The organism is Pseudomonas sp. Q1-7, assembly GCF_028010285.1.
In the GTDB taxonomy this organism is placed as follows: Bacteria; Pseudomonadota; Gammaproteobacteria; order Pseudomonadales; family Pseudomonadaceae; genus Metapseudomonas.
Window position 1 is genome coordinate 4,334,555 of record NZ_CP116304.1, and the last position, 55,505, is coordinate 4,390,059.

Consider the following 55,505-nt stretch of genomic DNA (forward strand, 5'->3'; position numbering starts at 1 on the left):
GGCGGTTCTCCTGGTAGTCCGGGCCTGAGGCGCTGCCGTTGCCGTAGCGGGTCTTGACGTCGATGTTGCGCCACTCGAAGCCGACGCCCTTGAGCGGGCCGCTCTGCACCACGTAGCTGAGGTAGAGGTTGCGTTCGCTCTCCACGTTCTGGTCCAGGGCGTTGTTGCCACGGTCGATGCCGGTGCCGCGCAGGTAGCGGGTCATCAGCTTCAGGCCGGGCACGCCATAGGCGGCGAAGTCGAGGTCGTAGCGCAGTTGCCAGGAACTCTCGTTGGGCTTGACGAAGGCGACGGTGGACCAGTTCACCAGGTAGGGCTGCGGCGCATAGCCGTTCAGCGTGGGGAAGGTGCTTTCACCGAGCATGCGCTGGTAGCCGACGCCGATGGCGTGGGCCCCCTTGCGCAGGGTGGTCATGGCGCCGTAGGAACGGTTGTCGATGTCGCCGTAGAGCGCCTTGCCGTCTTCGCTGTTGTCGAAGTAGCGCAGGTCGGTCTTCAGGCCGTAGCCATTGCCCAGGTCGGCGGTGTGGGTCGCGCCCAGGTAGTGCTGCTGGTAGATGTCTTCCAGCTGGCCATAGAAGTAGCTGGCGGTCAGCGAGGGGGTGAAGGCGTAGGTGGCACCGCCGAAGTTCAGGCCATCGCTGCGACGTTTGATGTCCGGCCCGTTGAACAGGTACATCTTCTCGCGGTTGGAGGATTCGCGGCTGCTGATCTCGGTGAAGCGCCCGCCGGTGAGGGTGAGCCTGTCCACCTCGCGGGATTCCAGCAGGAAGCCGTGGTAGGTGGTGATCAGTTGGCGGCTGTCGTCGTAGAAGGCCACCGGCAGCATCGGACGGTGCTCGCCGACCTTCAGCTCGGTCTTGGAGTAGCGCATCTTGCCGGTCAGCGCGGCGCGGCCGTAGTCGCGCACCTGCTCACCCTTGCTGTCGTCATAGGGAATGATGGTGTCCGGGCCACGGCCACCACCGCCGTCGAGGCGATAGGCATATTGCGCTGAAACATCCAGGCCGAACTGAAAAGTGCCTTCGGTATATCCGGAGATGGCGCGAAAGTCGAAACCCTGGGTCCAACTTCCAATGCGCGACTTGGGCGCATCATCCTGTTTGAAGTCACGGTCGATATAGAAGTTTCGCAAGCCAAGGCTGATTTGCCGATCCTTCACGAAGTCCGCCTGGGCAGACATCGGCATGAGCATCCCCATCAGGCCCGCGGCAGCGACGCCGCTGGCCAGCCAGCTTTTATGGAACATGGACGTGATCCTTTCTTACCTGTGCACGCAAGGCACATCGAGTGGGAGCAGATTAATTGGCAAGAAGTGCAACTTCGGCAGTTAATCCACGTATTTGTTTTTATAACCACTTACTGCAAAAAGGTCGTGGCAAGGCCCGCCACCCGAACAGGTACGGGCGCCCTCGATTTCTAGTTATGGGTACAACTTCAAAAACGGATGAATGACAACTTCATCCGACATTCCGGATTGAATCCGAAATTCTTACCATTCGAACTCCGCTTGTTGGGCTTCGCGTAGCTCAGCCACAACCTACAAAAGCGCTCGGACCGGTAGGTTGGGTAGAGCGAAGCGAAACCCAACAACACCCGTCATCCCGCAACAACGGTTCAACAGGCCGAACGCGACGCGTCCCCCAGGCGGTGGTAGGCGCGGTTGAAATACACCAGGCCTTCCTGGCTCTTGCCGTGGCGAATGCCCAGCACCTCGCAATAGAAGATGGTGTGGGAGCCCACTTCATGGGCCTGGGCGATACGGCAATCGAAGCTCACCAGGGCGTCGTCCAGCAGCGGCGCGCCGCTTTCCAGGGTGCTCCAACTGGCGCGGGCGAAGCGCTGGTCGGAGTCCAGCTCGCGATTGGCGAACACGGCGGAGATGTCCTTCAGCTCGGCAGTCAGCACGTTCACGCTGAGCACGCCGTTCTGCTTGAAATGGCCGTTGGCGAAGGACGAGCGGTTCATGCACACCAGCAGCGTCGGCGGCTGATCGGTGACGCTGCACACCGCCGAGGCGGTGAAGCCGAAGCGCCCGGCGGCGCCATCGGTGGTGATGACCGAAACGGCGCCACCCAGCAGCGCCATGGCATTGCGGAATCCAGTTGTGTCGACCATGGTCTTTGCCCCTTTGCGGTCAGATGTCCAGCACCAGTTTTTGCGACTTGGCCCGCGAGCAGCAGACCAGGATCTGGTCGTTGGCGGCCTTCTCGTCATCGGTCAGATAGACGTCGCGGTGGTCCGGTTCGCCTTCCAGCACGTCGCACAGGCAGGTGCCGCAGACGCCCTGTTCGCAGGAAATCTCGATCTTGATGCCGACGCCGGCCAGCGCGTCGACGATGCTCTGCCCCTCGGCCACCTGCACGGTCTTGCCGCTGCGCTGGGCGACGACTTCGAAGCTGCCGCCGCTGGGGTCCACGTCCACCTGGAAGTACTCGCGGTGGATGTGGTCGTCGGCGTAGCCGGCCTTGCGCGCCTCACTGATCACCCAATCCATGAAGCCGGCCGGACCGCAGACGTAGACGTGCACGCCGTCCGCCGGCTGGCCGAGCACGGTAGGCAGGTCGAGCTTCTGCGCGGCGTCTTCGTCATCGAAGTGGGTGTGCACGCAGGCGGCAAAGCTGGCGCTGGCCAGTTCGTCGAGGAACGCGGTGCGGCTGCGGGAACGGCCGCAATAGTGCAGCTCGAAGGCGCTGTCGCACGCCGTCAACTGGTGGGCCATGGCGATCATCGGGGTGATGCCGATGCCGCCGCCGATCAGGATCGAACGGCTGGCGTCGGCGGCCAGCGGGAAGAGGTTGCGCGGTGCGCCGATGGCCACCTCGCTGCCTTCCCGCAGCAGTTCGTGGACCGCTACCGAACCGCCACGGGAGGCCGGATCGAGCAGCACGCCCAGGCGGTAGACGGCGGGGTTGGCCGGGTCCCCGCAGAGCGAGTACTGACGCACCAGCCCGGGTTTCAGGTGGATGTCCACATGGGCACCAGCCTCGAACGCCGGCAGGGATTGGCCCGAAGGGTCGGCGAGGTCGAGGATCACCACGCCCTCGCCCTGCTCCTGCCGCTTGCGTACCACCAGGTTCAACACTTGCTCACTCATACCGGCCTTCCCGCACCTTCGAGGTGCTGCTTGTTCTCGTTCGTTACAGTCCGCACGCGCGGCATTCTTTCAAGTGCCCCCGGCAGCCGATGAGCCGCCGCGGGCGGGTGTTCAGCGCATGAAGAGTCCGCCGTTCACATCCCAGGTCGCCCCGGTGGTGAAGTAGGCTTCCGGGCGCGCCAGTTGCACGATCAGGTCGCCGAGGAAATCGGCATCGCCCAGGCGCTTGACCGGGATATTCGCCAGCAAGCCTTCCATGCGTTCCGCCGGCACCGCCGCGCGCACCGCCGGGGACTCGATGGGCCCCGGGGCGATGGCGTTGACGGTGACACCGCCTGCCGCCAGTTCCTTGGCGAAGACCTTGGTCAGGGTGACGATGGCGCCCTTGGACGCGGCGTAGTGCGCGCCCGTGGCGGTGCCGCCGTTCTGCCCGGCGAGGGAGGCCATGTTGACGATCCGCCCGTAGCCGGCCGCCGCCATGTGCGCGCCGAACACCTGGCAGCCAACGAACACGCTGCGGGTGTTGAGGCTGAGGACGCGGTCGAACTCCTCGGGGCTGATCTGCATCACCGGCGTGGTCAGGGTCATGGCGGCGTTGTTGACCGCCACGTGCAGGGCGCCGAAGCGCGCCATCACTGCGGCCAGCGCCGCCTCGAAATCGGCTTTGCTGCTTACATCAAGCTTCAGCGCCAGGCTGCGCTGGCCACTCGGGTCGAGCCGGTCGGCGGCGGCCTGGGCGCGTTCCAGGGACAGGTCGGTGATCACCACCGCGTAGCCGGCGGCGAACAGCCGGCTGGCGATGGCCAGGCCCAGCCCCTGGGCGGCGCCGGTAACCAGTGCTACCTGGGTCATGGCGCGCTCCTTAGAGGATGTAACCGATACCCGCCAGGGTGTCGGTCGAGTTGATCAACTGGATCAGCTTGCGCTGGATCTTGAAGCCCTCGCCTTCGCGCTTGAGCTGGAAGGTGATGTCGGCGGTGTAGTGCTTGAGCACGTCCTTGCGGAACTCCCGCAGGTTCTGTGCGCAACGCACGGTGACCACGCCGTCGTCCTCGCCCAGCACGCGGAAGCGCGACAGTGCGCGCACGGTACGGGCGCGTGGGCTGGTGGAGATGGACTCGCCGCCGATCAGGCGCTGCACGCGGAGCTGGCGCATGTGGTGGTCGTCGTAGGCGTAGTTGAGGGTGTTCTCGAAGTCAGTTTCGTTGGGGTCGATGGGGATGATGTAGGTCCCCTTGTCGGCCCACAGGGCCAGCCAGGCATCGAACTCGCCGTGGTCGAGCATGTCCGCTTCCTGCCAGATGAAGGCGCTGACGTGGTTGAGCAATTCAAGGTTCATGGTCGTTTTCTCCTCACACCGACATCATCTTTTTCCACTGCTGGTAGGCCGCGCGCATGCCGGTCTCGGCGCTCACGTCGCTGACCAGGCCGTCCTCGCTCGGCTTCTCGCCGGGCAGGCCGCGGTTGAGCATGATCCACAGGTCGGTGCCCGCCTGGGCGCCCTTCTGCACGCGCTCCCAGGCCTCGGAATCGTCCGGGGTGCCGAAGCCCATGGGGCCCTGGAAGTGTTCGTGCAGGCGCAGGCGGTAGCGGTTGGCCACGGCCGGGCCGCCGTCCATGGTGATCACCGCGTGGTGGATTTCGGTTTCGTTCACCGAGATCGGTTGCAGCACGCGGAAGAACGCCATGGAGCAGGCCACGTTGGGAAACAGGTTGAGGTTGAAGCCCGAGCCGCCCACGGCGCGGACGATGCGGCGCACCTGCTGCTCCTCGATGCCTTCGCCGCGCAGCTCTTCAGCCAGGGCCTCGAAGCGTTCGGGGATCGGCTTGTCCAGGTCGGCTTCCAGGTCCACCAGCTCGGGGATCATCACCATCACGCTGTGGCCGTTGCCGAGGTCTTCGACGTAGCCCGGGCCCTTCACGAAGTCGAAGAGTTCCAGGGTCTGCTCGTCCACCGAGGACAGGAAGGACTTGTGCACCAGCGGGAAGTGGTAGGCGTCGGTGGTGTTTTCCAGCTGGATCTTCCAGTTGCCGGGGAAGCGGAAACGGTGCTCGCCGGACACCTTCACGCCGTAGCCGGCACCCTGCTTCATGAACAGATCGATCCACTTCTTCGCCGGGCCGAGGAAGTCCACCAGCGGCTCGATGTCGTCCTTGAAGGTGGCGAAGAGCATGCCGTTGTATTCCTCGACGCGCAGGCTCACCAGCGGCAGCTCGCCCTTGTCCAGGCAGTCGGCGTAGCTCTCCGGGTGCGGCACGCCGCGCAGGCTGCCGTCGAGGGCGTAGCTCCAGCCGTGGTAAGGGCAGACGAAGCTGTTGGTCTTGCCCTTCTTGTGCTCGCAGACGGTGGCGCCACGGTGGCGGCAACGGTTGAGCAGCACGTGCACGTCCTTCTTGCGGTCACGCACGACGATCACCGGCTGCTTGCCGATGTAGGTGCTCTTGTAGCTGCCGGCCTCGGGGATTTCGCTGGCGTGGGCGACCCAGATCCAGGTGCTGTAGAAGACCTTTTCCAGCTCTTCGTCGAACAGCCGGGGGTCGGTGTAGAGGGAGGTGTGCACGCGGTCGTGCAGCACCAGGTCGGCCGGCGAGCTGGCCAGGTTCACGGTTTCGATCAGGTTGGTCACGGTCACTCCTCGTCGGCGCAACGCGCCGACTCACAGAAAAAGGTCATTCGCCGTTCTTGTCCGGCACCGGCAGGTGTGCGTCGCTGTTCCACGCCTCCACTGGCCGGCTGAACAGGTTTTCGGTCTGGAAATGCGCCATGCGCCAGGCGCCCTCCTCCTCGCGGAATTTCACCGTCAGGCGCGCCGCATTGAGGTGCGAGGCACCGCTGGCAAAGGTCGAGGTCTGCAACATCACCCAACTGCCGGTGGCTTCGCCGCCCTGGACGCGGATCAGCTCGGAGCAGAGGAAGTGCACGTTCAGGGCAAAGTGCGCCGGCTCGACCCTGTAGGTGTCGAACATGGCGGCAATGGCGTCGCGGCCCTGGTAGCCGCCGAAGCTCCTGGCGTACCGGGCGCCCTTGCCTTCCCAGATGGCGTCGGCAGTGAACAGGCCAGCCAGCTCATCCAGGGGCGTGCGCGCATCCAGGGCGTCGCAGAGCTCCATGTAGCGGTTCATGCAGGCACGCACCGCGTGTTCGCTTTCCAGTTGGCGCAGGCGCGCTTCGAGGGCTTCGGTCGACATGGCGGTCACGCGCGCTGGATGATCAGTTCGCGGCCGGTACGGGCCTCGACCTTGCAGTAGCGCCACAGCTTGTAGGGGGTGTCGCCCACTACGGTGGTGCGGAACAGGTTGCAGGCGGCGTGCACGGTTTCGATGTCCGGCACGTCGGCCAGCAGGTAGGTGGTCCAGGGGTAGCCCGTGCTGGGTCCGACCATGCTCTGGTCGTCGTCCATGTTGCCGAACACCTTCACGCCGGGCAGGTCGTGGATGCCGTTCCACATTTCGCTGAAGGCGGCCCAGACCTGCAGTTGCTCTTCGCGCGGGGCGTCGAAGAAGTTCTGGTTGATCCCCATGCAGAAGAGGACGCGCAGGGCTTTTTTCTCGCTCATCACAATCACCGATCAGTCAGTTGGAATTCACAGGTAGCCGGGCAGCGGCTTGTTGCCGAAGAAGATCGCCCCGGCGTTCTGGTAGGTCATGTCGCCCATGAAGGCGTGCTGGGTGATCACCAGGGTGTCGTTGACGAAGCGCGACAGCGGGTTGTCGCGGTAGACGCCGGTCATGCCGGACAGCATCTGCGCGCTGCGCGCCACTTCGGCGGACACACGGGTGGCATGGGTGGAGGACAGGCGCAGCAGGTTGGTCTGTTCCACGCTCACCGGGTCGCCGGCCAACACGCTGGCCCAGGCGTTTTCCATGGCTTCGTAGAACCAGGCGCGGGCGGCACGCAGCTCGGCTTCGGCCTTGGCCATCTGCATCTGCGCCAGGGGACGATCGGCCAGGGCCGGAGCGCCGGTGACCGAGAAGCGGCCGCTGGCCATGCCGCTGAGGTAATCCAGCGCGGCGCGGGCCACGCCCAGGCCGACCACCGAAAGCACCTGGGTGGCGAAGGACAGCGAGGGGTAGCGGAACATCGGCTCGTCGAGGTTGGACGGACCGCCACGGACGAAGGTCCAGTCCTCGGGCACCACCACGCCTTCGATCACCACGTCATGGCTGCCGGTGCCGATCAGGCCGACCACATCCCAGGTTTCCTCGATCTTCACCTTCTCGCGGGGCATCACCGCCAGGCGCGGCAGGCCGACGGTGTCGCCGTTCTTCGGGCTGATGCCGACGCCGATCAGGCTGGCGCCCATGCAGCCGCTGGAGAACTTCCAGCGGCCGTTGACTTCCAGGCCGCCATCGACAAAGGCCGCCGGTTGCGGCGGGAAGATGCCGCCGGCGAAGACCACGTCCGGGCCGTTGGCGTAGACCTTCTCCAGGGTCGCCAAGGGCAGCGCGGCCAGGTACACCGGGTTCATGCCGAAGCTGGCCACCCAGCCGGCGGAGCCGTCGGCGGCCGAGATGTCTTCCACCATCTGGCAGAAGTCCATGGGCGAACGCTGGTCGCCGCCGAAGCGGGTGGGCACCAGGGCGCGGTAGACGCCGAGCGCCTTGAAACGCTCGATCACGTCCTGGGAAATGAACTTCTGCCGGTCGAATTCCTCGTGCCGGGCACGCTCGCGGATGTCGGCGAGCAGCGTCTGGAATCCTTCACTCGCGGTGATCGGGGCGGGGCGCTGGTAATCCAGCTCGCTTAGCGAAGACATGGGGCTCTCCAGGTGGGCTTCTTGGTTATTGTCCGAGGCGCCGCAGCAGCTCGCGGGCGACTGCCAGGAGCAGTTCGTCCGCGCCCTTGGCGGCAATCAGTTGCAGGCCCACCGGCAGCTTCGCGGCGCCCTCGAAGGGGATGCTCAGCGCCGGGTGACCGGTGAGGTTGAAGGGCCGCACGAAGGCGGTCATGCCGATGGCCGCGCGGGTATCGGCGGCGTCCACCACCCGCGCCGGGTAGTCGGGCAGGGTCGGCAGGGCGAGGATCGGGCAGCGCGCCAGGGCGGCATCCACTTCGGCGGTAAAGGCGGCGCGGACGGTTTCCGCGTTGGCCACGGCGGCATCGGTGGTGCTGCTGGCAGCCAGCAGGCGCGAGGCGACATCGGCACCGACCAGCCCGGTTTCCACCAGGTGCCCGCAGGCGTTCCAGGTTTCCCGGTTGATGATGGCCAGGCCCGCGTCATAGGCCGCCTGCATACCGGGCAGCGGCTGGCTTTGGAGGGCGAAGCCGGAGGCTTCCAGTACTGCATCGATGACCGCCTGTACGTCCGGATTGGCCTCGACGGGGACAACGCCGATGTTGAGGTCGCCTACCGGCGGCAGCGCCTTGAAGGAGGGGTCGATGGACGCCATGGCGTCGATCAGCGCCTGGATGCTGGCCGCGAAGGGACCGACGCAGTCCAGGGAGGATTCGGCGGGCATCACGCCAGCGCGGCTGATGCGGCCGAAGCTGGGTTTGAAGCCGAACACGCCGCAGCAGGCGGCGGGCACGCGCACCGAGCCGCCGGTATCGGTGCCCAGGGAGAAATCGCAGAGGCCGGCGGCGACGGCGGCGGCCGAGCCGCTGGAGGAGCCGCCGGGAATGCGGCCGGGGTAGCGGGGGTTTGCCGCGGTGCCGGTCCAGGCATTCAGGCCGGTGGTGCCGAAGGCCAGCTCATGCAGACTGGTCTTGCCGGTGATGCGGCAGCCGGCGTCCAGCAGGGCCTGGATCACATCGGCGTGACGCTCGGCGTCCGGCACCTCTTCCAGCGCGCGACTGGAGGCGCGGGTGGGATGGCCGGCGATGTCGATGGTGTCCTTCACCATCACGGTCAGGCCCGCGCCCCCCAACTCCAGCTTCTCCACCACTATCGTCATCTGCATCACCCATTGGCGTTCTTGTTCGGTGCTGACTCGGCCACCCGAGGGGTTGCCGATCGCGTAAATCTAAAATCGGAAGAATTACGTGAATTGTCAATTGAATTATCACTGGAAAAAGAGTGTGTAGATTCGGTGCATTTTCACGTAATCGAGCACCAGTTCCGTGCAGATTGGTAACAGTGCAAAAAGTCTCTTTTGCGCAGCGAAAGATAAATAAAGTCTTATTTTTCAGTTACTTAAAACGCCGAATAGAATCCATTTCATTTTATCGAGCGGAAACACCGCCGATTTCAGTCGCCTTCGTCCGTTCGTTTATCGAACAGAAAAGTTGCCTTTCATCGAATTTTTTTCGCCGCTAAATAAGCAGTTTTTAACCATTAAAAATCATGCTTTTTTGCGAATAAATCCTCCCTGATCACCCCCTCGGAAAGGCCGATTGCCACTGGCATGGAGGGAATTTTCGGAAGGCGCCGACAGGGGGTTCGGATTAATCCGATTCGAGTCGCAAAGGCACGGGATGACCGGGGTCGGCCCACCCCTGCACCGGCATGGCGCGGGTTCTTCTGGCACGGGAGCTGCACTCCGCACTCCAGCCGAACGGGATACCCGCCGGCAGCGCCACGCGGCGCCAGAACAACAAGAAGGCGGCAAGCCCTCCGCGCGCCAGTGCCCCCAGCGGCCTGGAGCGCCCTGCGGATCATTGCCTCTTGAATAGCCTTGCAACCCTCGGAGAACGTCATGCTCTTCAAACAAGCCGTGTCCACCCTGCTCCTCAGCGCCGCCTGCATCGCCATTGCCCAGGCGGACGTGAAGGTCGGCGTCATCACCTCCTCCAGCGGCCCCCTGGCCCTGGTCGGGATTCCGCAAAAGAACTCGACCCCGCTGCTGCCTACCCAGGCCGGCGACCAGAAGGTGACCTACATCCCCCTGGATGACGGCAGCGACCCCACCGCCACCGTCAAGGCGCTGAAGAAGCTGATCAGCGAAGAGAACGTCGATGCCATCATCGGCCCGAGCGGTTCGCCCAACGCCATGGGCGTGATCCAGTTCGTCGCCGAGGCTGGCGTGCCACTGCTGGCACCGGTGGGCACCGCCGCCGTGGTGCTGCCGATGAACGAGCAGAAGAAGTGGGTGTTCAAGACCACCCAGAACGATGACCTGATCGCCAAGGCCCTGGTGGACGACATGGCCACGCGCGGCGTGAAGACCCTGGGCTTCATCGGCACCGCCGACCCCTACGGCGAGAACTGGTCCAAGGTCATGGGCGCCCTGGCCGCCGAACACGGCATCAAGCTGGTGGCCAACGAACGCTTCCAGCGCCAGGACACCTCGGTCACCGGGCAGAGCCTGAAGGTGCTTGCTTCCCGTCCGGACGCCGTGCTGGTGGCCGCGCCCGGCAGCGCGGCGGTGCTGCCGCAGACCACCCTGTTCGACCAGGGCTATCGCGGCCAGATGTACCAGACCCACGGCGCCGCCCTGCCCGATTTCCTCAAGCTCGGCGGCAAGAAGGTGGAAGGCACCATCCTCGCCGCCAGCCTGATGCTGGTGCTCGACCAGATCCCCGACGGCCACCCCTCCAAGCAGGTCGCCAGTGAGTACGTGACCGCCTACGAGAAGCTCAACGGCAGCAAGCCGGCGACGTTCGGCGCCAACACCTTCGACGCCGGGCTGCTGCTGCAGAAGGCCATCCCCGAAGCGGCCGCCAAGGCCGCACCGGGCACGCCGGAGTTCCGCGCGGCCCTGCGCGACGCACTGGAAGCCAGCCACGAAGTGCCGGCCACCCAGGGCGTCTACAACATGACCCCGGACGACCACAGCGGCTTCGACGAGCGCGGCCGCGAGCTGATCCAGGTGAAGAACGGCAACTGGACCCTGCTCGGCCGCAACTGATCCGGGTCGAGCGCCGACGGTGGATGAAAAAAGCATCATCCACCCTACGCCAGGCACTGACCTTCCCGCTCCGTAGGGTGGACATCGTTCTTCATGTCCACCTTTCGGGGCCCGGATGGAGCACCGATGGCGGATGAAGCCCCCTCTTCCGCCCTACGTATCGCAACAAGAGTTCCCACCATGAATTTCCAGATAGCCCTGCTGCTCGGCCAGGACGGCATCACCAACGGCGCGATCTATGCGCTGCTGGCCTTGTCGATCCTGCTGGTCTTCACCGTCACCCGCATCCTGCTGATTCCCCAGGGCGAGTTCGTCACCTATGGCGCGCTGACCATGGCCGCCCTGCAGGCGGGCCAGCCCACCGCGCTGGTCTGGCTGCTGCTCGTCCTGACCCTGGCCGACTGCGCCATGGACCTGTTCGATGCCACCCGCAACGGACGCGGCTTCCGCTTCCCGAAATGGATAGCCGCCAAGCTCGCCTACGCCCTGGTCCTGGTCGGGCTGGTGCGCAGCCTGCCGCTGGCCGAGCTGCCGATGGCGGTGCAGGCCCTGCTCACCCTGGCCCTGGTGGTGCCGCTGGGGCCGCAGCTCTACCGCCTGGTGTTCCAGCCGCTGGCCTCCGCCAGCGCCCTGGTGCTGCTGATCGTCTCCATCGCCGTGCACGTGGCCATGGTGGGCATCGGCCTGCTCATGTTCGGCCCGGAAGGCGCACGTACCGCGCCCTTCTCCGAAGCCGGCCTGACCCTCGGCCCGGTGACCTTCAACAGCCAGACGCTGTGGGTGATCGCGGTGTCCCTGGCGCTGATCATCGGCCTGTTCCTGTTCTTCGAGCGCAGCCTCTATGGCAAGGCCCTGCGCGCCACCGCGGTGAACCGCCTGGGTGCGCGGCTGATGGGCATCTCGCCGACCCTGGCGGGCAAGGCCACCTTCGCCCTGGCCACCTTCATCGGTGCGCTGTCGGGCATCCTCATCGCCCCCATCACCACGCTGTACTTCGACTCCGGCTTCGTCATCAGCCTCAAGGGCTTCGTCGGCGCCATCATCGGCGGCCTGGTGAGCTACCCGGTGGCGGCCCTCGGCGCCCTGGGCGTCGGCCTGATCGAGGCGTTCTCGATGTTCTGGGCCAGCACCTACAAGGAGATCATCGTCTTCACCCTGATCATCCCCTTCCTGCTCTGGCGCTCCCTCACCCGCCGTCACGTGGAGGACGATGAATGAAACCGCGCTACCTGATCCTCGCCCTGGTGGCCGTGCTCGGCGCCGCACCGCTGGTGCTGCCGCCCTTCTATGTCACCCTGCTCAACTACATCGGCCTCTACACCCTGGTGGTGCTCGGCCTGGTCCTGCTCACCGGTGTCGGCGGCATGACCAGCTTCGGCCAGGCCGCCTTCGTTGGCCTCGGCGCCTACACCAGCGCCTACCTCACCACGGCGCAGGACCTGCCGGGCTGGCTGGCCTGGGCCAGCGCCTCGCCCTGGCTGACCCTGCTGGCGGGGCTGGTGCTCACCGGCGTGGTGGCGCTGATTCTCGGCGCCCTGACCCTGAAACTCTCCGGACACTACCTGCCACTGGGCACCATCGCCTGGGGGCTGTCGCTGTACTACCTGTTCGGCACCCTGGAATCCCTCGGCGGCCACACCGGCGTCGGCGGCCTGCCGTCGATCTCCCTGTTCGGCTGGGAGCTGAACAAGGGCGAGGAGATCTACTACCTGATCTGGGCCGTGCTGCTGGGTGCCATGCTGATCACCCAGAACCTTCTGGATTCCCGCGAAGGCCGCGCCATTCGCGCTCTGAAAGGCGGCCAACTGATGGCCGAATCCATGGGCGTGAACACCTTCCGCTCGAAGCTGGTGATCTTCCTCATCTCCGCCCTGTTCGCCGCCCTCTCCGGCTGGCTCTACGCCCACACCCAGCGTTTCGTGAACCCCACCCCGTTCGGCCTGCACATGGGTATCGACTACCTGTTCATGGCGCTGATCGGCGGTGTGGCCAGCGTCTGGGGCGCACTGCTGGGCGCCGGCGTGCTGACCCTGCTCAAGCAGTGGCTGCAGGACCTGCTGCCCCATCTGTTCGGCAGTACCGGCAATTACGAAGTGATCGTCTTCGGCCTGCTCATCATCCTGCTCATGCAACGCGCCCCCGGCGGCCTCTGGCCCATGCTGCTGCGCCTGGTGCCGGACAGCTGGAAGCCACGCAAATCCGTCAAGGCGGTGGACAACGCCGCCGAACTGCCGCGTCGTGAAGCCCCCACGGCCGGCGAAGTGCTGCTGGAAGCGCGCAGCGTGACCCGTCGCTTCGGTGGCCTGGTGGCCAACAACGACATGAACCTGGAGGTCCGCGCCGGGGAAATCCTCGCCCTGATCGGCCCCAACGGCGCCGGCAAGAGCACCCTGTTCAACCAGCTCTCGGGCGTCGACACGCCCACCTCGGGCGAGGTGCTGTTCCGTGGCCGACGCATCAACGGCACCCCGTCCCGCGATATCGCCCGCATGGGCATGAGCCGCACCTTCCAGCACGTGAAACTGCTGGCGGAAATGAGCGTGCTGGAGAACGTCGCCATCGGCGCCCACCTGCGCGGTAACAAGGGTGTGCTGGCCGCCGCCCTGCGCCTGGACCGCGCCGAGGAAGCCGAACTGCTCAATGAGGCCCGCCGCCAACTGGAGCGCGTTGGCCTGGGCGATTACCTCCATGCCGAGGCCGGCAGCCTGGCCCTGGGCCAGCAGCGCATCCTCGAGATCGCCCGCGCGCTGTGCGCCAACCCCTGCCTGCTGCTGCTCGACGAGCCCGCCGCAGGCCTGCGCCACAAGGAAAAAGAAGCCCTCGGCATGCTGCTCAGCCGCCTGCGCAGCGAAGGCATGGCGATCCTCCTGGTGGAGCACGACATGGACTTCGTCATGGGCCTGGTGGACCGCGTGGTGGTGATGGAATTCGGCCAGCGCATCGCCCACGGCCTGCCCGCCGAGGTGCAGAAGGACCCGGCGGTGCTGGAAGCCTATCTCGGAGGAGTTGAGTGATGAACATGCCGATGCAAGACCTCAAGCAGCCGGAAAACCGGGTGTCCAACCCGGTGCTGGACGTCAGCGGCCTCAGCGTCGCCTACGGCAAGGTGGAGGCGCTGTCCAACGCCAGCCTCACCGTCGGCCAGGGGCAGATCGTCACCGTGATCGGCCCCAACGGCGCCGGCAAGACCACCCTGCTCTCCGCCATCATGGGCGTGCTCGGCTCCCGTGGCCGGGTCGCCTTCGACGGCAGCCTGGAAGCGGTGCCGGAAGTGGAAGTGATGGTCGCTCGCGGGCTCGGCCTGGTGCCGGAAAAGCGCGAGCTGTTCGGCAGCATGACGGTGGCCGACAACCTGCTGCTGGGCGCCTTCCAGCGCCACCGCAACGGCAAGCGCGACCACGGCGAAACCCTCAAGGAGGTCTACGACCTCTTCCCGCGCCTGTGGGAGCGCCGCGACCAGCTGGCCGCCACCCTCTCGGGCGGCGAACGGCAGATGCTCGCCGTGGGCCGTGCGCTGATGGCCAAGCCCAAGTTGCTGATGCTCGACGAACCCAGCCTGGGCCTGGCGCCGCTGATCACCCGCGAGATCTTCCGCATCATCAGCACCCTGCGCCAGCAGGGGGTGTCCATCCTGCTGGTGGAGCAGAACGCCCGCGCCGCCCTGCGCGTGGCCGACTACGCCTACGTGCTGGAGACCGGACAGATCGCCATGCAGGGCCCCGCGGCCCAGTTGGCCGACGACCCGCGCGTGATCGAGGCCTACCTCGGCCTGGCCAGCAAGCATCAGGAGATGCTCGCCAACTAGGCCTTGTACGAAGAGTCGTCGAGCGAAGGTCAGGCAAGGCGAAATCGGCCGAAGAAGCGCAGTTTACAGTTTGTAAATGAGCATTCTGAGGCCGATTTCAACACAGCATCACCGAGCGCAGACACGCTTCGTGCAAGGCCTCCGGCCCGGCTGCAAGGCCGGGCATTGTCCACGGAGGACCGCATGAAACCATCCCCCACTGCGCAGGCCGCCCCGGCCTTCGCGGAGCCCCCGATTTCCCGCCTCGACCCGGAAGGCCGGGTCCTGGCCTGCAACGATGCCTACCTGGCGATGTGCGGCTACCGTCGTGAGGCGCTGCTGAACCAGCCGTTCGACCGCATCAACCACCCCGGCATGCCGCCGCAGGTGATTGCGCGCATGTGGCAGACCCTGCGCGCCGGCGTGCCCTGGAACGGCCCGCTGATGGGCCGCCACCAGGAAGGCGGCGTGTTCTGGAGCGACCTCTACGTGGTGCCGCTGTTCGACAACGGCCAACTGGTGGCCCTGGGCACCGTCTACCACCCCATGGATCGCGCCGCCTGCCTGCGCGCCGACGCCCTCTACACGCGACTGCGCCACGGCCGGCGCGCCGAGCCGCTGGCCTCACGCGCGCTGCGGTTGCTGGGCGAACACAGCCTCGCCGCCCTCGCCGCCCTGGCGCTGGCCGTCGCCACCCTGGGCGGACAGTTGCCCTGGGGACTCGGTCTGGCATTGCTGGGCGGCCTGGGCGCCGTCAGCCTGCAGGCCAGCGACGCCCGCCGACGCGGTGTCACGGCCGGACTGGCGCGTTATCCACAGGTCTACAGCGACCCCATGCTGGCCCCGGCCTACAGCACGCGCGGCGGTGCCGACGCCCTGCTGGACATGGCCATGGGCAACCTGCAACTGCGCCTGCGCACGGTGATGGCGCGCATCCATATCAATGGCGACATCCTGCGCAACCGCGCTGGCGAGTCCTCGGACCTGGTGGCGAGCGGAGCCGGCCAACTGGAACGTCAACTGGAGGAAACCGAGCAGTCGGCGGCGGCCATCCAGCAGATGAGCAGCACCATCCACGAGCTGTCGCGCAACCTCCAGCACAGCGCCCAGGCCACCCAGGCGGTGGACGAGCTGGCGCGGGACGGCGACCGCCTGGCCGGGCAGAGCCAGGGGTCCATGCAGACGCTGCGCGCCTCGGTGGAAGACATCGGCGCAGCCGTCGGCCAGCTCGCCGAGTCCATCGAGTCCATCAGCGGCATTGCCGAGGTGATCCAGAGCATCGCCGAGCAGACCAACCTGCTGGCACTGAACGCCGCCATCGAGGCCGCCCGCGCCGGCGAATCCGGCCGGGGCTTCGCCGTGGTCGCCGACGAGGTGCGCACCCTGGCCTCGCGCACCCGCGACTCCACCGGGCAGATCCAGCAGTCCATCGAACGCCTGCGCAGCGGCAGCACCCAGGCCCTGGCGACTGCCCGGCGCGGCGAACAGGCGGCCCGGCAATCCAGCACGGATGTGCAAGAAGTGCGCGAAGCGTTGCGGCGCATCAGCGGCGAGGTGGGTCAGATCAGCGGCATGAGCCTGCAGATGGCCACGGCCATCGAAGAACAGGGTCAGGTGGCCGAGGCGGTCAGCCGACAGATCGCGCGGATCACCGGCCTTGCCGAACAGAGCGCCGGCCAGGCCCAGCGCAGCACCCAGATCGGCCAGGAACTGCACCAGTTGGCGCACTCCCAGCTCGATCTGGCCCAGCGTTTCCTCCAGGGTTGAGCCCCACCGGTTGCCGGCGCGGCAACCGGCGAACGCTGACCGGGGTCAAAGCGACGTCACGCGGCGGTCGACAGCCCCCGCGCAACCCCCTATAACTCTCCCCCTGTCAGCAGGAACCTTGCCCCACTCGCATGAGCACCCCGAAGAAGCGCCTCAACCGTTACAACCCCGCCAGCGACGACTTCAAGAAGGAGGAATTCCCCTTCTACTGGATCGCCCGCGTCTACGGCCGCTACAACATGGCCATGGAAAAGACCCTGAAGAAGATCGACCTGGACATCCCCCGCTGGCGCATCCTCTTCATCCTCAAGGAGAACGGCCAGTCGAGCATTTCGGAAATCTCCGAGCACGCCATCGCCAAGCTCTCCACGGTCACCAAGATCGTCTACCGCATGAAGGAGGACGGCCTGGTGGACACCGCGCCCTGCAGCAACGACGGCCGCGTCACCCAGGTGACCATCACCGAGAAAGGCCGGCACATGGTGGAAGAAATCCAGGTCAACACCGCGCACATCTTCACCAACAGCTTCAAGGACCTCAGCGAGGCCCAGATCGCCAAGCTCAACGGCACCCTGGAGAAGATCTACGCGAACCTGCCGCACGATTGAGCCGGCACGAACCCGCCCTGCTCTCCTTTGTGGGGGCGAATTCATTCGCCATGCAGACCGCAGGTCTGCCCTTCGTACCTGACTTGGGGGCACTGCGTGACCCTTAGCGATTGAAATCGCCCCCACAGGTTTCCGCCCTAGCCCCGCGCGAACGCCGCCGCCCTTTCGATCAATTCCGCCTCCGGCCGCACGCCGGTGTAGAGCGCGAACTGCTCCACCGCCTGCAACACCATGACCTCCGCCCCGGTGATCACCGGCTTGCCCAATTCGCGGGCGAGGCGGATCAGCGGGGTTTCCACCGGCAGGGCCACCACATCGAAGACCCAATCCGCCGCTGCAACCTGCGCGCGGCTGAAGGCCAGGGTGCTCGCTTGCGGACCCCCTTCCATGCCCAGCGGCGTCACGTTGACCAGCATTTGCGGCTGCTCATCGCCCAGCTCCGCCAGCCAGGCATATCCGCAGCCCTGCGCCAACGCCAGGCCGGTTTCCGGGTTGCGCGCGACTATCGCGCCATGGCGGTAGCCCCTGTCGCGAAACGCGCTGGCGACCGCCTTGGCCATGCCACCGCTGCCCCGTACGACGAAGCGGATGTCCCTGGGCACCTGATGGCTTTCGAGGAGGCTGACGACAGCGCCGTAGTCGGTGTTGTACCCCTTCAGCCAGCCCTGGTCGGCGACTATGGTGTTCACCGAATCGATGGCCGCCGCGGAGGCGTCCAGTTCGTCCAGCAGTGGGATGCACGCCTCCTTGAACGGCATGGACACCGCAGAGCCGCGAATGCCCAGGGCGCGGATGCCGCCGATGGCGGCCGGCAGGTCGGAGGTGGTGAAGGCCTTGTAGATGAAGTCCAGCTCCAGGGCTTCATACAGGTAATTGTGAAAGCGCGTGCCGAAGTTGCCGGGACGGCCCGACAGCGACATGCACAGCCGGGTATCCCGGCTGATGGGGCGAGGCATGGGAGTCTCCGTGGTTGAAGGGCCCCTGCTTTTCTGTGGGGGCGAATTCATTCGCTATGCAGGACACAGTCCTGCCCTTGGGAATCCCATTGGGGGCACTTCGTGCCCCTCTGCGAATGAATTCGCCCCCACAAGGAAAGGGAAAGCCTGTGCAGGTCATCAGAAAATGTAATCCGTGGTCAGGAAATTCGACTCACGGTTGCGGATGATCTCGCTGACCAGCGCCTTGTTGTCCTCCTGGAACTTGGTCGCCACCAGGGTGCGGATGGAGAACACGCGCAGGGCGTCATGTACCGACAGCGTGCCCTCGGCCGAGTTCTTGCGGCCGTTGAAGGGGAAGGTGTCCGGGCCGCGCTGGCACTGGGCGTTGATGTTGATGCGGCCCACCTGGTTGGCGAAGGCGTCCACCAGCCGGCCGACCTCGGCCGGGTCGTTGCCGAACAGGCTGAGTTGCTGGCCGTAGTCGGAGTGCAGGACGTAGTCGACCACCTCTTGCACGTCGCGGTACGGCACCACCGGTATCAGCGGGCCGAACTGTTCCTCGTGGTACAGGCGCATGTCCGGGCTCACCGGGCTCAGCACGGCGGGGTAGAAAAAGCTCTGCCGGTGACTGCCACCGCCCGGGTTGACCACCTTGGCGCCCTTGGCCACGGCGTCCGCCAACAGCCCATTGAGGTATTCGACCTTGCCCGGTTCGGGCAGCGGGGTCAGGGCCACGCCCTCGTCCCAGGGCATCCCCGGTTTGAGCGCGGCGAGCTTGGCGCTGAACTTGTCGAGGAAGGGCTGCAGCACAGCCTCGTGAACGAAAAGGATCTTCAGCGCGGTGCAACGCTGGCCGTTGAAGGAGAGCGCGCCGGTGATGGCTTCACTCACGGCGTTGTCCAGGTCCACCTGCGGCAAGACGATGCCCGGGTTCTTCGCATCCAGGCCGAGGGCGGCGCGCAGGCGGTGGGGGCGCGGGTGCAGTTTCTTCAGGTCGCTGGCGCCCGAGTGGGTTCCAATGAAGGCGAACACGTCCACCTTGCCGCTGGCCATGATGGCGCTGACGGTCTCGCGGCCACGGCCGTAGATGATGTTGATCACGCCCGGCGGGAAGCTGTCGCGGAAGGCCTCCAGCAGCGGACGGATCAGCAGCACGCCGAACTTGGCCGGCTTGAACACCACGGTGTTGCCCATGATCAGCGCCGGGATCAGGGTGGTGAAGGTTTCGTTCAGCGGGTAGTTATAGGGCCCCATGCACAGCGCCACGCCAAGGGGCACGCGGCGGATCTGGCCAAGGGTGCCCTGCTCCAGCTCGAAGCGGCTGGAGCGGCGGTCCAGCGCCTTGAGCGCCTCGATGGTGTCCACCATGTAGTCACAGGTGCGGTCGAACTCCTTCTCGGAATCCTTGAGGTTCTTGCCGATCTCCCACATCAGCAGCCTGACCACCGCCTCGCGCTGCTCGCGCATGCGCGCGAGGAATTTCTCCACGTGCTGGATGCGCTCGGCCACGCGCAGGGTCGGCCACAGGCCCTGGCCGTGGTCATAGGCCTGCACGGCTGCCTCCAGCGCGGCGAGGGCGGCGTCGGCATCCAGCAGCGGTGTACTGCCCAGCACCACCTGCTCGTCGCCCTTGTCGCTGGCCAGGAAAATCGGGCTACGTACCGCGGCCAGAGGGCCGTCCCAACGCAGCAGCTCGCCGTTCACCAGGTATTCGCGCTGCTCGATGGGCGCGCCTGGGCGGTAACGCTCGGGAATCTGCTCGGCAGTAGGGAACAGGGCATCGAGGTTGTGGTTCTGGGTCATTGCACTTTCCTCTGGGTCGGGGCCACTGGAAATGGGTTTTAACGCGATTTTTCCACCTGGTAAATCGTTTCAGCAAACCGTTTGGCGGAAGCCATTCCCGCGCTGGAGATCGGTATAGGTCAAAGGTGGTTAGAAACCTGTAGGGGCGAATTCATTCGCCATGGGGCACGCAGTGCCCCTGCAAACCTTGCAGGGCAGACCTTCGGCCTGCTTGGCGAATGAATTCGCCCCCACAAGGAAAGTTCGCCCACGGACGAAGCATCTGGCCTCAGGCCAACAACGCCAGGGCCCTGGCGGTGGCCTCCTGGATGCGCTGCCAGTCACCGTTGCGGACCCAGTCCTTGTCCATCATCCAGGTGCCCCCCACGCACATCACATTGGGCAGGCCCATGTAGTCGCGCAGGTTGTCGGGGTTGACCCCGCCGGTGGGGCAGAAGCGGATGCCCGGGAAAGGCCCGCCGAAGGCCTTGAGGGCCTTCACGCCGCCGCAGATTTCCGCCGGGAACAGCTTGAAGCGGCGGTAGCCCAGGGCGTAGCCGAGCATGATCTCGGAGGCGCTGGCGATGCCGGGCAGCAGGGGCAGCGGGCTGTAGACGCCGGCACGCAGCAGTTCGGCGGTGCAGCCGGGGGTGACAATGAACTGCGAGCCGGCGGCCTCGGCCTCGGCCAGCATCCACTCGTCCAGCACGGTGCCGGCGCCCACGCAGAGTTCCGGGCGTTGCTCGCGCAGGGTGCGGATGGCCGACAGGCCGTGCTCCGAGCGCAGGGTGATTTCGAGGGTGTGCAGACCGCCGGCGGCCAGGGCATCGGCCAGGGGCAGGACGTCCTGCTCGCGCTCGATGGTAATCACCGGGAGGATGCGCGCGGCGCCGCAGAGGATATCGATCAGGGCGGCCTTGTCGGCCATGCTCGGCACGGCGTCGCGGTTGCTGGCCCGATTGCTGGGGAGACTGGTCATGGGCGTTCCTTCGGGCTCAGGGGCACCAGTGGATTTCCAGGGGATGGCGGAGGAAGGCGCGGATCGGCATGGCCGCCACGTCATCGCCCGCCAGGGCATCGGCCAGGGTGGCCAGCTTGGCCTGGCCCTGCACGGCCAGCAGGGTCAGGTGCGCACTGGCCAGCAACGGCAGGCTCAGGCTCAGGCGCTGGCGCGGCACGCTGGGTGCCAGCATGGGCAGGCAGCGCTGAGGGCAGTCGCCGCTCAGCGCCTGCTCCAGGTTCGGGCTGCCGGGAAAGAGCGAGGCGGTGTGGCCGTCCTCGCCCATGCCGAGCACCAGCACGTCGATCGGCCCCAGTTCGGCCAGGGTGGCGTCGGCCAGGCGAGCCGCTTCGTCCAGGCTCGGCACATTGTGGTAGAGGCCCAGAAAGCGCGCCGGGGCCGCCCGGCCCTTCAGCAGGTGACGGCGCACCAGGCCTTCGTTGCTGTCGCCATGGCTGACCGGCACGAAGCGTTCGTCGGCGAGGCTGACGGTGACCTTCGCCCAGTCCAGTGCCTGCTCGGCGAGCCGCTCGAAGAAGGCCACCGGGCTGCGCCCGCCAGAGACCACCAGCACGGCCGCGCCACGGGTGTCGAGGGCGCCGCGCAGGGCGTTGGCGACGGTGAGGGCCAGTTCGCCGGCCAGTTGTTCGGGGCTGCCGAGGCTGAGCCCGGTGACCTGCGTCGGCAGGTCGAGATTACAGATCGCCATACCAGCTCCTGCCATCACGGGTGATCAATGCGATGGAGGCCACCGGCCCCCAGGTTCCCGCCGCGTAGGGCTTGGGCGAGTCGCCCTGCTGCCGCCAGCCGGCGATCAGCCGGTCGCACCAGGTCCAGGCGTACTCGATTTCATCCTTGCGCACGAAGAGGTTCTGGTTGCCCTTCATCACCTCCAGCAGCAGCCGCTCGTAGGCATCCGGAATCCGCGCGCTGCGGTAGGTGTTGGAGAAGCTCAACTGCAGCGGGTCGCTGCGCAGCTGCATGCCCTTGTCCAGGCCCTGGTCCTTGGTCATCACCTGCAGGGAAATCCCTTCGTCCGGCTGCAGGCGGATGATCAGCCGGTTGCTGATCAGCGGCCGCTGCTCGGGGGCGAAGATGTAATGCGGCGGTTCCTTGAAGTGTATGACGATCTGCGACAGCTTCTGCGGCATGCGCTTGCCGGTACGCAGGTAGAAGGGCACACCGGACCAGCGCCAGTTGCGGATTTCCGCGCGCAGGGCGACGAAGGTCTCGGTGTCGCTGTGGGTGTTGGCGTTGTCCTCTTCCAGGTAGCCGGGCACCGATTTGCCGAGGATGTTGCCGGCCACGTACTGGCCGCGCACCACCTGCTGGCCGATCTGCTCGATACCGATCGGCGCCAGGGCCTTGAGCACCTTCACCTTCTCGTCGCGAATGCTGTCGGCGGAGAGGTCGCTGGGCGGGTCCATGGCGATCAGGCAGAGCAGCTGCAGCAGGTGGTTCTGGATCATGTCGCGCAGTTGTCCGGCCTCATCGAAGTAACCCCAGCGGCCCTCGATGCCCACCTGCTCGGCCACGGTGATTTCCACGTGGGAAATGTGGTGCTGGTTCCACTGGGTCTCGAACAGGCTGTTGGCGAAGCGCAGGGCGATCAGGTTCTGCACCGTTTCCTTGCCCAGGTAGTGGTCGATCCGGTAGGTGCGGTCCTCCGGGAAGTGCGCAGCGACCGCATTGTTCACCGTGCGCGAGGACTCCAGGTCGTGGCCGATGGGCTTTTCCAGCACGACGCGGGTGCGCTCGGCCAATCCGGCGGCGGCCAGGCCCGAGCAGATGGCGCCGTAGACCGAAGCCGGCGTGGCGAAGTAGGCGACCAGCCGGGACACCGGGCCGACGCGGTCGGCCAGGGCCGGGTAGGCCTCGCCGTCGAAGAAGTTCATGGCCAGGTAGTCGAGCCGCGCGAGGAATCGCTGCACGACCTCCTGCTCCAGTTCGCTGGCGGCTACGTGGCGGCGCAGGTGCTCGCCGATGGCGGCGATATGGGTAGCGGGGTCGCCATCCTCCCGGGCCAGGGCGAGGAGGCGCGTCTCGGCCGGCAGCAGGCCGGCGCGATCCAGTTGATAGAGCGCGGGAAACAGCTTGCGTAGCGCAAGGTCGCCAAGGGCCCCGAACAGGGCCAGGGTGCAGGGTTCGACAGGTTGTGAGGCCATGATATTTGTTCTTCTATCAAACATGAGCTTATGAATACACCCTGATTCGCCATACAGCAAGACAAAATGTAGTAATAAAACTACATTTTCCGATATACGAGATTACGGTGGCTCCGCCCAAGGGCGCTCAGTACGATAAGCCACCGATTGCAGGCCCCCTTTCCAGGAAACCCAATGGACCGCGTGCATAACCTGCTGGAGCAGATCCAGAACCGCCTCGACGAACTCAACAAGGCCGAGCGCAAGGTGGCCGAAGTCATCCTGCGCGACCCGCAGCAGGCCACCCGCTACAGCATCGCCGCGCTGGCCCAGGCGGCGCAGGTCAGCGAGCCGACGGTGAACCGCTTCTGCCGCTCCTTCGGCGTCAACGGCTACCCCGAGCTGAAGATGCAGCTGGCGCAAAGCCTGGCCAGCGGCGCCGCCTACGTGAGCCAGGCGGTATCCGCCGACGACGGCCCCGAGGCCTACACGCGGAAGATCTTCGGCAGCGCCATCGCCTCCCTGGACAGCGCCCTGCAGAGCCTCGACCCGCAATTGATCAGCCGCGCCGTGGACCTGATGATCCAGGCCCGGCAGATCCACTTCTTCGGCCTCGGCGCCTCGGCCTCGGTGGCCCTGGACGCCCAGCACAAGTTCTTCCGTTTCAACCTGGCCGTGTCGGCCCATTCCGATGTGCTGATGCAGCGCATGCTGGCCTCGGTGGCCCACACCGGCGACCTGTTCGTGATCATTTCCTACACCGGCCGCACCCGCGAGCTGGTGGAAGTGGCGCGCCTGGCCCGGCAGAACGGCGCCTCGGTGCTCGGCCTCACCGCCGCCCACTCGCCGCTGGCCAAGGCCAGCACCCTGAGCCTGGACATCCCGCTGCCGGAAGACACCGACATCTACATGCCGATGACCTCGCGCATCATCCAGCTCACCGTGCTCGACGTGCTCGCCACCGGCATGACCCTGCGCCGCGGCGTCGACTTCCAGCCGCACCTGCGCAAGATCAAGGAAAGCCTCAATGCCAGCCGCTATCCGGCGGATGAGGAGCCGAGCTGATTCCTGGTAGGGGCGCATTCATTCGCCAAGTCACGTAGGGTGGATGTCGCTTCTCACATCCACCATCGCGGCCTGGTCCGGCTCCGCGGGTGGATCGATGAAGCGTGATCCACCCTACGGTTCATCCCACCCACGCCTCCAGGCTCAACCGCCCCTCCTCCCCCGCCGCCAGCTCCAGTCCGTCCTCGCCACAAGCCGCACCCTGCACGGAGAGGAATCCCAGGCCGTCCGCCCAACTCACCTCGGACAGCGGCCGGCTGCCGGGATGCCAGACCACCGTGTTCGGGTTGCCGCCGCCGTCGATGCACAGCCGCCGCTGCCAGCCGGCATCCTGAATGCACACCCGGCCGCCCTGGCGGAACACCTGATGGACACCGTCGACCACCCGCAGCTCGCCCTGCTGCCGACAGGCTTGGCGACTGAGCAGGTTGCGCCCTTCGGCCCCTTCCAGCCCCAGCAGCCCGACCCGCGCCACGTCGCCGACCCGCCAATAGGCGTGCAGGCCATGGCTGAACACGCAGGGCTCGCTGTCGCGGTGACGGGTGATCAGTTGCAGACGCATCCGTTCGCCCAGCACCGCCTCCAGCTCCACCTGCCAGTCGTGCAGGTCCAGGCGCCAGTTCAGGCGCACGCCGTGGGTGTCGGCCTCCTTGTGGACCAGCCGCCAGTCGGAGAGCCGCGCCCAGCCGTGATGGGGCCAGCCGCCCTCCATGGGGTGGCGGCCGAACCAGGGCCAGCACACCGGCACGCCACCGCGAATGGCACCGATCTTCGGCCAGCGCGCCGCGCACCAGAGCAGTGGCCGCTCGCCACGGGGCTGGAAGTGCAGCAACTGGCCGCCTTGGCGGCTGAACGCCGCCGAGAAGCGCGGATGCTCCACCAGCAGCAGCTCGCGACCCTGGTGTTCGGCCCAGCGGAAGGGCTGCCCGGCCGCCGGACGCAGCAGGCCGGCCAGGGGATGGTCGATGCCCTCCCCGGCCCTCGCTCGCTGCGGTCGGGCGCTGCGCATCACTTCCACCAGTACTCCAGCTGCACGCCGAAGTTGGAACCGTGCAGCGCGTCGCCGAAGGCACCGGTATCGGACAGCGCCGAGCCGGCGGCCAGTTCGCTGGCCGCGCGCTGGGCCGCTTCGTTCCAACTGGCGTAGGTGTAGTAGAGGCGGAACTCCGGGCGCTGCCAGAAGCCGGGACCGGCCGGCGACCAGGTGGGCGCGACGGTGAACTTGGTCAGCTTGCGGGTGCCGCCAGGGGCCTCCACCTGGTCGCGGCCCAGCTCGGTGACCAGTTTGAATTGCTCGGTGAAGGCATAGACGGGACGCACACCGACCGACAGCCAGTTCTGGTCGTCGCCATCCGGGCGCTTGTCCTTCTGGTAGATCACCTCGAACTGGCCGCCGAAGCGCGAAGTCACCTGCCAGTCGAAGAATTCCACCACGCGCCAGCTCTGGTTGCTGTTGTCCAGGGTCGGGTCGCCGGTGTAGCCCAGCGCCGTTCCCGGCCCGCGACCGTACTGCAGGGCGAAGGTGTTCACCCCGCCGAGAAAGGCCTTCTGCTTGTGCTGCGCCGCCACCGACCAACCGCTGTGGGCGTCGGTGCTGTCCGGCTTGTCGAGGTAGCTGACACCCAGCTCCAGCTCGCCGCCGGGATTGGTCTGGAAGCCGGCGACGTTGAAGTCATGCCGATTGATGTAGGGGTCCTGGAAGACGTTGTCCTTGCGCGAGAACACGTAGCTGTACTTGAGGTCGCCGATGGCCACGTCGTCGAAGCCGAAGCCGGTGGCGCTCTGGTTCCAGTAGTAGTAGTCGGAGATGTGGATGTCGTTGCGCTTGTAGAAACGCCGACCGGCCCAGAAGGAGCCACCGTTCAGCGCCGGCATCTGGCTCCATTCCGCGTACATCTGGTTCATCCGCGTGAAGCCATGGTCGCCGGTGAACGCGGGGCTGTGACCGTATTCGTTGTAGAGCTGCGCCATGCCCTCGACGCTGATCACCGAGCCGTCGCCGAGCTTGAACAGGTCCTGGCGCAGGTCCAGTTCGATGTATTGCTCGCACTCGTTGCCCAGGCGGTATTTCGACGGCGCCCCCGGCAACTGGAAGCAGGATTGCGTCCCGCCCTCGCTGGAACCGCCGGCGCCACTGCGCATGTAGCCGGTAAATTCCAGCGCCTGTGCCGCCCCCGTTACCGCGAAAAGCGCGCAAGGCAGTACCCACAAACTTTTGAAAGTCGTGCTCATGTCCACTCCAGATTTTTATTGTTGTGTTGCAATGGATCGCGGTGCCGGAGCCCCCCGGCTCCAGTAGCCCGAATGCAATCCGGGAAGGCGGTGCCAATCGCCCCCGGATTTCATCCGGCTACAGGCTCAACGCCCCTTGAGTTGCGCCACCTTGGCGCGCTCCGGACTGGCCGCCTTTCCCGGCACGCACAGCCGCTCGCCGCTGTGCGCATCGAACAGCAGCACCTTGTCCGGGGCGAACTGCAGGTCGAGGATCTCGCCCGCCCGTGGCGCGGCATCCGGGGCCAGGCGCACGCAGACCTTGGTCTGGTTGATCTCGACGAAGGCCAGGGTGTCCGGGCCGGTGGGCTCCAGCACTTGCACTTCGGCGCGGATGGCCGGCGCCTGGCCCGCACCGACCGGGATCTGCTCCGGGCGGATGCCGAGGATCAGATCGCGCCCTTCAAGGCCGCCCTCGGCCTCGCCCAGGGGCAGCTCGGCATGACCAACGGCGCTGTCCAGCAGCCCCACCAGCCGGCCGCCCTGGCGCTGCAGGCGCAGGGGGATGAAGTTCATCGGCGGCGAGCCCATGAAGCCGGCGACGAACAGGTTGGCCGGGTCGTTGTAGATCTCTCGCGGGGTGCCGAACTGCTGGATGATGCCGTCCTTCATCACCGCCACCTTGTCGCCCAGGGTCATGGCCTCGATCTGGTCGTGGGTGACGTAGACGGTGGTGGTCCTGAGCCGCTGGTGCATCAGCTTGATCTCGGTGCGCATCTCCACCCGCAGCTTGGCGTCGAGGTTCGACAGCGGCTCGTCGAACAGGTAGATCTTCGGCCGCCGCGCCAGGGCCCGCCCCATGGCCACGCGCTGCTGCTGGCCGCCGGAGAGCTGGCCGGGCTTGCGTTCCAGCAGGTGCTCGATCTGCAACAGCTTCGCCACCCTCGAGACCTCGGCGTCAATCTCGGCGGCGGGCAGCTTGCGGATCTTCAGGCCGAAGGCGATGTTCTCGCGCACGCTCATGGTCGGGTACAGCGCGTAGGACTGGAACACCATGGCGATGTCCCGGTCCTTGGGGCTCATGCCGCTGATGTCGCCACCGTCCACCAGGATTGCGCCGCCGCTGATGCTCTCCAGCCCGGCGATGCAGTTCATCAGGGTGGATTTGCCGCAGCCGGAGGGGCCGACGAGGATCAGGAACTCGCCGGAGTCGATGGACAGCTCGATGTTCTTCAGGGTGTCCGCCAGACCGCTGCCGTAGGACTTGTTGACGTTGCGCAGTTCGAGGGTTGCCATGTCATTTCTCCTGTCTTGAGGGCATCAGCCCTTCACCGCGCCAGCAGTCAAACCGCGCAGGAAGTACTTGCCGGCGAATACGTAGACCAGCAGGGTGGGCAGGCCGGCGATCATCGCGGCGGCCATGTCGACGTTGTATTCCTTGGCTCCGGTGCTGGTGTTCACCAGGTTGTTCAGGGCCACGGTGATGGGTTGGCTTTCGCCGCTGGCGAACACCACGCCGAAGAGGAAGTCGTTCCAGATCTGGGTGAACTGCCAGATCAGGCAGACCATGATGGTCGGCACCGACATGGGCAGCAGGATGCGCGCGAAGATGGTGAAGAACCCCGCGCCGTCCAGCCGCGCCGCGCTCACCAGGGCGTTGGGGATGCTCACGTAGAAGTTGCGGAAGAACAGCGTGGTGAACGCCAGGCCATAGACCACGTGAACCAGCACCAGGCCGCCGGTGGTGTTGGCCAGGCCCAGTTGGCCGAGGGTGAAGGACGCCGGCAGCAGCACCACCTGGAAGGGCAGGAAGCAGCCGAACAGCAGCAGGCCGAAGAACAGCTGCGAGCCTCGGAAGCGCCACATCGACAACACATAACCGTTCAGTGCGCCCAGCAGGGTGGAGATGATCACCGCCGGCACGGTGATCTTCACCGAGTTCCAGAAATAGCCGCCGACGCTGGCCCAGGCCTTGGCCCAGCCCACCAGGGTGAACAGGTCCGGCAGCGACAGCAGGTTGCCGCTGCGGATGTCGTCCGGGGTCTTGAAGCTGGTCAGCAGCATCACCACGAGCGGCACCAGGTAGACGACGCAGGCGACGAACAGCGTGGCGTGGATGGCCAGGCGGCTGAAGCTGAAGACGGGTTTTCCGGCCAGGCTAGTCATGGCGCTTGTTCCTCAGTTCCGAGTACAGGTAGGGCACCAGGATCGCCAGCACCGCGCCGAGCATGAGCATCGCGCTGGCGGCGCCGAGGCCCATCTGGCCGCGGGTGAAGGTGTGGGCGTACATGAACATCGCCGGCAGGTCGGAGGCGTAGCCGGGACCGCCGGCGGTCATCGCGGCGACCAGGTCGAAACTCTTGATGGCGATATGGGCGAGGATCATCAGCGCACTGAAGAACACCGGGCGCAGGCTCGGCAGGACGATGCGCAGGTAGATGGTCGGCAGGCTGGCGCCGTCCACCTGGGCGGCCCGCATGATCGACTGGTCCACCCCGCGCAGGCCGGCGAGGAACAGCGCCATGACGAAGCCCGAGGATTGCCACACGGCGGCGATCACCAGGCAGTACACGACGCGGTCCGGGTCCACCAGCCAGTCCAGGCGGAAGCCGTCCCAGCCCCAGTCGCGCAGTAGCTTGTCCAGGCCCAGGCCGGGGTTGAGCAGCCATTTCCAGGCGGTGCCGGTGACGATCATCGACAGCGCCATGGGGTAGAGGTAGATCGTGCGGATGAAACCTTCGCGGCGAATGCGCTGATCCAGCAGCACGGCGAGGAACACCCCGATCACCAGGCTGATGACGATGAACAGCCCGCCGTAGACCAGCAGGTTGTGGCTGGCCACCCACCAGCGGTCGTTGTCCAGCAGGCGCTGGTACTGCTGCAGGCCCACCCATTTGTAGCTGGGCATGAAGCGCGAGTTGGTGAAAGACAGCAGGAAGGTCCAGAGGATGTAGCCATAGAAGCCGACCAGCACGATCAGCACGCTGGGCGCCAGCACCAGCCTGGGCAGCCAGCGTTGCAGCGCGTCCAGCGGTGAAGCCTTGGCGAAGACTGTGGTTGAGCTCATGGGTAACTCCGTTATTGCGGGTTGCACGGACAGCCCCCCTCTCCCTCTGGGAGAGGGGGGCAGATCGCGACGCGGCCGATCCCGAGGCGCAGGCCTGGAGGCCTGCGCCGGCATGGGAACCGGGAGTCAGGGGCCGCCTACGCGGCCCGACCGCTCACTGCACCGCTTCTATCGCGGCGGCGAGTTGCTGCGCGGCCTTCTTGGGGTCGGCGGCGGGGTCGTTGAAGAAGTTGGTCACCACATCGAACACCGCGCCCTGCACATAGCTGGAAGCGGCCATGCCGTGGGCCAGGCTGGGTTGCAGGCCATCGCCGGCCGCCGCGTCCTTGAAGTCCTGCATGGACCGCTGGGCGCAGGCGTCGAAGCTGGACATGTCCTGGTCCAGGCGGACCGGGATGGAACCCTTGTTCTGGTTGAAGAACTGCTGGAACTGCGGCTCCAGCACGGTGCGCGCCAGGTCGTCCTGGGCCTGGACGTTGGCCTCGTCCTTGAGCCGGAACATGGCCAGGGAATCGATGTTGTAGGCGAAGCTGCCCTGGGTGCCGGGGAACGGCAGGCACTGGTAGTCCTTGCCCGCCACTTTGCCGGCGGCGCTCCACTCGCTCTTGGCCCAGTCGCCCATGATCTGCATGCCCGCCTTGCCGTTGATGACCAGCCCGGTGGCGCTGTTCCAGTCGCGGCCGGCGGCGTCGGCATCGATGTAGCCGCGCAGTTTTTTCAGGGCGGCGAAGGCTTCCACCATCTGGTCACTGGTCAGGGTCGCCTTGTCCTGTTCGACGAAGGCCTTGTGATAGCCCTGCGGGCCGAGGGTGGCCAGCACCAGGTCCTCGAACAGGGTGCCGTCCTGCCAGGGCTGGCCGCCGTGGGCGATGGGGATGTAGCCGGCGGCCTTGAGCTTGTCGGCGGCGGCGAAGAATTCATCGAGCGTGGTGGGCGGCGTGGCGCCGGCCTTCTGCATGACGTCGGGATTCAGCCACAGCCAGTTGACCCGGTGCACGTTGACCGGCACGGCGACGTAGTGGCCGTCGTACTTCATGATGTCGGCCACCTGCCGGGGCAACAGGGAATCCCAGTTGCCCCCCGTGGATACCTCATCCAGCTCGGCAAGCAGGCCCAGTTCGCCCCACTCCTGGATGTCCGGCCCCTTGATCTGCGCGGCGGACGGCGGGTTGCCGGACACGGCGCGGGTCTTCAGCACGGTCATGGCCGCCTCGCCGCCACCGCCGGCCACGGCGAAATCCTTCCAGCTGTGGCCTTTCGCTTCGACGAGCTTCTGCAGCGTGTCGGCGGCGCGCTTCTCGCCGCCGGAGGTCCACCAGTGCAGGACTTCCACTTCACCGGCGAGGGCGGAGAGCGGGAACAGGGAGGCGAGGGAAACGACAGCGGCCAGGCGGGAAATGGCATTCATGGAGAGGACACCTTTTTGTTTTTATGGCGGTGCAAGTCGGTGCTTGCGCTTGCCTGCAGTCTAACCACGGCCCTCAAGGGCGCGGGTAACAAAGGGATGGTGGATGGTCACGGGGTGGTTACAAATGGCGGCGCGCGGACAACCTACGAACATCACCCCGCCTGCCGTGGCAACCACAGCGTCACCCGCAAGCCGCCGTCGCGCAGGTTCTTCAGGCTCAACTCGCCGCCGTGGCTGTGCGCCAGGTTGCGCGCGATGCCCAGGCCCAGGCCATAGCCCTGCTGATGGCCGGCCAGGCGGAAATGGGGTTCGAACACCTGCTCCAGCTTCTGCTCCGGCACGCCGGGACCTTCGTCGTCCACGTGCAGGATGAAGGCGTCCTCGCTGTCCTCGATCAGCAGGTGGGCGCGCTCGCCGTATTTCAGGGCGTTATCCAGCAGGTTGCCGATGCAGCGACGCAGGGCCAGGGGCTTGCCGGGGTAGCCAGTCGACGCCTCTCCTTCCAGAGTCACCCGACCATTGCCGAGGTAGGGCTCCACCAGGCCGTGCAGCAGGTGGTTGAGGTCCACCTGCTCGATGTTCTCGTGGATGTCGGTGTCCTTCACGCACTGCAATGCACCTTTCACCAGCAGCTCCAGGTCGTCCAGGTCGCGGCTGAACTTGGCCTGTATGGCTTCGTCTTCCAGCAGCTCCACCCGCAGGCGCAGGCGGGTGATGGGCGTGCGCAGGTCGTGGGAGATGGCGCTGAACAACTGGCTGCGCTCGCTGAGGTAACGGCTGATGCGTTCGCGCATGCTGTTGAAGGCGCGGCTCACCTCCGTCACTTCGCTGCCGCCGGCTTCGGGCAGCGGCTCCACTTCGGCGCCCAGGGACATTTCCCGCGCGGCGCGCGCCAGGCGCTTCAACGGCCGGCTCTGCCAGTGCACCAGCAGGCCGATGAACAGCAGCAGGAAGCAACTGGTGAGGATGATGAACCACAGCTGCTGGGTCGGCAGGCCCTGGTCTTCCAGGCTGGCGTAGGGTTCGGGCAGCAGCGAGGCGAGGTACAGCCACTCGCTGGGGCCGATCTGGATCTGGGTCACCAGGATCGGCGGGTTCACCGGCTCCAGGGTCAGCGCGTAGTGCGCCCAGGAGCGCGGCAGTTCGTCGAGCCTGAGGCCGCTGTTGAAGATGCGCAGGTCGTCCGGGCTGACGAAGTTCAGTGACAGGTCCACCTGCTTGCCCAGGCGCTCGCGCAGCACCGCCTCCACTTCATCCAGCACCGCGCGCTTGCGTGGGGTCTCGGGCAGCACGCGCATGTCCAGCGGCTTGTCGTTGAGCGACACGAAGAAACGCGTGCCGCCCATGCTGCGCAGCTGGTCCAGCACCATGGGGCGGTAGCCGATCGGCAGGGAGCGGATGTAGCTGACGCTGGCGACCATGGACTGCGCCAGGCTGCGGGCGCTGGTGAGCAAGCCTTCCATCTGGCTGGCACGCAACTGCGAGACCCAGATGACGCTGGACAAGGCCTGGGCCAACAGTACCACCAGCAAGGTGAGCAGGAGCATGCGCCCGAGCAGCGAGCGCGGGATCAGGCGCAGGCGGCTAGGCATGGTGATGCGGCGTGACCTGGGCCGCCAGCAGGTAGCCGGCGCCGCGCACCGTGCGGATCAGCCGGGGCGGCTTGTCGGTATCCCGCAGGCGCTGGCGCAGCCGGCTCACGGCCATGTCGACGATGCGCTCCAGGGGCATCACTTCGCGACCCCGCGTGGCGTTGGCGATGGTGTCGCGGTCGAGGATCTGCTGCGGATGGTCGAGGAAGAGTTTCAGCAGAGCGAAGTCGGCCCCGGAAAGCATCACTTCCTCGCCATCGAGGTGGAACAGGCGGTGGCTGACCGTGTCCAGGCGCCAGTCGTCGAAGGCCAGCACTTCCACCAGTGCGCGCTCCTGGCCGAAGCCGACGCGGCGCAGCAGGGCCTTGATCCGCGCCAGCAGCTCGCGGGGGCTGAAGGGCTTGCCGAGGTAGTCGTCGGCGCCCAGTTCCAGGCCGATCACCCGGTCGGCTTCGTCGGAGCTGGCGGTGAGCATGATGATCGGCACCTGGGCCAGGCGCTGGTGGGCGCGCACCCAGCGGCAGAGGCCGAAGCCGTCTTCATCGGGCAGCATCACGTCGAGTATCACCAGGTCCGCCGCCTCGTCGGCCATGGCGCGGCGGAAGCCCTCGCCATCGGCGACGCTGCGCACCTGGAAACCGGCGCGACTGAGGTAGGTTTCGAGCAGTTCGCGAATTTCCTGGTCGTCATCCACCAGGAGAATGGATTTTCCGGATTGGCTCACAGTGGCCGTCCTTTGTTGTTATCAATTCACTCGGTGTCGAGCCGGCTATAGCCCACGTAGGAACAGCGTCTGCTGCAAGGCCACGCCCGCCCCTTCCAGGCCGGGGTACTCGGCGGTCACCAGCCACACCGGGATGCCGGCGAAGTAGTCGCTCATGCAGCCCTTGCTGGCGAATGCCCTGGCGAAGCCGCTGTTCTGGAAGAAGGTTGCGAAGCGCGGCACCACGCCACCCACGATGTACACGCCGCCCCGACCACCCAAGGTCAGCACATTGTTGCCGGCGACCCGGCCGAGCCAGCCGCAGAACAGCTCCAGCACCTCCACGGCCAGGGGATCGCCGGCCAGGGCCGCCGCGCTCACCTCGGCCGGCGAGGCCAGGCGCGGCGGGCGGTCGTCCACCGCGCAGAGCGCGCGGTAAAGCTGCAGCAGACCATTGCCGCTGAGCACGTTTTCCGCGCTGACGTGGCCGAGCTGGCCGTGCAGTTGTTGCCACAGCGCCGCCTCGCGCAGGTTGCCCACCGGCAGATCGACATGTCCGCCCTCCCCCGGCAAGGCCTTCCAGCGGCCCTCTCCCAGCGGCAACAGGGTGCCGACGCCCAGGCCGGTGCCCGGCCCGATCACCACCGCCGGACTCAGAGGATCGGCGACGCCGGGGCAGACCGGCAGTTTCTCGTGCTCGCGCAGGCGGGTCACGCCCAGGGCCATGGCGCTGAAATCGTTGACCAGCAGCAGCTGCTCGACCCCGAGGGCGCGACAAAAGGCCGAGCGCCCGAGGCGCCAGTGATTGTTGGTGAAACGGAAGTGCTCGCCGCCCACTGGTCCCGCCACCGCCAGGCACACGGCGCCCAAGCCGCCCGCGGCCAGGCCGAGGCCGGCGAGGTAATGGCTGATGGCCTGTTCCGGCCCGGCGAAGTCGGCGGTCGCCAGCACCCGTACCGACTCCAGCTTCTCGTCGCGCCAGAGGGCGAAGCGCGCATTGGTACCGCCGATATCGCCGACCAGCGCCAGCTTCACTTCAGACTCTCCAGGTTACGGGTGAAGGCGCTGGCGCCCTGCTCGGCGCTGCTGAAGGCCGCACGCATGAAGGCGAAGAGTTCGCGGCCGGTGCCGACGTTGGGCTCCAGGTCCCAGCGGGCCGGTTCGCGGGCGGCGAACTCGACGGCATCCACCCGCACCTCCAGGGTGCCGGTCGCGCCGTCGACACGGATCACATCACCGTCGCGCACCCGCGCCAGCGGGCCGCCGTCGAAGGCTTCCGGGCAGAGGTGGATGGCTGCGGGAATCTTCCCCGAGGCGCCGGACATGCGCCCGTCGGTGACCAGCGCGACCTTGAAGCCACGGTCCTGCAGCACCCCGAGGAAGGGGGTCAGCTTGTGCAACTCGGGCATGCCGTTGCTGCGCGGGCCCTGGAAGCGCATCACCGCCACCAGGTCGCGGTCCAGTTCGCCCGCCTTGAAGGCGTCGGCCAGGGCCTGCTGGTCATGGAAGACCCGCGCCGGCGCTTCCACCACCTGGTGTTCGGGCGCCACGGCGGAAACCTTCATCACGCCCCGGCCGAGGTTGCCCTGCATCACCCGCAGACCGCCCTCCGGCGAGAAGGGGCGCTCCGTGGGGCGCAGGATGCTGTCGTCGAGGCTGGCGGGCGGGCCTTCGCGCCAGACCACCCGGCCGTCTTCCAGGAAGGGCTCCCGGGTGTACTGGCGCAGGCCGGGGCCCATCACGGTGTTGACCTCTTCATGGAGCAGACCGGCGTCGAGCAGTTCGCGCACCAGGAAGGCCACGCCGCCGGCCGCGTGGAAGTGATTGATGTCGGCCTTGCCGTTGGGATAGACGTGGGCCAGGGTCGGCACCACTTCGGACAGGTCCGCCATGTCCTGCCAGGTGAGCTGGATGCCCGCGGCCTGGGCGATGGCCGGCATGTGCAGGGTGTGGTTGGTGGAGCCGCCGGTGGCGTGCAGGGCGACGATGGCGTTGATCAGCACGCGCTCGTCGACGATCTCGCCAATGGGCAAGAACCGCCCGGACTGCTTCGTCAGGCGCGTCACCTGGCGCGCCGCCTCCACGGTCAGCGCCTCGCGCAGCGGGGTGTTCGGATTGACGAAGGAAGCGCCGGGCAGGTGCAGGCCCATGATTTCCATGAGCATCTGGTTGGTATTGGCGGTGCCGTAGAAGGTGCAGGTGCCGGGGCTGTGATAGGCCTTCATCTCCGACTCCAGCAACTCGTCGCGGCTGGCCTTGCCCTCGGCGAAGCGCTGGCGCACCTCGGCCTTTTCCTTGTTGGACAGGCCCGACGGCATGGGCCCGGCGGGCACGAAGAGGGACGGCAGGTGGCCGAAGCGCAGCGCCCCCATCATCAGGCCGGGGACGATCTTGTCGCAGATGCCGAGGAACAGCGCCGCATCGAACATGTTGTGGGACAACGCCACGGCGGTGGACATGGCAATCACTTCGCGGCTGGCGATGCCCAGTTCCATACCCGGCTCGCCCTGGGTGACGCCGTCGCACATGGCCGGCACGCCACCGGCCACCTGCCCTACCGAGCCGATCTCACGCAAGGCCTGGCGGATTTTCTCCGGGTAGTCCTCGTAGGGCTGGTGGGCCGAGAGCATGTCGTTGTAGGCGGTGACGATGGCCACGTTGGCCGACTCCATCAGGCGCAGGCGCTGCTTGTCGCCGCCGCCGCAACCGGCCACCCCGTGGGCGAAATTGGCACATTGCAGCTTGCCGCGCTGGGGACCGTCGCTGGCTGCCTTGTGGATCATCGCCAGGTAGCGCTCGCGCGTTGCGCGGCTGCGTTCCACCAGGCGTTCGGTTACCTCAAGTACGCGCGGATGCATGGATTCGACTCCAGGTAGCGGGTGAATTTGTTCTTATATAAACCACAATACTGCCACCACAGATAAATATTCACCAGATATCGCCTAAAATTTTGTTATTACAACAACAAAAATCAGAAAACCCGCTTCCATTCATATAGACCATCCACCCACTTGGCGGTGCGCGGCATTAAGCCGGGGCGACTCCGCCTCCCTCCCAATGCAGCCCCCCGATCGACTTATGACCGAAACGCAGGGCTATTAGCGTAAAACGCTCTAAAAAATAACTTGCACGCAAAATAACATGACAGTAAATTCTGCCTCACCAACTTACTTAGCACGCCAAACATTAACGAACAAACCAACCCGGAGACTCGCCATGAAAGCCCTGATCACCTTCACCGCCGTCCTCGCGTTTTCCTCTGCCAGTTTCGCCGATACCGGCAAGCCGGATAGCAGCCGCAACGGCGCGCTGTACCCGGAATGGCTGATCCACCACGACGGCTGATCCAAGCACCCGAACCCTGACCCACACCACGCAATCACTCTCCAAACCCACTTGAAAGGAAACCATCATGAGCATCGAAAATGTTCTCTACCGCGCCTATGCAGAAGCCACCGGCGGCCGTGACGGCCGTGCCATCTCCTCCGATGGCGTACTCGATGTCAGCCTGACCACCCCGCGCGAGCTGGGCGGCGCCGGCGGCGAGGGCACCAACCCCGAGCAACTGTTCGCGGCCGGCTACTCGGCCTGCTTCCTCGGCGCACTGAAGTTCGTCGCCGCCCGCGACAAGCACAAGCTGCCGGCGGAGACCTCCATCGAAGGCATCGTGGGCATCGGCGCCATTCCCAGCGGCTTCGGCATCGAAGTGGAACTGCGCATCGACATCCCCGGCCTGGACCGCGAGGAAGCCCGCGCCATCGTCGACAAGGCGCACATTGTGTGCCCCTACTCCAACGCCACGCGCGGCAATATCGACGTGACCCTGACCCTGGTCTGAGTCGCAGCGCAAACAAGGGCGGGCATCCCGAAAGGGGGGCCCGCCCTTTGCCTGTTATAGGTGCGAATTCATTCGCCAAGCAGGCCTGCCCTTCGAACCCACAGGGGCAACTGCGTTGCCCTTGGCGATTGAAATCGCCCCCACAAAGTTCGCTCCCACAATTGGCCCCTACAATTGACCTTTCTTCAGTCAAGCCAAGGAACGCAGCATGATCCTCTCCACCACCCCCACCCTCGAAGGTCGGACCATTCGTGAATACAAGGGCATCGTGGTTGGCGAAGCCATCCTCGGCGCCAACGTGTTCCGCGACCTGTTCGCCGGGATTCGCGACATCATCGGCGGCCGCTCCGGTGCCTACGAGAAAGAGCTGGCCAAGGCCAGGGAAATCGCCTTCGAGGAACTGGCCGAGCGCGCCGAAAAACTCGGCGCCAACGCGGTGGTCGGCATCGATATCGACTATGAGGTGGTCGGCCAGAACGGCAGCATGCTGATGGTGAGCATCAGCGGTACTGCCGTGGTGATCTGAGCCCGGCGCTTCGCCGCCGCAGGGTGATCAGAAGAGCGCTTCGACCATGCGGAACGGATAGGGCGCGGCCTTGTACTTGCCGAGCTTGCCGCGCTTGGGCAGCTCGACTTTCTGGTCGCGGGTCAGGTCCTTGTAGGGAATCTGCTTGAGCAGGTGGCTGATGATGTTCAGCCGCACACGCCGCTTGTCCTCCGAGTGCGCCATGTACCAGGGCGCCCAGGAGGAATCGGTGGCGGCGAACATCTCGTCGCGGGCGCGGGTGTAGTCGTCCCAGCGGGAATAGGACTTCAGGTCCATGGGCGACAGCTTCCAGATCTTGCGGCCGTCGTCGATGCGGTCCCTGAGGCGGCGGGTCTGCTCGTCGGCGCTCACCTCCAGCCAGTACTTGATGAGGATGATCCCGGACTCGACCATCATCTTCTCGAACAGCGGCGTCACCGCGAGGAACTTGCGCGTCTGCTCTTCGGTGCAGAAGCCCATCACCCGCTCGACGCCGGCGCGGTTGTACCAACTGCGGTCGAAGATCACCACCTCGCCGGCCGCCGGCATATGCGTCAGGTAACGCTGGCCGTACATCTGGGTCTTCTCCCGATCAGTGGGGGCCGGCAGGGCCACCACACGGAACACCCTCGGACTGACCCGCTCGGTAATGGCCTTGATGGTGCCGCCCTTGCCGGCACCGTCACGGCCCTCGAAGACGATGCACACCTTGAGCCCCTGGTCCACCACCCACTGCTGGAGCTTCACCAGTTCCACGTGCAGACGCTTGAGTTCGCCTTCGTAGTCCTTGCGACCGAGTTTCTCCTTCGCCCCGGCCTCGCTGGCGGCCGCCTTCTTCTTACCTTTAGCCATGACCCGCTCCGATTCGGTGGAATTCGACCACTAAAAGCTAGCTGACCGCTGGCGTCTTGCTTACCGGAAAAGCACAACGCCCCGGCTGCGTGCTGCATGACCGGGGCGTTGCCGTGGATATACCAGACGATCATTCGACCAGACGCAGCTCCCCTGCCGGCTCCCTGCCACGGGTGGCCAGGCAGTGCTAGAGCGGACAGGTCACCAGCAGCCAGCCAGCCAGCACCACCACCGAGCGCACGACCCGCACGCGAACGCTCGGCGTCCAGCTACCCGCGAAGGTCTGGATCGACGTGACGATGGAGAGCACCGCACCGTACAGGTTGAGGGCGTTGTGGCTGATGACATTGAGCAGGAACAGGACCATCAGCACTGGCATTCGAGTGTTGCCGCGACTGTGTCGGCCACCTCTACAACGAACACCATATTATGGAATTCCAATAATCAAACTAGGAATTTTTTGAACGCCCATCTGCACTGAAAACACTTTGCAGACGAGCTGAAACGTTCAACCGACTCTCACCTAGCGCCCATGCTCATTGGTGTTCAGCGACTCACCGGACGTTCGTCGGACGAAATTTACCGCGGAAAAATACTACTTGCGTCATGAATATTACGGTATACCATCAGACACACATGCACTACCGAACGCAGCCACTTGCTCCCGATAGGTACCCGAAATGATCGACACCAATGCCTACAAACAAGTCATGGGCTCCTTTCCCTCCGGCGTCACCGTCATCACCACCCTGGACGACGACGGCCAGATCGTCGGGCTGACCGCCAGCGCCTTCAGTTCGCTGTCCATGGACCCGGCCTTGGTGCTCTTCTGCCCTAACTACAGCTCTGATTCCTATCCGGTGCTGATCAAGAGCAAGCGCTTCGCTATCCACCTGCTCTCTGCCAACCAGCGTGATGAAGCCTATGCGTTCGCCAAAAAGGGGAAGGACAAAGCCCAGGGCATCGACTGGACCCTGAGCGAACTGGGCAATCCGATCCTGGCCAACGCCACCGCCATCATCGAGTGTGAGCTGTGGCGCGAGTACGAAGGCGGTGATCACGCCATTCTGGTAGGGGCCGTGAAGAATCTGATCGTGCCCGAGCAGGAAGTGGTTCCGATGATCTACTGCCGCGGCAAGATGGGGGCCCTGGAGGCCTTCGCCTGATCCGGATTGCGTGTGCTTTGATTCCCGCCCCCTTTATTGGGGGCTTTTTTATGGTTACCCGTGGACGACCGGGGATGGGCGGATGCGTTCGCCAGGCAGGACACTGCTCTGCCGTTGGCGTCGAGGAGCGAGGCCCCACGTTGACGCCACCGGAGTCGTTGGGCTTCGCAGGCTCAGCCACAACCTACGGAATGCCTGCCACTCTGGTGGAAAAATTTTGCAGACATTCCGTATTATGGTATACCAATATCCAGCACCCCCGTCCGGTGCCCCCCAGAACTCCGGCGGCACCACCCCACCGTAGCGGCCGCCCACTGGCCACGCAGAAACAGGTTCGAGGTAAGCGACATGAAATTCTCTTTGTTCGTGCACATGGAGCGCTACGACGAGCAGATCAGCCACCGCCAGCTCTTCGAAGATCTGGAGGAGCTGACCCTGATGGCAGAGGCTGGCGGCTTCAGCACCGTATGGATCGGCGAGCATCACTCGATGGAGTACACCATCTCCCCGAGCCCCATGCCGCTACTCTCCTACCTGGCTGCCCGCACGAGCACCATCCGCCTCGGCGCCGGCACCATCATCGCGCCCTTCTGGCACCCCATCCGCGTGGCTGGTGAATGCGCCCTGCTGGACGTGATCAGCAATGGCCGCATGGAAGTGGGCCTGGCCCGCGGCGCCTACCAGTACGAATTCGACCGCATGGCCGGGGGCATGCCCGCCACCGCTGGCGGCCAGGCCCTGCGCGAGATGGTGCCGGTAGTGAAAGCCCTGTGGCAGGGCGATGTCGCCCACGATGGCGAAATCTGGAAGTTCCCCACCTCCACCTCTTCGCCGCGCCCGATCCAGAAACCGACTCCACCGATCTGGATCGCCGCCCGCGACCCGGACTCCCACAACTTCGCCGTGGCCAATGGTTGCAACGTGATGGTCACTCCGCTGATGAAGGGCGACGAGGAAGTGGTAGACCTGAAGAACAAGTTCGAAACCGCCCTGGCCAACAATCCGGACGTCCCGCGCCCGCAACTGATGGTGTTGCGCCACACCCACGTGCATACCCCCGAGGACAGCGAAGGCTGGAAAGTCGGCGCCGCCGCCATCTCGCGCTTTTACCGCACCTTCGATGCCTGGTTCGGCAACAAGCAGACCCCGGTCAACGGCATCCTCCAGCCGAGCCCGGAAGAAAAGTTCAAGGACCGTCCGGAGTTCGAACTGGAGAACATCCGCAGGAACACCATGATCGGCACACCTGAAGAAGTCATCGCGCGTATCCGCCACTACCAGGACCTGGGCGTGGATGAGTTCAGTTTCTGGGCCGACAACAGCCTGCCTCATGCCGAGAAGAAGAAGTCCTTGGCACTCTTCATCGAACACGTGGTGCCAGCGTTCCGCTGAGTACGAATGGCGGTCCTCGCGCCGCCATGGCAAATGCTTCGCCCCTGCAGCGTCCATGCTGCGGGGGCTTTTTCTTGATTCTTCGCGGAGATTCGGCGAGCGGTTTCATACCGGATTGCCCATCCGGCGTGCCCCCGGCCCTCGAAACCCGCGAAGAACTTTTCCTTTCCAGGTAGCGCCCGATCACGCCAACGGTGCCGGATTCGGCCCTTACCCAGCGACCTTCCGTCGCCAAGCCCAGCCCTCCCCCGCTACCAGGCTCTTGCATATTCAATATTATGGTATACCATCAGACAGCAAGAGACTTCCCCAACCAGGAGACCCCAATGAGCTTCGAAATTCGCAAGATCGTCAGCTACGTGGAAGAAACCTTCATCGAAGGCGGCAAGGCCACCGACAAGCCGGTAACCATGGTGGGCCTGGCCGTGGTGATCAAGAACCCGTGGCTGGGCCGCGGCTTCGTCGAAGACCTCAAGCCCGAGATCAAGGCCAACTGCTCCGACCTCGGCGCCATGATGGTCGAACGCCTGACGGCCGCCATCGGCGGTGCCGCGAAGATCGAGGCATACGGCAAGGCCGCCGTGGTTGGCGCCGATGGCGAGATCGAACACGCCTCCGCGGTTATCCACACCTTGCGTTTCGGCAACCACTACCGCCAGGCGGTGAACGCCAAGAGCTACCTGAGCTTCACCAACAAGCGCGGCGGCCCGGGCACCTCGATCCAGATTCCGATGATGCACAAGGACGACGAGGGCCTGCGTTCCCACTACATCACCCTTGAGATGCAGATCGAAGACGCACCGCGTGCCGACGAAATCATCGTCGTGCTCGGCGCCGCTGACGGCGGTCGCCTGCACCCGCGCATCGGCAACCGCTACATCGATCTGGAAGAACTGGCCGCCGAGCAGGCTCAGTGATCCCAAGGCCCGTGCAGGAGCGATCCATGATTCGGCTCACCGCTGAGCGCACACCAGCCGGCACCAGTTACCTGGCGACCGGCCAAGGCCATCCCGTGGTGCTGATCCACGGCGTCGGCCTGAACAAGGAGATGTGGGGCGGCCAGATCGTCGGCCTGGCCCCGCAGTTCCGGGTCATCGCCTACGACATGCTCGGCCATGGCGCCAGCCCGCGTCCGGAATCGGGCACGGGATTGGTGGGTTACGCCGAGCAACTGCGCGAACTGCTGGAATACCTCAACCTGGAGCGCGCCACCGTGATCGGATTCTCCATGGGGGGGCTGGTGGCACGGGCCTTCGCTCTGCACTTCCCGCAGCACCTGGAAGGCCTGGTGATCCTCAACAGCGTCTTCAACCGTAGCGCCGAACAGCGCGCCGGGGTGATCGAACGCACTCGCCAGGCAGCCGAACACGGCCCCGACGCCAACGCCGAAGCGGCCCTGTCGCGCTGGTTCAGCCGCGAGTACCAGGCGGCCAACCCGGCGCAAATCGCCGCCATCCGCCAGACCCTTGCCAGCAATGATCCACAGGGCTATCTGACTACCTATGAGCTGTTCGCGACCCAGGACATGTACCGCGTCGAGGACCTGGGCAGCATCCAGGTGCCGACTCTGGTCGCTACCGGCGAACTGGATCCGGGCTCGACGCCCGACATGGCCAGGCAACTGGCCCAGCGTATTCCCGGTGCCAGGGTGACGGTGCTCGACGAGCAACGGCACATGATGCCGGTGGAGTCGCCGCGCCTGGTCAACCAGATGCTGCTGGAATTCCTCCAGCAGGCGCGGACCTTACAGAATCAAGCAAAGGGGATCGTCGCATGACGCTTGCACGCTTCCAGATGTGCATCGACGGACAATGGGTCGATGCGCTGTCCGGCAAGACTTTCCACAGTCTCAACCCGGCGCTCGCCACACCCTGGGCGGAACTGCCCGATGCCGACGAAGCGGATGTCGAGCGTGCCGTTCAGGCGGCCCAGAAGGCTTTCGAAAGCCCGGCCTGGCGCAGCCTTTCCGCGACCGCGCGAGGCAAGTTGCTGCGCCGTCTGGGCGACCTGATCGCCGAGAACAAGGAACACCTGGCCCAGCTGGAGAGCCGCGACAACGGCAAGTTGATCCGCGAGACCCGCGGCCAGGTCGGCTACCTGCCGGAATTCTTCCACTACACCGCAGGCCTCGCGGACAAGCTGGAAGGCGGCACCCTGCCGATCGACAAGGCGGACATGTTCGCCTACACCGTCCACGAACCCCTGGGCGTAGTGGCCGGGATCATCCCCTGGAACAGTCCGCTCTACCTCACTGCGATCAAGCTGGCCCCGGCGCTGGCTGCTGGCAACACCATCGTCCTGAAGCCCTCCGAGCACGCCTCGGCGACCATCCTCGAACTGGCGCGCCTGACCCTTGAAGCCGGTTTCCCGGCGGGCGTGGTCAACGTGGTCACCGGCTTCGGTCCAAGCACCGGCGCCGCGCTGACCCGTCATCCGCTGGTGCGCAAGATCGCCTTCACCGGTGGCGCCGCCACCGCCCGCCATGTGGTGCGCAGCAGCGCGGAGAACTTCGCCAAGCTGTCCCTGGAACTGGGCGGTAAATCACCCAATATCATCTTCGCCGACGCCGACCTGGACAGCGCCATCAACGGCGCCGTGGCCGGCATCTACGCCGCCTCCGGACAAAGCTGCGTGGCGGGTTCACGCCTGCTGGTGCAGGACGAGATCTACGACGAGTTCGTCGAACGCCTGGTGGAGCGCGCCAAGCGCATCCGCATCGGCAACCCCCAGGACGACAGCAGCGAGATGGGCCCTATGGCCACCGCGCAACAGTTGGCCGTCGTGGAAGGCCTGGTGGCTGACGCCCTGGCCGAAGGCGCGCGCCTGCGCCTGGGCGGCAAGCGCCCGGACATCGACGCCCAGGGCTGGTACTACGAGCCGACCCTGTTCGAGTGCGACCGCAACTCGATGAAAATCATGCAGGAAGAAGTGTTCGGTCCGGTGGCCTCGGTCATTCGCTTCAAGGACGAAGCCGACGCCCTGGCGATGGCCAACGACTCCCAGTTCGGCCTGGCCGCCGGCATCTGGACCCGCGACCTCGGCCGCGCCCACCGCATGGCCCGCGACATCCGTTCCGGAATCATCTGGGTCAACACCTACCGCGCGGTGTCGGCCATGGCGCCCATCGGCGGCTTCCACAACAGCGGCTACGGACGCGAGAGCGGCATCGATTCGGTGCTGGCCTACACCGAGCTGAAAACGGTGTGGATCAACCTTTCCCAGGCCCCCATGCCCGACCCCTTCGTGATGCGCTGAGAGGACATTTCCATGATCGAACCCGGCATCTACAAAGAAGTGATGGGCTCCTTCCCCTCCGGCGTCACCGTGGTCACCACCCTGGATGCCGAGGGCGAGATCGTCGGCATCACTGCCAGTGCCTTCAGCGCCCTGTCCATCGACCCAGCCCTGGTGCTGTTCTGCCCCAACTACGCTTCGGACACCTACCCGGTACTGCGCGACAGCAAGCAGTTCGCCATCCACCTGCTCTGCGCCGACCAGCAGGCCGAAGCCTACGCCTTCGCCAGGAAGGGCAAGGACAAGGCCCAGGGCATCGACTGGCGCCTGAGCGAGCTGGGCAACCCGCTGCTGACCAAGGCCACCGCCATCATTGAATGCGAACTGTGGCGCGAGTACGACGGCGGCGACCACGCCATCATCGTCGGCGCGGTGAAGAACCTGATCCTGCCGGAAAACGAGGTCACCCCGATGGTCTACCACCGGGGCAAGCTCGGCGCACTGCCGGACATCGCCTGAGTCACCTTCGGGGCCGCTCGCCGCCACTCTCGGCAGCGGCCCTCTTTTATTCACACCCCGGCGTTGCCGAAGGAGAATCCCATGAGCAACGACAAGTACGCCAAGGGCCTGGAGATCCGCACCCAGGTGCTGGGCGAGGCCTATGTGAACACGTCGATCCAGAACGCCGACGACTTCACCCGCCCTCTGCAGGAACTGGTCACGGAGTACTGCTGGGGCCACGTCTGGGGCCGGGACGGCTTATCGCTGAAAGAACGCAGCATGATAAACTTGGCCATGATTTCGGCGCTCAACCGCCCCCACGAACTGAAGCTGCATGTCCGCGGCGCCCTGCGCAATGGCCTTTCCCGCGAGCAGATCCGCGAAATCCTTCTGCAAGTCGGTATCTACTGCGGTGTGCCGGCGGCGGTGGACAGCTTCCGTATCGCCCGCGAGGCCTTTGCCGAGGCCGATGCGGAGACCCAGGGTTGACCGCCGGCGCCACCCGATGATGGAGCACCCTCTGGTGCTCCATCGTTCTTACTACGGACAGCCATAACCAGAGCGGACCACATGAAACGCTTGCCCCTCGACGACAGCTTCAAGGTCAATCGCAATCCCGTCACCCTGCGCGAGATCGTCCTCGACAAGCTGCGGGGCGCCATCCTGAACTTCCAGCTACTGCCCGGCGACCGTCTGGTGGAGCGCGACCTCTGCGACCGCCTGGGCGTCAGCCGCACCTCGGTGCGCGAAGCCTTGCGCCACCTGGAGTCCGAAGGACTGGTAGAGTTCGCCGATGCCAAGGGGCCACGCGTCGCCATCATCACCCTGGAAGACGCCTGCGACATCTACGAGCTGCGCTGCGTACTCGAAGGCCTGATCGTCCAGCTCTTCACCCTCAACGCCAAGGCCAAGGACATCCGCGCCCTGGAGAAAGCCCTGGCGGAGAACCGCGAGGCCCTCGAGGAAGGCGACCTGCAACAGGTGCTGGAGTCGGTGCAGGGCTTCTACGACGTGCTGCTGGAAGGCTCCGGCAACCACATCGCCGCCACCCAGTTGCGCCAGCTCCAGGCCCGCATCAGCTACCTGCGCGCCACGTCGGTCTCCCAGGAAAACCGTCGCAGCGCCAGCAACCAGGAAATGGAACGCATGGTCGAGGCCATCAAGAGCGGCGACCCGCTGGCCGCCCACCAGGCATCGGTGGACCACGTGCGCGCCGCCGCCAAAGTGGCCCTGGACTACCTGAAATCCAAGCAGGACGAACCAGGCAAGGTGCGCGAGATCGCCAGCCCCATCGCCCTCAAAGAACCGCGCATAGGGCGCTGACGGCATGCCCGCCCCGCGCTTCTGCCCCGGCTGCGGCAGCAGCGGCCTGAGCCGCCAGCGACCCGCCGGGGACACCCATGAGCGCTTGGTGTGCGCAGTCTGCGGTTACATCCACTACGAGAATCCGAAAGTCATCGCCGGCTGCATCATCGAGCAGGACGGCAAGTACCTGCTCTGCCAGCGCGCCATCCCGCCGCGCCCCGGCACCTGGACCCTGCCCGCCGGCTTCATGGAGAACGGCGAGACCACCGAAGAAGCGGCCTTGCGCGAGGTCTGGGAAGAAAGCGGCGTGCGCGCCGAGATCGTCTCGCCTTATTCCATCTTCAGCGTGCCGAAGATCAGCGAGGTCTACATCATCTTCCGCGCCACCGCCCTGGAAGTGACCGGCCAGCACGGCCCGGAAACCATGGACTACCGCTTCTTCGCCCCCGACGAAATCCCCTGGGACGCCATCTATTACCCAGCTATCCGGCAGATCCTCGAACGCTATATCGAGGAGCGTCAGGCCGGGGTGTACGGGATCTACATGGGGAACGACGATACCGGGAAGATTCATTTCATTCGGTGAGGCGCAGCGCACTCGCGCAAACACCTTGTAGGGGCGAATTCATTCGCCAAGCAGGCCGCAGGTCTGCCCTGCGAGCCTGCGGGGGGCACTTCGTGCCCCTTGGCGAATGAATTCGCCCCCACAGAAAAGCGCTGCCCGTTCAGGGCTCCACGCCCTCCACGATGATCACCTCCGCCTTCGCCACGCCCTGGCGATAACCGCAGGCGTCCTGGTATTCCGCTGAGCGGTAGCAGGCCAACGCCTGCTCATAGGAGTTGAACTCGATCACCACGCTACGCTGGGGAGTGGGACGACCCTCCATTGCCTCCGAACGACCGCCGCGCGCCAACAGCTTGCCGCCATATCTGGCGAAGGCCGCCGGGGCACGCCGGGTGTATTCGCTGTAGCGTTCCACGTCCGTCACATCCACGTGGGCGATCCAGTAAGCCTTCATGCTGACCTCTGCTGTTTCCGACAAATTGGTATTATGGTATACCAGAAACCTTATCCCTTGATCCAGCCAGGTGTCGCGCCATGCCGTTCAATCGCATCGAAGAAATCATCGAAGACTACCGCCAGGGCAGGATGGTCCTCCTAGTGGACGACGAAGACCGAGAGAACGAAGGCGACCTGTTGCTGGCTGCGGAGAAGTGCACGCCCGAAGCCATCAACTTCATGGCCCGCGAAGCCCGCGGTCTGATCTGCCTGACCCTGACCGACGAACACTGCCAGCGTCTCGGCCTGGAGCAAATGGTGCCAGCCAACGGCAGTGCCTTCGCCACCGCTTTCACCGTGTCCATCGAGGCAGCCAGCGGTGTCACCACGGGCATCTCCGCCGCCGATCGCTGTCACACCGTGCTCACCGCCGTAACCCCCAACGCCTGCGCCGAGGACCTCGTACAGCCAGGCCACATCTTCCCCCTGCGCGCCCGCGAAGGGGGCGTGCTGACTCGCGCCGGACACACCGAAGCCGGCTGCGACCTGGCCCGTCTAGCGGGCTTCGGTCCCGCCTCGGTGATCGTCGAAGTGATGAACGACGACGGCAGCATGGCGCGACGACCGGACCTGGAAGCCTTCGCCGAGAAGCACGGCATCAAGATCGGCACTATCGCCGACCTGATCCACTACCGCCTCAGCACCGAGCACACCGTTACCCGCATAGGCGAACGCGAACTGCCAACGGTGCACGGTACGTTCAGGCTGGTCACCTACGAAGATCGCATCGAGGGCGGTGTGCATATGGCGATGGTCATGGGCGATCTCCAGCGCGACCAACCAACGCTGGTGCGAGTCCATGTGATCGACCCGCTGCGCGATCTGGTGGGCGCCGAATACACCGGTCCGAAAAACTGGACGCTCTGGGCCGCCCTGGAAAAGGTTGCGGCTGCCGGCCACGGCGTGGTGGTGGTGCTGGCCAACAACGAATCCTCCCAGGCCCTGCTGGAGCGCGTGCCTCAGCTCACTCAACCGCGCCGCCAATTCAGCCGCTCGCAGTCGCGCATCTACTCCGAAGTGGGCACAGGCGCGCAGATACTACAGGACCTGGGAGTGGGCAAGCTGCGCCATCTGGGCGCTCCGCTGAAGTACGCCGGCCTGACCGGCTATGACCTGGAAGTGGTGGAGACCATTGCATTCGCAGGCTGAACCCGAGCGATACCCATCGAGTGCCCCAACCCAGCCAACAGCTCGGAACCGCCACTGTATTGCAGAGGCGCATGCGCCCCGTTCGCCAAGGGCTGCACGGCTGCCTCAACGACCTGCCCGGCGAATGAATTCACAGATACAAGAACGAGCCGCCACTCGTCACCGCCAGCCTTCCAGCGACAACCGGCAACGCCGAGGACTTGCGCAAATCTTGGAATACCATAATATGACATTCCGTAGGCCGAAGAACTTTTTGCGAGCGCACCCGCCAGGGACCAGCATGAACAAGAGCACTCGACACGGCCGCCCTTGACGGCCCCAACTGGGGTCCCCTGCTCCTGATAAGCGGGTAGAAAGCGAAGCCCGCTTGCGTACAAACACAACAATGAGGGCAAGCAAGATGATGTTCAAAAAATGTGCAGCCGCGGTGCTCGCCACAGCATTCCTGGCGGCAACCGGCACCGCCGCCGTCGCCGCCGACAACCTCAGCTTCGTAAGCTGGGGCGGCACGACCCAGGATGCGCAGAAGCAGGCATGGGCCGATCCGTTCAGCAGGACCAGCGGCATACGCGTGGTGCAGGACGGCCCCACCGACTACGGCAAACTGAAAGCCATGGTCGAGAGCGGCAACGTGCAATGGGACGTGGTGGACGTCGAAGCCGACTTCGCTCTGCGCGCCGCGGCTGAAGGCCTGCTGGAGCCCCTGGACTTCAGCGTGATCCAGCGCGACAAAATCGACCCGCGCTTCGTCTCCGACCACGGCGTCGGCTCCTTCTTCTTCTCCTTCGTGCTGGGCTACAACCAAGGCAAGGTCGGCGGCAAGACCCCGCAGGACTGGACGGCCCTGTTCGACATCACCAACTATCCGGGCAAGCGCGCCCTCTACAAATGGCCGAGCCCTGGCGTTCTGGAACTGGCCCTCCTGGCTGACGGCGTTCCGGTCGACAAGCTCTATCCGCTGGATCTGGACCGCGCCTTCAAGAAACTCGACACCATCAAGAAAGACATCGTCTGGTGGGGCGGCGGCGCCCAATCCCAGCAGTTGCTGGCCTCCGGCGAGGCCACCCTCGGCCAGTTCTGGAACGGCCGTGTCTATGCCCTGCAGCAAGACGGTGCTCCGGTTGGCGTGAGCTGGAAGCAGAACCTGGTCATGGCCGATTTCCTGGTCATCCCCAAAGGCGCCAAGAACAAGGACGCGGCCATGAAGTTCCTGGCCAACGCCAGCAGCGCCAAAGGCCAGGCCGACTTCGCCAACCTCACCGCCTACGCCCCGGTGAACATCGACAGCGTGCAACGCCTGGACTCGGTGTTGGCCCCGGACCTGCCGACTGCCTACGCTAAGGATCAGATCACACTCGACTATGCGTACTGGGCCAAGAACGGCCCGGCTATTGCCGCACGGTGGAACGAATGGCTGGTCAAGTGAAGATGGCTGCCATTCAGCCAGGATCGCCAACCAGTGTCAGCGGAGGCGCAGCCCGCGCCTCCGCTGACACGGACTCCAAGGCTGCGTCGATGAAGCAAGACAACCAGGCCGCGCCGCGCTGGCGCGGAGCCCGCAACCTGATCCCCGCGTTACTGTTCCTCGGCCTGTTCTTCCTCGCGCCGCTGATCGGCCTGCTGCTGCGCGGCGTACTGGAGCCCACTCCGGGCCTGGGCAATTACGAGCAGCTGTTTGCTAACTCGGCCTATGCCCGCGTGCTGTTCAACACCTTCGCCGTCGGTGGCCTGGTGACCCTGATCAGCCTGCTGCTGGGCTTCCCCCTGGCCTGGGTAATCACCCTGGTACCGCGCGGCTGGGGTCGCTGGCTGCTCAACATTGTGCTGCTGTCGATGTGGACCAGCCTGCTGGCGCGCACCTACTCCTGGCTGGTGCTGCTGCAGGCGTCGGGCGTCATCAACAAGATGCTGATGGCCTTGGGAATCATCGACCAGCCGCTGGAGATGGTGCACAACCTTACCGGCGTGGTAATCGGCATGAGCTACATCATGATCCCGTTCATCGTCCTGCCGCTGCAGGCGACCATGGCGGCCATCGACCCGATGGTGCTGCAGGCCGGTTCCATTTGCGGTGCCAGCCCCTGGACCAACTTCTTCAGGGTGTTCCTGCCCTTGTGCCGTCCGGGCCTGTTCTCCGGTGGCCTGATGGTCTTCGTCATGTCGCTCGGCTACTACGTCACCCCGGCCCTGCTGGGTGGTGCGCAGAACATGATGCTGCCGGAATTCATCGTCCAGCAGGTGCAGTCGTTCCTAAACTGGGGCCTGGCCAGTGCCGCCGCCGCGTTGCTGATCGCCATCACCCTCGTCCTGTTCTACCTGTACCTGAAGCTGCAGCCGGAATCGCCGGTCGCTTCGAGCACTGCGAGGTAAGCCATGCTGCTGTCACCCAACGCCATGGGCCCGCGCCTGCGCATCGGCCTCTACCTGACCACCGGCACCATCGCAGCGTTCCTGCTGCTACCGGTTCTGTTCATCGTGCTGCTGTCCTTCGGCTCATCCCAGTGGCTGGTCTTCCCGCCGCCGGGCTGGACGCTGAAATGGTACGAACAGTTCTTCTCCAACGCCGAGTGGATGGAGTCGGCCCTGGCCAGCCTCAAGGTCGCCGTACTGACCACGATCTGCTCCGTGGCCCTGGGCCTGCCCACTGCCTTCGCGCTGGTACGCGGCAAGTTCCCCGGCCGAGAGTTCCTCTACGCCCTGTTCACCCTGCCGATGATCGTGCCGCTGGTGATTATCGCCGTGGCCGTGTACGCGCTGTTCCTCAAGCTGGGCTACACCGGGACGCTGTTCTCCTTCGTGGTCAGCCACGTCATCGTCGCCCTGCCCTTCACCATCATCTCGATCATCAACTCGCTGAAGCTGTTCGATCAGTCCATCGAGGATGCCGCGGTGATCTGTGGTGCCTCGCGGTTGCAAGCGGTGTTCAAGGTGACCTTCCCGGCGATACGCCCCGGCATGATGGCCGGTGCACTGTTCGCCTTTCTGGTCTCCTGGGATGAAGTGGTGCTGAGCGTGATGATGGCCAGCCCGACCCTGCAGACCCTGCCCGTGAAAATGTGGACCACCCTGCGCCAGGACCTGACCCCGGTGATCGCCGTCGCTTCGACGCTGCTGATCGGTCTGTCCGTACTGGTAATGGTGATCGCCGCCGTACTGCGCCGGCGCACCCCTGCATGCGCCTGAGCGCCGAGGTAAACGAAATGAGTGCCGTGATCCAAGACACCCGCGAAAGCAAGACCCTGGTCAGCCTGCGCAACCTGAACAAGCACTACGGCGACTTCGCCGCCGTCGACAACATATCCCTGGACATTCAGGACGGCGAGTTCCTCACCTTCCTCGGCTCCAGCGGCTCCGGCAAGAGCACCACCTTGTCGATGCTGGCGGGCTTCGAGACACCCAGCTCCGGTGAAATACTGGTAGACGGCAAATCCCTGGTGAACGTACCGCCGCACAAACGCGACATCGGCATGGTGTTCCAGCGCTACTCGCTGTTCCCACACCTCAACGTACGCGACAACATTGGCTTCCCGTTGGACATCCGCAAACAGGCCGCCGGCGAGCGCGAGCGCCGCGTCGAGGCCATGCTCAAGCTGGTGCAACTGGAAAAGTTCGCCCAGCGTCGTCCGGCCCAGCTCTCCGGCGGCCAGCAGCAACGTGTGGCCATCGCCCGCGCCCTGGTGTACGAGCCGCGCATCCTGCTGATGGACGAGCCGCTCGGCGCACTGGACAAGAAACTGCGCGAGGACCTGCAGGATGAATTGCGCCATCTGCACCGCCGCCTCGGCATCACCATCGTCTACGTGACCCACGACCAGGAAGAGGCCATGCGCCTGTCCCAGCGCATCGCCATCTTCAGCCACGGCAAGATCGTGGGTCTGGGCAGCAGCTACGACCTCTACCAGAACCCGCCGAACGCCTTCGTCGCTTCCTTCCTCGGCAACTCGAACTTCCTCAAGGTCAAGGCTCAGGGCAATGCTGCCGCGAGTTTCGAAGGCCAGGTCCTGGCCATCCGCCCCACTGCCGGCCTGCAAAATGGCCAGGACCTGGTGCTGATGGTGCGTCCAGAAAAAGCCCTGGTACTGACCCCGGAACAAGCCGCGGCCGAACCCCTTGCCGCCGGCTGGAACCAGATCCAGGCCAAGGTAGCCGAGACGGTGTTCCTTGGGGAAAGCCTGACCTGCAGCGTAACCACCGCAGGCGGTACCAGCCTGACGCTCAAGGAGCTTTCCGGCGCCACCGTCCCGCTGCAACCAGGTGCCCCGGTGCTGGTACGCTGGGCGGCGGCAGATGCCTGCGTGTACACCGAATGGAACGAAAGCGACCTGGTGAAAGGCGCCGGCGCGCACTGAGTAACGCCATTGTCCCTGCCGCCTGGACCCGCAAGGCGAAACGATACGGATCGGCTACGGCAGGACATCGCGAGCGGATGCGAAAGGCGCCCGGCACCGGACACGGCCCATTCGGGCCGTGCCCGGCGTATCGGGACTTCGATGGTCCCTCACGGCAGCAACGGAATCGTCGGCCCCAGGTAGTCGTTGGCGCGCTGGATGTCGTCGTTGCCCAGGGAGCCCACCGACGCTGCCAGGCGCAGACGCGACAGCAGGTAGCGCAGCTTGGCCTCCAGCAGGTCGCGGCGGGCGACGAAGGCCTGTTCCTCGGCGTTGAGGATGTCCAGGTTGGTACTGGTGCCGGCCTGGAACCCCTTGCGCGCCGAATCCTGGGCACGCTCGCTGGACACCACCGCCTTCTCCAGCGCGCGCACACGCTGCTCGCCACTCTGCACGCCCCGGAACTCGCGGGTGGTGCCGGACAGTACCTCCTCACGGCTGGAGTTCAACTGGTCGTTGGCCAGTTCGCGGTTCGCGGAGGCCTGGCGCACCTGGGCGCTGGTGGCACCGCCGGTGAAGATCGGCATGCGGAACTCGACGCCCACCGAGCCATAGCTGTTCTTCTGGTCCTGGGTGGAAACGGAATCGCTCTCCGAATCGTTGTAGGCAGCCACGAAGTCCAGGGTCGGCCAGTGTCCCGCCCTGGCTCGGTTCACCTCTTCGTCCGCCGCATCCAGGTTTCGCCGCCGGGCGATGATGGCGGGGTTGTTGACCCGGGCATCGCGGATCCAGTCCTGCAGGGTCGGCGGTTCCAGCGGCGGCGTGGGGAATTCGGTGCGCAGGGTGGACATTTCCTCCGGCAGCACGCCGAGCAGCTCCTGCAACAGGCGCCGCGCCACCAGCAGGTTGTCCTCGGCCTCGATCAGGTCGGCCTGGGCCAGGTCACGCTGGGCGGAGGCTTGGTCGACGTCGATCACAGTACCATCGCCCAGCTCGAAGCGGCGCTTGGCCGACAGTACCTGCTGCTCCAGGTTCTTCAGCCGGATCTTCGCCAGATCGATGGTTTCCAGCGCCAGCAGCACGGCGAAATAACGGCTGGCCAGGCTCACCGCGGACTCCTGGGTCTTGGCATCGAATACCGCGTTGCTCAGCTCGGTGCGGATGTTGCCCTGGCGGTACTCGGCCATTCGCTGCTTGTTGAACAGCGGCTGGCGCAACTCGATCACCGCGCCTCTGGAGTCATACTCCAGGTCGCTCTCCACGCTGCGACCGAGGATGTTGTCCTGCTCGCTGGTGCCGTCCACCCGCCGCCAGAAGGCGGTGCCGCTGATGTTCGGCAGCAGGCCGGCCTTGCCCAGCTCCTTGTATTCCTGGCCGGCCTGGCGCTCGTGCACCGAGGCCAGGTAGGTCGGCCCCTGGACCTGGTAGGTGTTCCAGGCTTCGCTGAGGTCCATGGCCGTCGCGGGCAAGGCGACGGCACCGAGAATTCCGGCCAGAGCCATCCGGGCGCTCATGTCACTGCTCCTTGAATGCGTTTCCGACACGGCCCAGCAGCGGCTTCATCAGGTAACTCATCAGGCTGCGTTCACCGGTCTTGATGGTCACGGTGGCCGGCATGCCTGCGCGGATGTTGTTAGGTCCAAGCAGCTTCATGCCTTCTTCGGTCACTTCCACCTGGGTCAAGTAATAGGGCTGTTTGCTGGCTTCGTCCACCAGGCGGTCGGCGGCGACCGTCAGCACGCGGCCGGGAATGTTCGGCGTCTGGGCGTGGTTGAAGGCCGGGAAGGTGATGTCCACCGGCAGGCCGGGCACCATCTTGTCGATCGCCTGCACCGGCACCTGGGCGTCGACCTGCAGCGGTTCCTTGTCCGGTACCACGTCCATGATCCGCGCGCCGGGCTGGATGACGCCGCCCACGGTGGCGATGTTCAGGCCCAGGACGATGCCGTCGATGGGTGAACGGATCACGGTGTTATCCACCTGGTAGTCCACCGAGCGCAGGCGCTCGGCCAGTGAAGTGGATTCCTTTTGCACGTCGGTCAGCATGGATTCGACTTCCTTCTGGAAATCCTGCTCACGCTGGAGGATGCGCAGCTTGAGCTCGGCAATCTGGTTCCGCGTACGGCCGATATCCGCGATGTTCTGCGCCATGGAGCCGTTCAGCTCCGAAGCGTTGCGCTCCAGTTCGAGCATGCGGTTGCGCGGGATGTAGCCCTCGGCGGCCAGGCTGCGCACGCCGTCAAGTTCCTGGCCCAGCAGGTTCGACTGGTTGGTGCGGGTGGCCTGCACCTGGCGCAGGCCCTTGAGCTGCTCCTCGGCGCCATTGAGGTTCTCGCGCAGGATACTGATCTCGCCCACCAGGGCCTTGCGCCGGGTCTGGAACAGCCGTTGCTGCAGGGCGATGGCCTCCATCAGACGCGGGTCGCCGCCGAAGCGCTCCAGCAGCTCGGCATCGAAGGTCACGCTGTCCGCGCCGTCGCGCTCGGCCACCAGGCGGTCCTCCACCGTCTTGGCGACGATGTACTGGGAACTCAGGGCGCCCTGCTCGGCGATGGCCTGGGTCGGGTCCAGGCGCACCAGTTCCTGGCCGGCACGCACCTTGTCGCCCTCACGCACCAGGATGGCATCCACCGTTCCGCCAGTGAGGTGCTGGACCGTCTTGCGTGCGTTGGTGACATTGACCGTGGCGTTGGCCACCACGCCGGCATCCAGCGGGGCCATGATCGCCCAGACCAGAAAGCCGCCGAAGCCGGCCAGCACCATCCACACACCCCACCGCGCCGGGCGGGCGTCGTCCATATCCACTTGCGCCGGTTGTTCGACCCGTACCAGGGCCTTGCTTTCGCTTGCCGCTTGCATGATCGATTACTCCTTCGCCCGCATCGACGCCAGGTTGGGCGTGCCCACGGAAGGCATGACGCTGGCCTGGCGCAACGCCGCGAAAACTTCTTCGCGGGGACCGAACAACTGCATGCCGCCGTCACGCAGCAGCAGCACCTTGTCCACCGTGCCGAGCACGCTGGGCCGATGGGAAATCAGGACCAAGGTCTTGCCACGCTTCTTCAGGTCGACGATGGCTTCCACCAGCGCCGCCTCGCCCACGTCATCGAGGTTGGCATTGGGCTCGTCGAGCACGATCACCGAGGGGTCGCCGTAGATGGCCCGGGCCAGGGCGATACGCTGTTTCTGCCCGCCGGACA

At 65.5% G+C, this 55,505-nt stretch carries 54 protein-coding genes and 2 pseudogenes (2 of these 56 running past the window's edge); 25 read left to right on the forward strand and 31 right to left on the reverse strand.

The genetic code is table 11. The features are described 5' to 3' along the window. The 10 genes from PJW05_RS20100 to PJW05_RS20145 form a co-directional block, all read right to left on the reverse strand. Nucleotides 1–1,249, reverse strand: partial view of an OprD family porin gene (locus tag PJW05_RS20100; protein ID WP_271408725.1) — the 5' portion only. The gene continues 29 nt to the left of window position 1, outside the view; only the first 1,249 of its 1,278 coding nucleotides appear in the window; its start codon is at nt 1,247–1,249; its stop codon lies beyond the left edge, outside the window. Nucleotides 1,250–1,617: 368 nt separating this feature from the next. Beyond that, nucleotides 1,618–2,118, reverse strand: coding sequence for a flavin reductase (locus PJW05_RS20105; protein WP_271408726.1), 501 nt, complete (start codon nt 2,116–2,118; stop codon nt 1,618–1,620). 19 nt (nt 2,119–2,137) lie between these two features. After that, nucleotides 2,138–3,097, reverse strand: coding sequence for a PDR/VanB family oxidoreductase (locus PJW05_RS20110; RefSeq protein ID WP_271408727.1), 960 nt, complete (start codon nt 3,095–3,097; stop codon nt 2,138–2,140). A 111-nt stretch (nt 3,098–3,208) separates the two neighbouring features. Beyond that, nucleotides 3,209–3,949, reverse strand: a complete 741-nt coding sequence (locus PJW05_RS20115) for an SDR family NAD(P)-dependent oxidoreductase (RefSeq protein WP_271408728.1) — start codon at nt 3,947–3,949, stop codon at nt 3,209–3,211. A 10-nt stretch (nt 3,950–3,959) separates the two neighbouring features. Then, nucleotides 3,960–4,436, reverse strand: coding sequence for an aromatic-ring-hydroxylating dioxygenase subunit beta (locus PJW05_RS20120; RefSeq protein WP_271408729.1), 477 nt, complete (start codon nt 4,434–4,436; stop codon nt 3,960–3,962). A 13-nt stretch (nt 4,437–4,449) separates the two neighbouring features. Beyond that, complete coding sequence (locus PJW05_RS20125; protein WP_271408730.1) at nt 4,450–5,724, reverse strand: aromatic ring-hydroxylating oxygenase subunit alpha; 1,275 nt, start codon at nt 5,722–5,724, stop codon at nt 4,450–4,452. Between the two features lie 43 nt (nt 5,725–5,767). Next, nucleotides 5,768–6,286 (reverse strand): nuclear transport factor 2 family protein, encoded by a 519-nt coding sequence (locus PJW05_RS20130; protein WP_271408731.1) that lies wholly within the window; start codon nt 6,284–6,286, stop codon nt 5,768–5,770. A gap of 5 nt (nt 6,287–6,291) precedes the next feature. After that, nucleotides 6,292–6,654, reverse strand: coding sequence for an IacB protein (locus PJW05_RS20135; RefSeq protein WP_271408732.1), 363 nt, complete (start codon nt 6,652–6,654; stop codon nt 6,292–6,294). 27 nt (nt 6,655–6,681) lie between these two features. Next, on the reverse strand, nt 6,682–7,854 hold the full coding sequence (locus PJW05_RS20140; RefSeq protein WP_271408733.1) for an acyl-CoA dehydrogenase family protein: 1,173 nt from the start codon (nt 7,852–7,854) through the stop codon (nt 6,682–6,684). Nucleotides 7,855–7,879: 25 nt separating this feature from the next. Then, nucleotides 7,880–8,992 (reverse strand): amidase, encoded by a 1,113-nt coding sequence (locus PJW05_RS20145; protein WP_271412271.1) that lies wholly within the window; start codon nt 8,990–8,992, stop codon nt 7,880–7,882. Nucleotides 8,993–9,733: 741 nt separating this feature from the next. Between PJW05_RS20145 and PJW05_RS20150 the strand changes: the two genes are divergently transcribed. The 7 genes and pseudogenes from PJW05_RS20150 (at nt 9,734) to PJW05_RS20175 (ending at nt 17,044) form a co-directional block, all read left to right on the forward strand. Next, entirely contained in the window at nt 9,734–10,885 is a 1,152-nt protein-coding gene (locus PJW05_RS20150; protein ID WP_271408734.1) for an ABC transporter substrate-binding protein, read from the forward strand. A gap of 180 nt (nt 10,886–11,065) precedes the next feature. After that, nucleotides 11,066–12,103, forward strand: coding sequence for a branched-chain amino acid ABC transporter permease (locus PJW05_RS20155; RefSeq protein WP_271408735.1), 1,038 nt, complete (start codon nt 11,066–11,068; stop codon nt 12,101–12,103). Next, nucleotides 12,100–13,899, forward strand: a complete 1,800-nt coding sequence (locus PJW05_RS20160) for a branched-chain amino acid ABC transporter ATP-binding protein/permease (protein WP_271408736.1) — start codon at nt 12,100–12,102, stop codon at nt 13,897–13,899. The genes PJW05_RS20155 and PJW05_RS20160 overlap by 4 nt, the downstream gene beginning before the upstream one ends. Then, the gene (locus PJW05_RS20165) at nt 13,899–14,690 is read left to right on the forward strand and encodes an ABC transporter ATP-binding protein (RefSeq protein WP_271408737.1); all 792 of its coding nucleotides are present in this window, start codon (nt 13,899–13,901) and stop codon (nt 14,688–14,690) included. Before PJW05_RS20160 ends, PJW05_RS20165 begins: the two co-directional genes overlap by 1 nt. A 291-nt stretch (nt 14,691–14,981) precedes the next feature. Continuing rightward, a pseudogene (locus tag PJW05_RS26885) lies at nt 14,982–15,149 on the forward strand (PAS domain-containing protein); the annotation flags it as partial. Nucleotides 15,150–15,215: 66 nt separating this feature from the next. Beyond that, nucleotides 15,216–16,436, forward strand: a complete 1,221-nt coding sequence (locus tag PJW05_RS20170) for a methyl-accepting chemotaxis protein (RefSeq protein WP_442969263.1) — start codon at nt 15,216–15,218, stop codon at nt 16,434–16,436. Between the two features lie 131 nt (nt 16,437–16,567). Further along, nucleotides 16,568–17,044 (forward strand): MarR family winged helix-turn-helix transcriptional regulator, encoded by a 477-nt coding sequence (locus PJW05_RS20175; RefSeq protein ID WP_271408739.1) that lies wholly within the window; start codon nt 16,568–16,570, stop codon nt 17,042–17,044. A 137-nt stretch (nt 17,045–17,181) separates the two neighbouring features. Here the strand turns inward: PJW05_RS20175 and PJW05_RS20180 are convergent, their stop codons facing one another. From PJW05_RS20180 to zwf, 5 genes are all read right to left on the reverse strand, one after another. Then, nucleotides 17,182–18,000, reverse strand: a complete 819-nt coding sequence (locus PJW05_RS20180; RefSeq protein ID WP_271408740.1) for a shikimate 5-dehydrogenase — start codon at nt 17,998–18,000, stop codon at nt 17,182–17,184. 159 nt (nt 18,001–18,159) lie between these two features. Further along, a complete protein-coding gene (locus PJW05_RS20185) occupies nt 18,160–19,785 on the reverse strand; it encodes an NADP-dependent glyceraldehyde-3-phosphate dehydrogenase (protein ID WP_271408741.1) in 1,626 nt (541 codons plus the stop codon). A gap of 268 nt (nt 19,786–20,053) precedes the next feature. After that, complete coding sequence (locus tag PJW05_RS20190; protein ID WP_271408742.1) at nt 20,054–20,743, reverse strand: bifunctional 4-hydroxy-2-oxoglutarate aldolase/2-dehydro-3-deoxy-phosphogluconate aldolase; 690 nt, start codon at nt 20,741–20,743, stop codon at nt 20,054–20,056. Nucleotides 20,744–20,759: 16 nt separating this feature from the next. Further along, a complete protein-coding gene (gene pgl / locus PJW05_RS20195) occupies nt 20,760–21,473 on the reverse strand; it encodes a 6-phosphogluconolactonase (protein WP_271408743.1) in 714 nt (237 codons plus the stop codon). Beyond that, nucleotides 21,460–22,929: a glucose-6-phosphate dehydrogenase gene (gene zwf, locus PJW05_RS20200; protein ID WP_271408744.1), complete on the reverse strand. Its 1,470-nt coding sequence runs from the start codon at nt 22,927–22,929 to the stop codon at nt 21,460–21,462. Before zwf ends, pgl begins: the two co-directional genes overlap by 14 nt. Nucleotides 22,930–23,112: 183 nt before the next feature. Between zwf and PJW05_RS20205 the strand changes: the two genes are divergently transcribed. Next, entirely contained in the window at nt 23,113–23,973 is an 861-nt protein-coding gene (locus tag PJW05_RS20205) for a MurR/RpiR family transcriptional regulator (protein WP_271412272.1), read from the forward strand. Nucleotides 23,974–24,094: 121 nt separating this feature from the next. Here the strand turns inward: PJW05_RS20205 and PJW05_RS20210 are convergent, their stop codons facing one another. From PJW05_RS20210 to edd, 10 genes are all read right to left on the reverse strand, one after another. Then, on the reverse strand, nt 24,095–24,982 hold the full coding sequence (locus tag PJW05_RS20210; protein WP_271408745.1) for a D-hexose-6-phosphate mutarotase: 888 nt from the start codon (nt 24,980–24,982) through the stop codon (nt 24,095–24,097). Beyond that, nucleotides 24,982–26,115, reverse strand: a complete 1,134-nt coding sequence (locus tag PJW05_RS20215) for a maltoporin (protein ID WP_271412273.1) — start codon at nt 26,113–26,115, stop codon at nt 24,982–24,984. Before PJW05_RS20215 ends, PJW05_RS20210 begins: the two co-directional genes overlap by 1 nt. Before the next feature lie 216 nt (nt 26,116–26,331). Beyond that, nucleotides 26,332–27,480, reverse strand: a complete 1,149-nt coding sequence (locus PJW05_RS20220; RefSeq protein WP_271408746.1) for an ABC transporter ATP-binding protein — start codon at nt 27,478–27,480, stop codon at nt 26,332–26,334. Nucleotides 27,481–27,504: 24 nt separating this feature from the next. Beyond that, nucleotides 27,505–28,350, reverse strand: a complete 846-nt coding sequence (locus tag PJW05_RS20225) for a carbohydrate ABC transporter permease (RefSeq protein WP_271408747.1) — start codon at nt 28,348–28,350, stop codon at nt 27,505–27,507. Beyond that, a complete protein-coding gene (locus tag PJW05_RS20230) occupies nt 28,343–29,251 on the reverse strand; it encodes a carbohydrate ABC transporter permease (RefSeq protein ID WP_271408748.1) in 909 nt (302 codons plus the stop codon). The genes PJW05_RS20225 and PJW05_RS20230 overlap by 8 nt, the downstream gene beginning before the upstream one ends. 154 nt (nt 29,252–29,405) lie before the next feature. Further along, a complete protein-coding gene (locus tag PJW05_RS20235; protein ID WP_271408749.1) occupies nt 29,406–30,659 on the reverse strand; it encodes an ABC transporter substrate-binding protein in 1,254 nt (417 codons plus the stop codon). Nucleotides 30,660–30,811: 152 nt separating this feature from the next. Then, on the reverse strand, nt 30,812–32,251 hold the full coding sequence (locus PJW05_RS20240) for an ATP-binding protein (RefSeq protein WP_271408750.1): 1,440 nt from the start codon (nt 32,249–32,251) through the stop codon (nt 30,812–30,814). Then, a complete protein-coding gene (locus tag PJW05_RS20245) occupies nt 32,244–32,975 on the reverse strand; it encodes a response regulator (protein ID WP_271408751.1) in 732 nt (243 codons plus the stop codon). Before PJW05_RS20245 ends, PJW05_RS20240 begins: the two co-directional genes overlap by 8 nt. 45 nt (nt 32,976–33,020) lie before the next feature. Continuing rightward, nucleotides 33,021–33,989 carry a glucokinase gene (locus tag PJW05_RS20250; protein WP_271408752.1) on the reverse strand — a complete coding sequence of 323 codons (969 nt, stop codon included), beginning with the start codon at nt 33,987–33,989 and terminating at the stop codon, nt 33,021–33,023. Further along, nucleotides 33,986–35,812, reverse strand: coding sequence for a phosphogluconate dehydratase (edd, locus tag PJW05_RS20255; protein WP_271408753.1), 1,827 nt, complete (start codon nt 35,810–35,812; stop codon nt 33,986–33,988). Before edd ends, PJW05_RS20250 begins: the two co-directional genes overlap by 4 nt. Before the next feature lie 358 nt (nt 35,813–36,170). Here edd and PJW05_RS20260 point away from each other — a divergent pair, with 358 nt between their 5' ends. The 3 genes from PJW05_RS20260 to PJW05_RS20270 all read left to right on the forward strand — a co-directional run bounded on the left by PJW05_RS20260 (nt 36,171) and on the right by PJW05_RS20270 (nt 37,318). Beyond that, on the forward strand, nt 36,171–36,299 hold the full coding sequence (locus PJW05_RS20260; protein WP_271408754.1) for a hypothetical protein: 129 nt from the start codon (nt 36,171–36,173) through the stop codon (nt 36,297–36,299). 67 nt (nt 36,300–36,366) lie between these two features. Next, a complete protein-coding gene (locus tag PJW05_RS20265) occupies nt 36,367–36,792 on the forward strand; it encodes an organic hydroperoxide resistance protein (RefSeq protein ID WP_271408755.1) in 426 nt (141 codons plus the stop codon). Between the two features lie 208 nt (nt 36,793–37,000). Next, on the forward strand, nt 37,001–37,318 hold the full coding sequence (locus tag PJW05_RS20270) for a heavy metal-binding domain-containing protein (protein ID WP_271408756.1): 318 nt from the start codon (nt 37,001–37,003) through the stop codon (nt 37,316–37,318). Nucleotides 37,319–37,345: 27 nt separating this feature from the next. Here the strand turns inward: PJW05_RS20270 and ppk2 are convergent, their stop codons facing one another. Together ppk2 and PJW05_RS20280 are read right to left on the reverse strand one after the other, a co-directional pair. Beyond that, nucleotides 37,346–38,170, reverse strand: a complete 825-nt coding sequence (gene ppk2 / locus PJW05_RS20275) for a polyphosphate kinase 2 (RefSeq protein WP_271408757.1) — start codon at nt 38,168–38,170, stop codon at nt 37,346–37,348. Between the two features lie 202 nt (nt 38,171–38,372). Then, nucleotides 38,373–38,546, reverse strand: a pseudogene (locus tag PJW05_RS20280) (purine-cytosine permease family protein); the annotation flags it as partial. A gap of 304 nt (nt 38,547–38,850) precedes the next feature. Between PJW05_RS20280 and PJW05_RS20285 the strand changes: the two are divergent. From PJW05_RS20285 to PJW05_RS20325, 9 genes are all read left to right on the forward strand, one after another. Next, nucleotides 38,851–39,336, forward strand: a complete 486-nt coding sequence (locus tag PJW05_RS20285) for a flavin reductase family protein (RefSeq protein ID WP_271408758.1) — start codon at nt 38,851–38,853, stop codon at nt 39,334–39,336. A gap of 348 nt (nt 39,337–39,684) precedes the next feature. Further along, on the forward strand, nt 39,685–40,728 hold the full coding sequence (locus PJW05_RS20290; protein ID WP_271408759.1) for an LLM class flavin-dependent oxidoreductase: 1,044 nt from the start codon (nt 39,685–39,687) through the stop codon (nt 40,726–40,728). A 326-nt stretch (nt 40,729–41,054) separates the two neighbouring features. Further along, nucleotides 41,055–41,645 carry an amino acid synthesis family protein gene (locus PJW05_RS20295; protein ID WP_069082639.1) on the forward strand — a complete coding sequence of 197 codons (591 nt, stop codon included), beginning with the start codon at nt 41,055–41,057 and terminating at the stop codon, nt 41,643–41,645. Between the two features lie 26 nt (nt 41,646–41,671). Next, a complete protein-coding gene (locus PJW05_RS20300) occupies nt 41,672–42,505 on the forward strand; it encodes an alpha/beta fold hydrolase (RefSeq protein ID WP_271408760.1) in 834 nt (277 codons plus the stop codon). Continuing rightward, on the forward strand, nt 42,502–43,983 hold the full coding sequence (locus PJW05_RS20305) for an aldehyde dehydrogenase (protein ID WP_271408761.1): 1,482 nt from the start codon (nt 42,502–42,504) through the stop codon (nt 43,981–43,983). Before PJW05_RS20300 ends, PJW05_RS20305 begins: the two co-directional genes overlap by 4 nt. A gap of 12 nt (nt 43,984–43,995) precedes the next feature. After that, nucleotides 43,996–44,481: a flavin reductase family protein gene (locus PJW05_RS20310; RefSeq protein ID WP_271408762.1), complete on the forward strand. Its 486-nt coding sequence runs from the start codon at nt 43,996–43,998 to the stop codon at nt 44,479–44,481. 81 nt (nt 44,482–44,562) lie between these two features. Beyond that, a complete protein-coding gene (locus PJW05_RS20315) occupies nt 44,563–44,952 on the forward strand; it encodes a carboxymuconolactone decarboxylase family protein (RefSeq protein ID WP_271408763.1) in 390 nt (129 codons plus the stop codon). A gap of 81 nt (nt 44,953–45,033) precedes the next feature. After that, complete coding sequence (locus PJW05_RS20320) at nt 45,034–45,786, forward strand: GntR family transcriptional regulator (protein ID WP_271408764.1); 753 nt, start codon at nt 45,034–45,036, stop codon at nt 45,784–45,786. Between the two features lie 4 nt (nt 45,787–45,790). Then, nucleotides 45,791–46,354: an NUDIX hydrolase gene (locus PJW05_RS20325; RefSeq protein WP_271408765.1), complete on the forward strand. Its 564-nt coding sequence runs from the start codon at nt 45,791–45,793 to the stop codon at nt 46,352–46,354. A 139-nt stretch (nt 46,355–46,493) separates the two neighbouring features. Here the strand turns inward: PJW05_RS20325 and PJW05_RS20330 are convergent, their stop codons facing one another. Next, nucleotides 46,494–46,787, reverse strand: coding sequence for a DUF1330 domain-containing protein (locus PJW05_RS20330; protein ID WP_271408766.1), 294 nt, complete (start codon nt 46,785–46,787; stop codon nt 46,494–46,496). Nucleotides 46,788–46,867: 80 nt separating this feature from the next. On the opposite strand from PJW05_RS20330, the gene ribBA reads away from it, so the two are divergent. The 5 genes from ribBA to PJW05_RS20355 all read left to right on the forward strand — a co-directional run bounded on the left by ribBA (nt 46,868) and on the right by PJW05_RS20355 (nt 52,326). Continuing rightward, on the forward strand, nt 46,868–47,977 hold the full coding sequence (gene ribBA, locus PJW05_RS20335; RefSeq protein ID WP_271408767.1) for a bifunctional 3,4-dihydroxy-2-butanone-4-phosphate synthase/GTP cyclohydrolase II: 1,110 nt from the start codon (nt 46,868–46,870) through the stop codon (nt 47,975–47,977). Nucleotides 47,978–48,377: 400 nt separating this feature from the next. Continuing rightward, nucleotides 48,378–49,403, forward strand: a complete 1,026-nt coding sequence (locus PJW05_RS20340; RefSeq protein WP_271408768.1) for a polyamine ABC transporter substrate-binding protein — start codon at nt 48,378–48,380, stop codon at nt 49,401–49,403. After that, nucleotides 49,388–50,347: an ABC transporter permease gene (locus PJW05_RS20345; protein WP_271408769.1), complete on the forward strand. Its 960-nt coding sequence runs from the start codon at nt 49,388–49,390 to the stop codon at nt 50,345–50,347. Before PJW05_RS20340 ends, PJW05_RS20345 begins: the two co-directional genes overlap by 16 nt. A 3-nt stretch (nt 50,348–50,350) precedes the next feature. Continuing rightward, nucleotides 50,351–51,160, forward strand: coding sequence for an ABC transporter permease (locus tag PJW05_RS20350; RefSeq protein WP_271408770.1), 810 nt, complete (start codon nt 50,351–50,353; stop codon nt 51,158–51,160). A 17-nt stretch (nt 51,161–51,177) separates the two neighbouring features. Continuing rightward, on the forward strand, nt 51,178–52,326 hold the full coding sequence (locus PJW05_RS20355; protein WP_271408771.1) for an ABC transporter ATP-binding protein: 1,149 nt from the start codon (nt 51,178–51,180) through the stop codon (nt 52,324–52,326). A gap of 149 nt (nt 52,327–52,475) precedes the next feature. Here PJW05_RS20355 and PJW05_RS20360 read toward each other — a convergent pair whose 3' ends face one another. From PJW05_RS20360 to PJW05_RS20370, 3 genes are all read right to left on the reverse strand, one after another. Continuing rightward, complete coding sequence (locus PJW05_RS20360) at nt 52,476–53,819, reverse strand: TolC family outer membrane protein (RefSeq protein ID WP_271408772.1); 1,344 nt, start codon at nt 53,817–53,819, stop codon at nt 52,476–52,478. 1 nt (nt 53,820) lies between these two features. Further along, nucleotides 53,821–55,104 carry an HlyD family type I secretion periplasmic adaptor subunit gene (locus tag PJW05_RS20365; protein ID WP_442969264.1) on the reverse strand — a complete coding sequence of 428 codons (1,284 nt, stop codon included), beginning with the start codon at nt 55,102–55,104 and terminating at the stop codon, nt 53,821–53,823. Between the two features lie 66 nt (nt 55,105–55,170). Further along, nucleotides 55,171–55,505, reverse strand: partial view of a type I secretion system permease/ATPase gene (locus PJW05_RS20370; protein ID WP_271408774.1) — the end only. 1,402 nt of this gene lie beyond the right edge of the window; only the last 335 of its 1,737 coding nucleotides appear in the window; its start codon lies beyond the right edge, outside the window — the gene reads right to left on this strand; it ends in the stop codon at nt 55,171–55,173.

What these genes read in the sequence shown, in the direction of transcription:
- pgl (WP_271408743.1), bottom strand. Translation starts at nt 21,473, where the DNA reads ATGGCGATCTGTAATCTCGACCTGCCGACGCAGGTCACCGGGCTCAGC.
- PJW05_RS20155 (WP_271408735.1), top strand. Translation starts at nt 11,066, where the DNA reads ATGAATTTCCAGATAGCCCTGCTGCTCGGCCAGGACGGCATCACCAAC.
- PJW05_RS20320 (WP_271408764.1), top strand. Translation starts at nt 45,034, where the DNA reads ATGAAACGCTTGCCCCTCGACGACAGCTTCAAGGTCAATCGCAATCCC.
- PJW05_RS20230 (WP_271408748.1), bottom strand. Translation starts at nt 29,251, where the DNA reads ATGAGCTCAACCACAGTCTTCGCCAAGGCTTCACCGCTGGACGCGCTG.
- PJW05_RS20235 (WP_271408749.1), bottom strand. Translation starts at nt 30,659, where the DNA reads ATGAATGCCATTTCCCGCCTGGCCGCTGTCGTTTCCCTCGCCTCCCTG.
- PJW05_RS20180 (WP_271408740.1), bottom strand. Translation starts at nt 18,000, where the DNA reads ATGCCTCGCCCCATCAGCCGGGATACCCGGCTGTGCATGTCGCTGTCG.
- PJW05_RS20290 (WP_271408759.1), top strand. Translation starts at nt 39,685, where the DNA reads ATGAAATTCTCTTTGTTCGTGCACATGGAGCGCTACGACGAGCAGATC.
- PJW05_RS20260 (WP_271408754.1), top strand. Translation starts at nt 36,171, where the DNA reads ATGAAAGCCCTGATCACCTTCACCGCCGTCCTCGCGTTTTCCTCTGCC.
- PJW05_RS20340 (WP_271408768.1), top strand. Translation starts at nt 48,378, where the DNA reads ATGATGTTCAAAAAATGTGCAGCCGCGGTGCTCGCCACAGCATTCCTG.
- PJW05_RS20325 (WP_271408765.1), top strand. Translation starts at nt 45,791, where the DNA reads ATGCCCGCCCCGCGCTTCTGCCCCGGCTGCGGCAGCAGCGGCCTGAGC.
- PJW05_RS20185 (WP_271408741.1), bottom strand. Translation starts at nt 19,785, where the DNA reads ATGACCCAGAACCACAACCTCGATGCCCTGTTCCCTACTGCCGAGCAG.
- PJW05_RS20170 (WP_442969263.1), top strand. Translation starts at nt 15,216, where the DNA reads ATGGATCGCGCCGCCTGCCTGCGCGCCGACGCCCTCTACACGCGACTG.
- PJW05_RS20360 (WP_271408772.1), bottom strand. Translation starts at nt 53,819, where the DNA reads ATGAGCGCCCGGATGGCTCTGGCCGGAATTCTCGGTGCCGTCGCCTTG.
- PJW05_RS20165 (WP_271408737.1), top strand. Translation starts at nt 13,899, where the DNA reads ATGAACATGCCGATGCAAGACCTCAAGCAGCCGGAAAACCGGGTGTCC.
- PJW05_RS20150 (WP_271408734.1), top strand. Translation starts at nt 9,734, where the DNA reads ATGCTCTTCAAACAAGCCGTGTCCACCCTGCTCCTCAGCGCCGCCTGC.
- PJW05_RS20305 (WP_271408761.1), top strand. Translation starts at nt 42,502, where the DNA reads ATGACGCTTGCACGCTTCCAGATGTGCATCGACGGACAATGGGTCGAT.
- PJW05_RS20120 (WP_271408729.1), bottom strand. Translation starts at nt 4,436, where the DNA reads ATGAACCTTGAATTGCTCAACCACGTCAGCGCCTTCATCTGGCAGGAA.
- PJW05_RS20110 (WP_271408727.1), bottom strand. Translation starts at nt 3,097, where the DNA reads ATGAGTGAGCAAGTGTTGAACCTGGTGGTACGCAAGCGGCAGGAGCAG.
- PJW05_RS20315 (WP_271408763.1), top strand. Translation starts at nt 44,563, where the DNA reads ATGAGCAACGACAAGTACGCCAAGGGCCTGGAGATCCGCACCCAGGTG.
- PJW05_RS20115 (WP_271408728.1), bottom strand. Translation starts at nt 3,949, where the DNA reads ATGACCCAGGTAGCACTGGTTACCGGCGCCGCCCAGGGGCTGGGCCTG.
- PJW05_RS20285 (WP_271408758.1), top strand. Translation starts at nt 38,851, where the DNA reads ATGATCGACACCAATGCCTACAAACAAGTCATGGGCTCCTTTCCCTCC.
- PJW05_RS20365 (WP_442969264.1), bottom strand. Translation starts at nt 55,104, where the DNA reads ATGGACGACGCCCGCCCGGCGCGGTGGGGTGTGTGGATGGTGCTGGCC.
- edd (WP_271408753.1), bottom strand. Translation starts at nt 35,812, where the DNA reads ATGCATCCGCGCGTACTTGAGGTAACCGAACGCCTGGTGGAACGCAGC.
- PJW05_RS20355 (WP_271408771.1), top strand. Translation starts at nt 51,178, where the DNA reads ATGAGTGCCGTGATCCAAGACACCCGCGAAAGCAAGACCCTGGTCAGC.
- PJW05_RS20135 (WP_271408732.1), bottom strand. Translation starts at nt 6,654, where the DNA reads ATGAGCGAGAAAAAAGCCCTGCGCGTCCTCTTCTGCATGGGGATCAAC.
- PJW05_RS20130 (WP_271408731.1), bottom strand. Translation starts at nt 6,286, where the DNA reads ATGTCGACCGAAGCCCTCGAAGCGCGCCTGCGCCAACTGGAAAGCGAA.
- PJW05_RS20190 (WP_271408742.1), bottom strand. Translation starts at nt 20,743, where the DNA reads ATGACCAGTCTCCCCAGCAATCGGGCCAGCAACCGCGACGCCGTGCCG.
- PJW05_RS20210 (WP_271408745.1), bottom strand. Translation starts at nt 24,982, where the DNA reads ATGCGCAGCGCCCGACCGCAGCGAGCGAGGGCCGGGGAGGGCATCGAC.
- zwf (WP_271408744.1), bottom strand. Translation starts at nt 22,929, where the DNA reads ATGGCCTCACAACCTGTCGAACCCTGCACCCTGGCCCTGTTCGGGGCC.
- PJW05_RS20145 (WP_271412271.1), bottom strand. Translation starts at nt 8,992, where the DNA reads ATGACGATAGTGGTGGAGAAGCTGGAGTTGGGGGGCGCGGGCCTGACC.
- PJW05_RS20140 (WP_271408733.1), bottom strand. Translation starts at nt 7,854, where the DNA reads ATGTCTTCGCTAAGCGAGCTGGATTACCAGCGCCCCGCCCCGATCACC.
- PJW05_RS20225 (WP_271408747.1), bottom strand. Translation starts at nt 28,350, where the DNA reads ATGACTAGCCTGGCCGGAAAACCCGTCTTCAGCTTCAGCCGCCTGGCC.
- PJW05_RS20295 (WP_069082639.1), top strand. Translation starts at nt 41,055, where the DNA reads ATGAGCTTCGAAATTCGCAAGATCGTCAGCTACGTGGAAGAAACCTTC.
- PJW05_RS20270 (WP_271408756.1), top strand. Translation starts at nt 37,001, where the DNA reads ATGATCCTCTCCACCACCCCCACCCTCGAAGGTCGGACCATTCGTGAA.
- PJW05_RS20215 (WP_271412273.1), bottom strand. Translation starts at nt 26,115, where the DNA reads ATGCGCAGTGGCGCCGGCGGTTCCAGCGAGGGCGGGACGCAATCCTGC.
- PJW05_RS20265 (WP_271408755.1), top strand. Translation starts at nt 36,367, where the DNA reads ATGAGCATCGAAAATGTTCTCTACCGCGCCTATGCAGAAGCCACCGGC.
- PJW05_RS20350 (WP_271408770.1), top strand. Translation starts at nt 50,351, where the DNA reads ATGCTGCTGTCACCCAACGCCATGGGCCCGCGCCTGCGCATCGGCCTC.
- ppk2 (WP_271408757.1), bottom strand. Translation starts at nt 38,170, where the DNA reads ATGGCTAAAGGTAAGAAGAAGGCGGCCGCCAGCGAGGCCGGGGCGAAG.
- PJW05_RS20310 (WP_271408762.1), top strand. Translation starts at nt 43,996, where the DNA reads ATGATCGAACCCGGCATCTACAAAGAAGTGATGGGCTCCTTCCCCTCC.
- PJW05_RS20220 (WP_271408746.1), bottom strand. Translation starts at nt 27,480, where the DNA reads ATGGCAACCCTCGAACTGCGCAACGTCAACAAGTCCTACGGCAGCGGT.
- PJW05_RS20240 (WP_271408750.1), bottom strand. Translation starts at nt 32,251, where the DNA reads ATGCCTAGCCGCCTGCGCCTGATCCCGCGCTCGCTGCTCGGGCGCATG.
- PJW05_RS20175 (WP_271408739.1), top strand. Translation starts at nt 16,568, where the DNA reads ATGAGCACCCCGAAGAAGCGCCTCAACCGTTACAACCCCGCCAGCGAC.
- ribBA (WP_271408767.1), top strand. Translation starts at nt 46,868, where the DNA reads ATGCCGTTCAATCGCATCGAAGAAATCATCGAAGACTACCGCCAGGGC.
- PJW05_RS20160 (WP_271408736.1), top strand. Translation starts at nt 12,100, where the DNA reads ATGAAACCGCGCTACCTGATCCTCGCCCTGGTGGCCGTGCTCGGCGCC.
- PJW05_RS20330 (WP_271408766.1), bottom strand. Translation starts at nt 46,787, where the DNA reads ATGAAGGCTTACTGGATCGCCCACGTGGATGTGACGGACGTGGAACGC.
- PJW05_RS20345 (WP_271408769.1), top strand. Translation starts at nt 49,388, where the DNA reads ATGGCTGGTCAAGTGAAGATGGCTGCCATTCAGCCAGGATCGCCAACC.
- PJW05_RS20105 (WP_271408726.1), bottom strand. Translation starts at nt 2,118, where the DNA reads ATGGTCGACACAACTGGATTCCGCAATGCCATGGCGCTGCTGGGTGGC.
- PJW05_RS20300 (WP_271408760.1), top strand. Translation starts at nt 41,672, where the DNA reads ATGATTCGGCTCACCGCTGAGCGCACACCAGCCGGCACCAGTTACCTG.